The sequence below is a fragment of the Aurantimonas manganoxydans SI85-9A1 genome, from assembly GCF_000153465.1.
Classification (GTDB): domain Bacteria; phylum Pseudomonadota; class Alphaproteobacteria; order Rhizobiales; family Rhizobiaceae; genus Aurantimonas; species Aurantimonas manganoxydans.
Genome location: NZ_CH672387.1, coordinates 3,439,847 through 3,497,517 on the forward strand (window position 1 = coordinate 3,439,847; position 57,671 = coordinate 3,497,517).

The window sequence follows — 57,671 nt, forward strand, 5'->3', positions numbered from 1 at the left end:
CGAGAATTCGTCAGCAAGGCAGAAGGCGCTCCAACGCCCTGCGGAGAGGACTGCCCGGCGGCCGCACGATGTTGTGAGCGTCACCTTGGATTACGACTTCCTGAAAGGCTGCTTGCTCGCAACGACGCTGCTGGCACTCACGACCGGCGTTATCCTCTGGGCGGTCTGGAGCGTGTTATCGTCATTGATCGGTTTACTTTTCTAATCTCTTCAGAAGACCTCGGCGAGTTGGTGGCGGACCCGACCGGACGCCCTGGTCAAACCTGTGCCGCATCCTCATGCCACCCCCCGTCGCCGGTGTCGGAACTGGCACACTCCCTCTGCCCTCTGCCGGCTTTCCCTATATCGCGACTTCCACGCGGTTGCGGCCGCGGTCCTTGGCGAGGAAGAGCGCCTCGTCGGCAGCCTTGAAGAGGCGCTTGAAGGACAGGTCTTCCCCCTGCTGCGTGGCGACGCCGACACTGACGGTGACGTTGCCGCTCTCCTGCTCGCCGTGGAAGATCTTTTCGTCCACCGCAAGTCGGATCCGTTCGGCGGTCTGCAAGGCCGCTTCCGGGGTGGCATCCGCCATCGCCACGACGATCTCCTCGCCGCCGAAGCGGGCGATCGCATCGGATTTGCGGACGTTGTCCCGCACCACGTCCGCCACCTTCAAGAGGATCGTATCCCCGACATCATGACCGTATGTGTCGTTGACCTGTTTGAACCGGTCGATGTCGATGACGAGCACCGAGATGGGCTGGCCACTGCGCCGTGCCGTCTCGACCATCTCGCTGGTGCGTCGCTCCAGATGGCGGCGGTTGGGCAGAAGGGTCAGCGGATCGGTCGACGCTTCCGCCTCCAGCGCCCGGCCAAAGACGAAAGCCTTGCGCTCGCTGCAGAGGAAACGTCCGAGGACAAGGACACCGATCACGTCCGCAACCGTCATCGGGCCGATCGTCCGCAGGAAGATCTGCGACGCGTTGTCGACCGGCACCGTCAGGATGAAGAGAAACGGCACATTGCAAAGAAGGCCGAGCAGCAGGAGGTCGCGCGTACGGGCCGGCTGCATCTTCTCGAAGACGAAATGAGCGAAATAGGCACCGATGGCCGCGATGGTCACAATGTTCGCGATCCCGCCCATCGTGCCCGCACCGCCGAGATGCAGCCGGAAGAGGCTGGTGACCAGCGCGGCCACGGTCGCGGCTCCCGGTCCACCGAAGGGGGCCGCCAGAACCAGCATGACCGCCCGCGGGTCGATGCGCAGACCCGGCGCGAGTTCGACCGCATTGGCGATCGACAACGATGCCCCGACACCGAACAGCAGGCCCAGTGCAAGGCTTCGCCCAAGCCCCGGCTCGGCTTTGCGCAGCGCCAAGCCATACATCATCGTCACCAGCGCGAAGATGCCGAGGCCGTTCACGACGCCGAGAAAGAATCCCATATTTGGCAACGTTCTGGCTCCGATCCTGCCGCCTCTATCTGCAATAGCCGCAACGGGTTACGAAGCCACAAACACTGGGAACGACACGGCTATCGGTCACAGAAGAAAATTCGGGCCCGCGGCGACACCGGTTGGCCGGGCCTTTTTCGGTGCCGTGTGGCCGCCTCCCGTCACCGCACAATGCCGTCGATGCAGGATCGCGCCATGACCAGACAACGATCGTCCCTCGGCCTGTTCGGCGTCTTCGGGCGATCCGAGGATCTGAAACAGCTCGACAGCGCTCTGCGCTCCGTCGACCTGCACCCCAGGATGGTGCCGGAGGCGGTAAAGCTGACGGTGGTCAGACTGATGCAGGATCATGCGATCGGGGCGTTTTCCGCGCCGCAGGCTTACCGCGCCGCGGCCGAGATCCTCGGCTATTGCATGATCGGGGCGGAAGGTTTTGCCGGCGCCAACGACGTCGATCTGGCGCTGCGAGTCGGTGACCGGATCGAACGTGCCATGGAGGCCGGCGACAGCCTCGACGCGCAGATCGTGCTGGTCACGATGACCGCCCGGGTGATCCAGCCGAGCGTCGTCGAACGCTTCGAACTGACGCTCGATACGGAATAGCGTCGCCTCCCCGCGGAGGAGGCTGCAGGCTATTTCGCGATGCGCAGGCTCGAGACCTGTTCGGTGATGGAATCGAACGCCGCCATCAGGTCGCTCGAGCTCTTGGCGTCGTAATAGAGCTTCTTCGTCGGATCGGTGATGCCGTAGGACGCGCACTGCTCCATCAGCTTCTTCACCGAGGAGCCATCGTTGAGATCGAAGGCGATCGTGAAGATGACGATCCCGTCCTCTCCGGTGGCCTTGCGCCCATCATCCTTGATGTTCTGGCAGATCGCCGCGACCTTCTCGTTCATCGCGGAGACGAAGCTGGATCGGTTCGCTCGCTTGCTGGTCGTGCTCGTGTCGTCGAAGATGCGCCCCCAGCTGTGATTGCCATAGGCGTCGTAGGTACTGGCATAGCCGAAGGTGCCGTAGCCGGATTCGTTGTAGTCGTTCTCGTCGCTGCCGTAATTGTTGTCGCCGTCGGTCATCAGCACCAGGACCTTCAGATTGTCCTTGGCGTCGTTGGCTCGTCCCTGGGTGAAGGGTTCGCGGGCCGACAACAGCCGCCAGCCCCAAGCGATGCCTTCGGGGATGTTGGTCTCGCCATCCGCATCCATGGCGTTGATCGCCGCGTTGATCGTGGCCTGGTTGTCAGTCAGCGGGGTGACAGGTGTCGACAGGCAGCCACGGTTCGGGCCAGGGTGGTTGCCCCGCTGCAAGTCGCTGCCGTCGAAATATTTTGCGACCTTCGCCTGAACCGACATCGCCGTTTCGGCCGGCATCGACCGCCTGCCCTCGTCTTCGAGGTAGTCATTGTCGCCCTTGCTGCCATCGTATTCGTCCGGGCCAAAGCTCGGCACGAACAGCGTGTCGGGATTGGCGTAGTTGGGTTCCGCATCGGTGATCGCCAGCCCGTTCGGTCGCGATTCCACGCAGCCCAACCAGGGCCCCAATTCGTTCTTGTGGTGGGCGTTCTCATAGACGAAGAACCGCGTCAGCGGTGTCTTCGAGGAAATCTCCTGCCAGTAATCGCCTGTCGGGCTTCGCTCCGCCAGTTTGACGCCGCGGCTCGTCTTCCAGTTGGCCCAGTCGAGATATTCGTTGTGGATCGAGGACCGTCCCTTGGTGTCCATCCATTTCGCGTCGTGATTGTCCGGCCCGATATTGACCGCTGCGGCGAAGGGGACGACGCCGAACTGGACCGGCAGCTTCAGGGTCGAGGACGCGGCGCCCTTCAGGAACTGACCGGTCAGACCGATGGCGGCTTCCTTGATGGTGTCGATCTTGCGCTTGCCGCCACCGGATTTCGGCCGGCCGGTCATCGAGCCGGAATTGTCGAGCACCATGACCAGTTCGATGGACTGGTTCTGGACGACGATCTGGCTTCGGGCCGCCAGCGGAAACGCGCGCCAGTCGAGTTCGCCGGCGGTCACGAAGGAGAGGAGGTCGCCGAAGATGGTCGGATGCCGGCGGGCGGCCGACACCTGCAGAACCGTCGAGCCGTCCTCGTTGAAGATGCCGTCATAGCTGAAGTCGGTGTTCGCGCGCGCATCGGCTCCGGCGTTCTCGAAGAAATAGCCTTCGGCGACCTTTGACAGGTGGGAATCCTGCTGGTTGTTGGAATATTCCCGGCCCGCGGCCAGCGCTGCAATATCGACCGAATGCTGGAGATTGCGCTTCGAGGCGTAGATTCCGGAGATGTCGACCGCCGCGCCCATGCAGCAGGCGAGAATGGGCAGCGTCAGTCCGAAGACAACCGCTACATTCCCGGATTTCGCCGTCCAGAACCGCTTGCGAAATGCGCTTTTCACGAGATCGATCTCCCCCACGGTCCATTCGTGGTGCGCAAACCTTACCTATGGTCCGTTTCCATATGGTTTCGCGACAGCCGACAATCCGCCGGATGGTCCACGTCCAGGCCTCCCGCGTGCCGGACGCATTGACCGCCCCGGCCCAGGCTGCAAGAACACCCGCAATGACCCCGTCCGATGCCGTCTTCGACTGCCAGGCCTGCGGCGCCTGTTGCGCCTATTCGGCCGACTGGCCCCGCTTTTCCATCGAGAGCGACGCCGCGCTCGACCTGATTCCCGCCGCGCTGGTGGCGAGCGATCTCAGCGGCATGCGCTGCGAAAACGACCGCTGCGCCGCGCTTTCCGGGGTGGTGGGCACCGGCACGGTTTGCACGATTTACGCGCTGCGGCCGCAGGTCTGCCGCGAATGCGTTCCCGGGGGCGAGGATTGCCGGATGGCGCGGCAGCGTTTCGGGCTCGACTGTGATAGGCTGCCAGCAACGGGCGAGGCAGTCTAGGACGACAGCCCCCGCTTACCGGCGATCGTGCCGGCGTGAAATCTCGGCCGACTGGCACATATACTCCTGACAGGCAGGTTCGGGTTCTGACCCGACCCCGGGCCACGACCGCATTCAGGAGGCGCCCATGTCGACCCCGCCCGCCGCAAGACCCGGCGACGAAGGCAATGACAACGCGCCGCAGACGGCGGAAAATCTCTGCCGCAGATGTGGTGGATCGGGGACCGTCGATGGCGAGCCCTGCCCGGAATGCAAAGGCACCGGGCGTATCGCCGAAATCGTTGGCGACGCCTGACAACACGGCTCGGCATGCATTGCATCCCGACCATTCTTGAAGAAACGAGGACATAGATGGCAGCCAGGGCAGCCCACGAAGACCGGACCTACAAGGTGACCGAACCGGTCGATCTCGGCGACGGTCTGATCCTCCCGGTGGGGACCTATTCCGGACGCCTGCAATGGACGGAGTTCGCGCAGGTCAACGGACCGCCGCGGATCGTCAGCCAGCGCTTCGTTCTGCCGCTGTCGGCCGAGGAAGTGAAGGGTTTCGGCGGCAAGCTTGGCCGGACCCAGAAGCTGCGCGAGGTGGATATTTCCAAGCTCGTGGCGAACGGCCTCATCGTCGAGGTCTGATGCCGCCGGCATTCGATGCCGAGAGTTTGAAAAGGGGCGGCGGTCGGGTTCGACCGGCCGCCCCTTTTTCATGTCCGCCCGCCGGGCCGCCTCATCAGGCCGCAAGCGCTTCGTAGGCGTCGACCATCTCGCGGCCAAGCGACTGCGCGACGGCGCGGTTGGTGATCAGGCCGCGATGGACATTCAGCCCGTGCAGGAGATGCGGGTCGTCCGACAGCGCCTTCAGGCCGTTGTCCGCCAAGGCCAGCCCGAAGGGGAGCGTGGCGTTGTTGAGCGCGTGCGCGGAGGTGATCGGGACGGCGCCGGGCATGTTGGCGACGCAATAATGCACCACGCCGTCGATCTCGAAGGTCGGCTCGGCATGTGTGGTGGCGCGCGATGTCTCGAAGCAGCCGCCCTGATCGATGGCGACATCGACCAGCACCGCGCCCTTCTTCATGCTGGGCAGCATGGCCCGCGTCACCAACTTCGGCGCCGAGGCACCCGGGATCAGCACCGCGCCGATGACCGCGTCGGCGGCGAAGACCTCTTCCTCGATCGCCGTACTGGTGGAATAGCGCGTCTGCACCCGGCCGGCGAAGAGATCGTCGAGTTCGCGCAGACGGGCGATCGACCGGTCGAGAATGGTGACGTCCGCCCCGAGGCCGATCGCCATCTTAGCGGCTTCCTTGCCGACCACGCCGCCGCCGATGATGACGACCTTGCCGCAGGCCACGCCGGGAACGCCACCGAGCAGAACCCCGCGGCCGCCATGGGCCTTTTCCAGTGCGTGGGCCGCGGCCTGGATCGACAGACGGCCTGCGACCTCGGACATCGGCGCGAGCAGCGGCAGACCGCCACGTCCGTCGGTCACCGTCTCGTAGGCGACCGCGGTGACGCCGGAGGCGATCAGCCCCTCGGTCTGTTTGGGGTCGGGCGCGAGATGCAGATAGGTGTAGAGGATCTGCCCCTCGCGCAGCTGCGCCCATTCGGCGGGCTGCGGCTCCTTGACCTTCACCACCATGTCGACCGTCTTGAAGACCTGTGCGGCGTCCGCCGCGATGGTGGCGCCCGCCGCCTCGTAATCGGCGTCGCTGGCGTCGATGCCGGCACCGGCGCCGGTCTCGATGATCACCTGGTGGCCGTGACCGACATATTCGCGCGTCGCCGACGGCGTCAGGCCGACGCGGTATTCGTTGTTCTTGATCTCCTTCGGGCAGCCGACGCGCATCCGTTTCCTCCATCTGTGGGCACCTGGATTGAAACGCGGTTCCGACGCAATGTCCCCGCGTTTCCGTCTGCCGGAACCGCGAGGATCGATGTTTTCTTGCGCTTTGCTGCCATTTTGCGCAAACTTCTGCGGATGGAGACGATCGACCGCTTCGATCTGCAGATCATGCGCACCCTGCAAAGGGAGGGCCGGCTGTCGAACGCGGCGCTGGCCGAGCGGGTCGGTCTGTCGGCTTCGGCCTGCTCACGGCGGCTCGACCGGCTGGAGGCGAGCGGTGCGATCCGCGGCTACCATGCAAAACTGTCCAACCGGACGCTCGGCCACACCATCACGGTAATCGTCAATATCGGCCTGTCCGGTCAGACCGAGCGGCAACTCGCCGAGTTCGAGGCCGCGGCAAAGGGATGCCCGAACGTCCTGGTCTGCTTCCTGATGTCGGGGGAATACGACTATCTCCTGCGGGTCGCGGCCCGCGATCTCGAAGACTACGAGCGCATCCACAAGACCTATCTGTCGTCGTTTCCGCATGTGGTGCGGATCAATTCGTCCTTTGCCCTGCGCGAAGTGCTGGACCGAACCACGGTGGGCATCGATCCCAACCTGTGACAGCGCGCCGTGCCGGCCGAAGAGTCCGACGCCGGCTCAGCCGACTGCCGTCCGTCCGGCATCGACCATGAACGGATCGGCCGAGGCGGCACGGGCATGTTCGGTGAACACCCGGCCGACACCGATCAGGATCGGGCGGTCGACGCCGATCCTGGCGACGATGGCGCCGAGGTCGGCGAGCGTGCCGGCGGCGCGGGTTTCGTCGTCGCGCGACAGATTGGCGGCGACGGCGACCGGGGTCGTGGCCGGCAGGCCGTGATGGATCAGCCGCTCGGCGATCTTCGCCGCCATCCGGCCGCCCATGTAGAAGACGGTGGTGGCGTGATCGTCGGCCAGCGCATGCCAGTCGAGGTCCTCCGGCAGGCCGCCCTTCTTGGAATGGCCGGTGACGAAACGCAGCTGCTGGGCCCGGTCGCGATGGGTCAGCGACACGCCGAAGCTCGCCGCCAGCGCCGAAGCGGCGGTGATGCCCGGCACGATGGCGACCGGAATGTTCTCGCGCGCCAGCTCGTCCAGTTCCTCGCCGGCCCGGCCGAACACTGACACGTCGCCGGATTTCAGCCGCACCACGTGCTTGCCCGCCTTGGCGAAGCTGACCATCATGGCGTTGATGTCTTCCTGGCGGCAGCTGTCGCGGGCGGCGCGCTTGCCGACCAGCATGCGCCGTGCCTCGCGGCGGGCGAGCTCGAGGATCTCGTCGGAGACGAGGTCGTCGAACAGGATCACATCGGCCGCCTGCAGGGCGCGCACCGCCTTCAGGGTCAGCAGCTCGGCTTCGCCGGGGCCCGCCCCGACCAGGGTGACGCGGCCGCCGGCCTCGGGCGAGCGCGCCAGATCGTCGATGAAGCCGCCGGCCGCCGCCTCGGCCGCGGCGTCGGGCAGTTTGGTGGTGAAGGCGCTGTCGGTGAAGCGCTCCCAGAAGGCACGGCGCAACGGGCCCGGCGAGAGCCGCTCCATCACCGCGCCGCGGACCCTGGCGGCCAGGGCCGCCCACTGGCTGAGCGCCGGCGGCAGCAGGGTCTCGATGCGGCGGCGGATCGCCTGGCCGAGGATCGGTGCGGCGCCGTCGGTGGAAATACCGATGACCACCGGCGAGCGATTGACGATCGTGCCGAAGCGGAAGTCGCAATAGGACGGCTTGTCGACGACGTTGACCGGCACGCCGGCCGCCCGCGCGGCGCAGGCGAAGGCCTGGCCCTCGGCGAGGCTCTCGGTATCGCCGACGGCGATCGCCGCTCCGGCGAAGACATCGGTCGCCCAGGGCCGGTCGTGATGAACGATCACGCCGGATTCCGGCGGCACAGCGAGAAGCTCGGCCATCTCCCCGTCGATCCCGTCCGCCGGGACATAGAGATCGACATGGGCGCCCGCCGAGGCCAGAAGCTCGGCCTTCCATGCCGCACCCGGTCCGCCGCCGGCCATGACCACGCGCTTGCCCGCCAGGTCGAAGAACACCGGCAGGCTCGCCAGCGGACCCATGCGCTGCGAGCGCAGGCGCGCGCCATTGGCATCGGCCTCTTCGAGGCTGTCGTCGCTCACCAGAATCGGGCGCTCGGCCATGGATCCGTCCTCGGTCGTCCTACTCGTCACTCTCTTGTGACATAGCGTCCGGGGCGGTCACAGGGCGAGGCGTAATTTTGCGCGCCGATGCGCGCACCGGGATCGTCCTTCGCGCCGGGCCGGCTTGCGGAGCATGGTCGTTCCGGCACGCGAGGAATCCCACGAACAGTTGCTGCAGAGCCGCGCGTGCTCCCGCAACGTCGTTTGATCCCAGCTCACCGGCGACCCTGCCGCCTTGATGGAAAACCATTCCCGGATCGCCGCCGTGACACGACATGCTTTGCTCTTGTCTGTCTTCAAGAGAGGGGTTACGTCGCCACGATAGGCGAGACACGGCGGCAATCGCCGTTGCTGCTCGCGAGAATGACAGGGCCCTTCGTACGGGCCCGAACAGGCCAAGGATCAGACATGACCTATCTGGTGACCGACAATTGCATTCGCTGCAAGTACATGGATTGCGTCGAGGTCTGTCCGGTCGACTGCTTCTACGAAGGCGACAACATGCTCGTCATCCATCCGGATGAGTGCATCGATTGCGGCGTCTGCGAGCCGGAATGCCCCGCCGAGGCGATCAAGCCGGACACCGAGCCCAATCTCGACAAATGGCTGAAGATCAACACCGAATATGCCGAGAAATGGCCGAACATCACGATCAAGCGTGATGCGCCTGCGGATGCGGAAAAGTTCGACGGCGAAGACGGCAAGTTCGAGAAATACTTCTCGGCCGAGCCCGGCCAGGGCGACTGAGCTCTTTCAACTCTGTCAGGACGGACGTGGCCGGTCAGGCGCCGTCCCAGCGCAGACGCTCATGGGCGCGGCGCTCCTTCTTGGTCGGCGGCCGCGCCGAGGGTTGATAGCCCGGTGCGGCCTTGCCCTTGGCCGCTTCTTTCTGTTCCGCGATGGCTTCCCGCGTCGGTGACAGATCCTCGTAGAGGGTCGCCGCCTCGCTGGCCGGCCCGCGCCGTTCGCCCGGATCGACGATCTTCAGGACGAGGATCTCGTCGCGCCGGGCGATGGTCAGCGTGTCGCCCGGGCGCACGGCCCGCGCGGCGTTGTCGGTCTTGTCGCCGTTGATGCGAACGCCGCCGGCCTGGACCAGCTTCTGGGCAAGGCTTCGCGACTTCACGACCCGCGCGAAGAACAGCCATTTGTCGATGCGCTGCCCCGCGGGTGCTGCCGGAGCCATCGGCTCCGCATGGCGCTTACTTGCCAAGCTTGTCCTTCAGCGCAGCGAGTTTGGCGAAGGGCGAATCGGGATCGATGCGCTGCGGCCGGGCCGGCTGCACGGGCGGCTTGCCCCCCTGCGGCTTGTCGAAGCGACGGCCGCGCTCGGGGCGATCGCCCCGGCCCTTGCCGTCGCCCTTGTCGGCGCGGTCGCCACCATCGCGACCCTTGCCACGCGGGGCACCCTTGCCGAAGCGCGGCGCACGCTCGTCGCCATCGCCGGCACCCTGCGAGCCACGGCCGCGACCACGCTGGCCATGACGGGCGCCGCCACGGCCGGCGCCGCGCTGCGGACGCCAGAGCTGCACGAGCTTGGGTGCCTCGGGTTCGGCGGCCTCGCCGCCCTCGCCGGTGGCTGCATCGGCTGCCGCGGCTTCGGTCGTTTCCGCCGCCGGTGCATCGGCGCTGGACGTCTCGGCGGCTTCAGCCGGCGTTGCAGCGGCTTCGCCGTCGGTGGCTTCGCCAAGGGCGGCCGCAGCGGCCTTCCCGGCTTCGGCCAGACCACCGGTTTCGGTGGCTTCGACCGGTGCGATCGGCGTGTCGGATGCCTCGGCAGCCCCGCCAACGTCTGCGGTTTCGGTTACTGTCTCGCCAGCGGGCGTCTCCGCGGCAGCGGTATCGACGGCGTCCGTGCCGGTGCTGGCCTCGTCCGCGGTTTCCGCCGCGGGCTGTGGTGCATCCGAGGTCGCAGCCGCTTCCGCGGCCTTCCTGGCCGCTTCGGCACGCGATGCCTCTTCGGCCGCGCGGCTCGCTTCGTCCAACCGGGCGAGTTCAGCCTCGACCTTGGTCTGCTCGACCGGCTCGCCACGATAGCCGAGGCCCTTGAGAACCTCTTCCATGTCTTCCGAGGTCGCGCCGAGAATCGACATCATCCCGGGCGTGACGAGGAACTGCGAGCCGTCATAGGCGCCTTCCGGCCGCTTGCCGGTGCCCGGCTTCCAGCCGAGCGCGGGGCGGATCAGGTCGGCAAGGCGCTCGAGAATGTCGACGCGCACGGCCCGGCGACCGAGCAGCCGGTAGCCGGCCAGTCCCCAGAACACCGGATCGAAGGAAGCATCGGCCACTGCCGAGGTGCGGCCGGTCGCCAGAAGATGGGTGACCTCGCCATAGCCCGGCTTGTCGCGACCGTCATTGTGGATGGCCCAGAGCAGCGTCAAAAGGGCCGCCGGCGCGGGCTTGATCAGCGCCGGAACGAAGATGTGGTAGGCGCCGAAGCGCACACCGCAGCGACGCAGGGCCGCGCGCGATTCCTGGTCGAGCGACCGCACGTCCTCGGAAATCTCGCGACGCTGAATCAGGCCGTAATTCTCGTAGAGCCGGTAGGCGAGCCCCTTGGCGACGCCCTCCAGACCTTCGGAAGCCTGCAGATCGAGCAGCGGCTTGAGAACCGTGGTGATCTGGTAGGTGACCGAACGCTCGGCCCGCGCCGCGACCTTGTCGCGCGCCACGCCGGTCAGTTGCTCGTCGGCAAGCAGCACCGTCTTCGGCTTCAGCGGATCGTCGCCGGCCGACAGCACCGCCACCGGCGCACCGAGCCAGCGCACGAGCCCGTCCGAGCCCAGCGCGATATCGCCATTGGGTGAATTGGCGAAGCGTTCCGCCCGCTTCTCGAACTCGCCGGCCAACGCCTTCTGGGCGGCGGCACGCACCGCACGGCCATCCGGCCCTTCGGCCTTGCCGTCGGGCGTGAACCTGAACCCCTGCAGCTCGCCTACCGGGTGGCCCTCGACCACTACCGTGCCGTCGCCGCCGATCTCAGCTTCCATGAACGCGTTCTCTCTCAGCCGCCTCATCAAGACGCTTGTCCTGCGGTCTACGAAGCGTTTCGTCAACCTGTCGTGAAGAGCGTCGGAAAGACGGTCTTCGATCTCGCGAGTCTTTTCCTGCCAGTGTGTCGGATCGGCCAGCCAGTCCGGACGGTGTGAAATATAGGTCCAGGTGCGGATTTCCGCGATCCGCTGCGACAGCGTATCGATGTCGCCTTCGGTGCGATCGGCACGCCGGACCTGGCTGGCCATGTAGTCTTCGGCGACGTGGCCGTCCGACGCAAGGTCGGCATAGATGGTGGCGATGATCTCCGCGTGCTGGGCCGGCGCAATGCGCCGATAGTCCGGCAGCTTGCAGGCTTCCCACAGGAGTTCGACCGCTGCCGGGCTGGTGGCGCGATCCTTGACGGCCGGGTCGCGCGACAGGAATTCCAGCGCCCGCTGATCGACGGCCGGCAGCGCGCGGGCCAGTGCGTCGCTCGGCGGCGGCGCCTCAAGGCTCTCCTTCAGCGCGTCGATCGAGGCGAAGTCGAACGCGCGCGAGCGCCATTGCAGCACCTTCACCGGCGCGAAGGAGTGCGCTTCCAGCGCTTCGGCAAGCTCCGGGGCCAACGGATCGACCTTGCCGGTAACACCGAACGTGCCGTCGCGCAGATGCCGTCCGGCGCGGCCGGCGATCTGCCCGAATTCGGAAGGCGTCAGCTGGCGATACTGGAAACCATCGAATTTCCAGTCCTGGGCGAAGGCGACGTGATCGACATCGAGGTTGAGGCCCATGCCGATGGCATCGGTGGCGATCAGGAAGTCCACGTCGCCGGACTGGTAGAGTTCCACCTGGGCGTTGCGAGTGCGCGGTGACAGCGCGCCGAGAACCACGGCCGCCCCGCCCCGCTGGCGGCGGATCAGCTCGGCGATCGCATAGACCTCGTCGGCCGAGAAGGCGACGATGGCGGTGCGCCGCGGCAGGCGGGTGATCTTCCTGGAGCCGGCATAGACGAGGTTCGACAGACGCGGCCGCGTCGTCGCATGGGAGCCGCTCAGCAGCCGCTGCAGCACACCCTGCATGGTCGACGAGCCGAGCAGCAGCGTCTCCTCGCGGCCGCGGGCATGCAGGATGCGGTCGGTGAAGACGTGACCGCGCTCCAGATCGCTGGCGAGCTGAACCTCGTCGATGGCGACGAAGGCGGTGTTCGGGGTGCGCGGCATCGCCTCGACGGTGCAGACCGAATAGCGCGCATTGGGCGGCTTGATCTTTTCCTCGCCGGTGATCAGCGCGACGGCGCCCACCCCGACCCGGTCGCAGACCTTCTGGTAGACCTCCCGCGCCAAAAGGCGCAGCGGCAGGCCGATGGTCCCCGAAGAATGGGCGACCATGCGCTCAATGGCGAGATACGTCTTGCCGGTATTGGTCGGACCGAGAACAGCGGTGACATTGGATCCGTCGAAACGGATGCTTTCTCGGGCGGGGCGATGGTCGGTCATGCGTCCCGCTCATGTGGGAAGATATATCGGTTGGAAAAGGTTCTGGCCCGATTCGCAAAGTCTGAGCGTCACTTAGCGGACCGGTTCCGCCGGTCGGCAAAAAAATCGTACCGCCGCAAAGTTTTTTCGGAACCCTTTCCGTTGACCTGCATTCTTCAGGCACCCCCAAGCGATCATCCCCCTCGATCGCAAAGAAGCAGACGGAAAAAGGCAGCTCCCCCTCGCTGCCTTTTTTCGCGTCTGGGGTCCGCGTCTTCCCTGCCCTGCCGAACGCGCAGAGATCCGCGAGAATTCGTTTGCATTGCGCGCGTGCCTTGGCCTAGCGACAAGTTCCCGCACCCCAGACGAAGCGTGCTCCCATGCAGGCCGGCATTCTCCTCGCCTTCGCGTCCTATTTTGCCTTTGCCTGCGGCGATGCCTCGCTCAAGGCGATCGGCGACCGGCTGCCGATCTTCGAGATCGGCTTCTTCGTCTCGATCTTCGCTTTGCTTCCAGCGCTCTTCACCAAGCGCCCCGAGGACAATTGGGGCAATGTCTTCGTGCCCAATCGCCCCGGTCTCGTGGCCCTGCGCATGGCCAGCGGCACGCTCGGCGGCATTCTGGGCGTCATCGCCTTCACCAGCCTGCCGCTCGCCGAAGCCTATGCGCTGATCTTCCTCCTGCCGATCTTCGTCACGGTGTTCTCCTTCGTCGTCCTGAAGGAGCCGATCGGCTGGCGCCGCTGGCTGGCCGTCATCGGCGGCCTCATCGGCGTGCTCCTCGTGGTGCGCCCCGGCTTCCGCGAGATCCTGCCGGGTCATTTCGCGGCCATCGGCGTCGCCATATGCGGCGCGATTACCGTCATCGTCCTGCGCGTTCTCGGCCCTTCGGAGCGGCGGATCACGCTGATCGGCGCCGTGCTGGTGGCCGCCATCGTGGTCAACGGCGTCCTGATGGTCCCGGACTTCGAGATCCCGGCCAACGATCTGTGGCCGATCATGATCCTTGCCGGGCTCTGCGCCGGCATGGGCCATCTGCTGATCGTCTTCGCTACCCGGCTCGCCCCGGCGGCGCGGGTCGCGCCGACCCAATACAGCCAGATCGTCTGGGCGACGATCATCGGCGCCAGCTTCTTCTCCGAGTTCCCCGACCTGATCGCGATCATCGGCATGGTGCTGGTGGCGGCCTCAGGCCTCTTCACCTTCGTGCGCGAGACCGAGCGCACCCGGTGGCCGAGCCGCGTGCCGCTGATCCGCAACCGATAGAACTTGGCCATCAGTTCTTCAGGACGACGCAGGACCCGCCGGCCCCGCGCAACCGTCCACACAGCGCGTCGGCTTCGCTGCGGGTATCGGCGCCGATACGCACCGCGTAGATGCGCTGGCGGGCGCCATTGCGGCCCCGGATGACCAGCGGGTCCCGGCCCTTCAGGATGGCGCCGAAGCGCGACTGCACCCGCTGGAACATCTTCATGGCGACGGCCTGCCGGGCGTGGCCCGCGACCTGCACGCCCCAGGGCCGCATCGGCGCGCTCTCGACCCCGTCGAAGGCGGCAAAGACCGCGCGGGTCTTCATGATCGGCAGCCGGGCACAGCTCTCGTCGAAATCACGGTCCGCATCGAGCGGTCGCGGCTCGAGCTCGCGCCCGTCCTCGCGAAACCAGTCCGCCGGCCGGAAAGTGATGGCATTGACGTAGTCCTCGGTCTCGTAGGGCAGCGATCCGCCGCTGACGAGCCAGCGCTTCACCCGGTTGATGCCGCCATTGTAGGCGGCGGCCGCAAGGCCCCAATTGCCGAGCTCGGCGCGCAGATCGGCCAGATAGAGGGCCGAATGCCGCAGTGCCTGACGAGCATCATAGGGGTCGTCAAGGCCGCGCTCCTCCGCCGTATAGGGCATGAACTGGGCGATGCCGCGTGCCCCCACCGGCGAGACCGCGCCGGCGTCGAAGCGGCTTTCCTTCCAGATCAGCCGCGCGAAGAAGTCCGGCGACATGCCGACCGCGTCGGCGTTGCGGGCGATCATGCCGCAGATGGCCGTGGCGGACAGCGGCTGGTCCGCGCTGGCCTCCGCCTCGTCCGCGCGTTCGGAAAGACGGGGCGGGCTTGGGGGGAAGGCCAGTGCCGGCAGGACGATCGCGCCCTTGTCGGCGACCTGCGCGCCTGCCGCCGCCGGCGCGAAGACGGCAAGCGCCAACCCGCAGGCAGCGCCAACACCGAGGGCGCGCCGCAGAACCGGCTTGGAGGCTGTCATCGCGCATGTCGCCATGGTCGGCAGGAATGCACAGGAAAGCCGAAAAGGCTACTCGGACGCCTGACCCGAACCGAAGCGGCGCTCGATATAGTCGGCAACCATCACCTGGAAGTCGGCGGCGATGTCGGGGCCGCGCAGGGTCACGCTTTTCTTGCCGTCGACGAAGACCGGCGCGGCCGGCGTTTCGCCGGTCCCGGGCAGCGAGATGCCGATATCGGCATGCTTGGATTCGCCCGGTCCGTTGACGATACAGCCCATCACCGCGACGTTCAGCGCCTCGACGCCCGGATATTTCTCGCGCCAGATCGGCATGTTGATGCGGATGTCAGACTGGATCTTCTGGGCCAGTTCCTGGAACACCGTGGAGGTCGTGCGTCCGCAACCCGGACAGGCGGCGACGACCGGCAGGAACTGGCGAAAGCCCATGGTCTGCAGGAGTTCCTGCGCGACCTGCACCTCGCGGGTCCGATCGCCGTTCGGCTCCGGCGTCAGCGACACGCGGATCGTGTCACCGATGCCTTCCTGCAGGAGAATGCCCATCGCCGCCGAGGACGCGACGATTCCCTTCGAGCCCATGCCCGCCTCGGTCAGGCCAAGATGCAGCGCATGGTTGGTGCGCCGCGACAGGTCGCGATAGACGGCGATCAAATCCTGCACCTGGCTGACCTTGGCCGACAGGATGATGCGGTCGCGGCCAAGCCCGATCTCCTCAGCCAGCTCCGCCGACAGCAGCGCAGACTGCACGATCGCCTCGCGCGTCACGGCCCGTGCCGAGCGCGGCTGCGGCAGCTCGTTGTTGGCATCCATCAGTCGGGTCAGCAGCTCCTGGTCCAGCGAGCCCCAGTTGACGCCGATGCGCACCGGCTTGCCGTAGCGGATCGCGGTCTCGACGATGGCGCCGAACTGCCGGTCCTTCTTGTCCTTGAAGCCGACATTGCCGGGATTGATGCGATATTTCGCCAGGGCTTCGGCACAGGCCGGGTGATCGGCGAGCAGTTTGTGGCCGATATAGTGGAAGTCGCCGACCAGCGGCACGTCGACGCCCAGCCGGTCGAGGCGCTCACGGACCTTCGGCACGGCCGCGGCGGATTCGTCGCGGTCAACGGTGATGCGGACGATCTCCGAGCCGGCCTTGGCGAGCGCCGCCACCTGCGCGACCGTCGCGTCGATGTCGGCCGTATCGGTGTTGGTCATCGACTGGACGACGACCGGCGCGCCCCCGCCGACCATGATGTTGCCGACACCCACGCCGACGGTGGATCGGCGCGGCGCCGGATCAGCATCGATCGTGGCGGCCGGGTCGATCGGCGAATGAACGGTCATGGCAAGGCCTCGGATGGAAGTTCGCTGCCGTCGCAGGTGGCGCCTTCGCGCCGGCTTGTCAATTCAGAGCGGGTCGCATGCGGTACCGATCACGGGAACGGAACGCGCTTCCGGGCGTGCGACACGGCCCGTGCCACCCTTGAAGCCTGGCGGCCTGCTGTCCTATGGCGATGCCATCTACCGCGCGAAGGAGTTTCCCATGCCCGTCGGATATGGCCCGATCATCGTCGTCATCGCGTTCCTGCTTCTGATCGCGGCGATGCCGACATGGCCCTATTCCCGACAGTGGGGATACCGGCCGACCATTGCCCTGGCGATCATCTTCATGATGGTGGCGGTCTTCGTGGCCATTGGCGGGCTTGGCCCCACCTGAGGCCGGATTCCTTCGACATCGACGCTGGGAACCGAAACCCGGTTCAAAGGTTTGTGATGGCAAGTTTCACGAACAATCAGGAACCAGTCCCATGAGTGTCGGCACGATCCTTCTCATCATCCTCATCCTGATCCTGGTCGGAGCGCTTCCGACCTGGGGCTATTCCGGCGGCTGGGGCTATGGCCCGTCGGGTATCGTCGGCGTGCTTCTGGTCATCCTGATCATCTTGCTGCTGCTCGGGAAGATCTAACCCACCGCCCCCGAAGCTGTCCGGCTTCGGGGACCTTTTCAGGACGGCGCCGGATCGGAGACAGCGACGGGCGCATCCACCGAGCGATCATCGGCGCCTGCCAACAGCGCCGACATCGCCAGAATCACGACCAGCAGCCCCGACATCCCGAAGAAGACCACCGGAAAGCCGAGATGCTCGGCGATGAACCCGATGATCGACGGCGCGATCAGAATGCCCGAATAGCCGAGCGTCGTTGCGATCGCGAGACCGACCCCCGGCCGCAGCCCGGCAATATTGCCCGCCGCCGAGAAGGTGACCGGCACGATGTTAGACAGGCCAACACCGAGCAGTGCGAAGCCGGCAATCGCCCAGCCGAGGCTCGGCGCCAGCCCGACGGCGCAAAGGCCCCCGATCCCCGCCACGAGTGACAGCCGCACGGTGCGCACCGCGCCCAGCCGGTCACGGATACTGTCGCCGGCAAAGCGGAACACCGCCATCGCCGCAGAGAACGCCGCGAAGGCAAAGCCCGAACTGGAAATCGTGGCGCCCAGATCCTGGCGCAGATAGATCGCGCTCCAGTCGATCGCCGCGCCTTCGGGCACCATGGCGAACAGCGCCAGAATGCCGATGGCCAGCCCCTTGAGCAGCGCCGGCCGGTTGCGCCTCGCCGCGGCCCGGATGGCGCCGAGGCCGCCGGTGCCCTCGCTCGTCCCCGTCATGATCTGCCCATCGTCAAAGATGCTGCGGCGAACCGGCAGGATCAGGACAAGCGTGATCGCCCCGATCGCCAGCGCATGGGCCGGCGCGCCGATCGCTTCGATCAGCGGCCCGCCCGATGCGGCACCGACGAAGCCGCCGACCGACCAGAAGCCGTGACAGGACGACATGATCGCCCGGCCGAGGCGGCGCTCGACGGCGACGGCATTGGCGTTGATCGCGACATCCATGCCGCCCATCATCGCCCCGAAGGCGAAGATGGCGACGGCGGCAAAGACCGGCGTCGGCGCCAGCACCAGAAGCGGCAGTGCCAGCGCGAGCAGTGCCTGGGTCACCAGAACCGGCCGCCGCGAACCGCGCGTCGCCAGAACGCCGCCGATGAGCGGCATGGCCGTGATCGCACCAAGGCCCAGCACCAGAATGAACAGGCCGAGGGTGGATTCGCCGATCCCGAGGCGCGCCGCGAGCACCGGCACCTGCGGCGTCCACGAGCCGAGAACCAGCCCGTTGACGAAGAAGGCCAGCGCCACGGCGATCCGCGTCGGCGGAAAGACGCCCGTCTGCGGCGCGGGCGACCGGGTCTGCACTACGGACATGGATGGCTCCAGCAACAGCGCCGCGGGCGGCGCAACGAACGGGATCTTCGGCTAGCGGACGGGCACACGGACGACATCGGTGCCCCCATCGGCAAAGGCGGCGAGGATGGCGGGCCCGGCATCAGCTTCGGTCACCATCCGGGTCATTTTCGACGCGGCAATGACCCGGAACGGCGCCACCGTGCCCAGCTTGTCCGCCGTCGCGATCACCATGACGCTGCGCCCGGACAGGGCCATGCGCCGCTTGAACTCCGCCTCTTCCTGGCTGAAGGCGGTGACGCCCTCGACGGGGTCGACGCCGCAGGCGCCCAGCACCACCAGATCCGGACACAGGCGCTCAGCGTCGCTGACCGCCTTGGCGCCGAGGCAGGCGCCGGTGTGGGGATCGAACTGCCCGCCGACGAGGACCACCCGCAATCCGGGCGCCTCCGGCACGGCCAAGGCGACGGATGGAGAATTGGTGACGATGGTGGCGCGCAAGTCCGGTGCGATCTGCCGCGCAAGCGCAATGTTGGTCGAGCCGGCATCGATGAAGATCGTGCCGTCACGTGGCAGGATGCCCGCCGCGACTCTGGCAAGCTCCGCTTTTGCCGGACCGGCCTTCTCCTGCCGGCTGGCCAGTGGCGCGCCGCTGGGGGCGAGCGGCAAGGCACCGCCATAGACGCGCTCGCAGAGCCCGGCCGCCGCCATTTCGCGCAGGTCGCGGCGGATCGTATCCTCCGAGACTGAGAATTCCCGCGCCATGGTGGCCGCGATCACCCGGCCGTCCCTGGCCAGCCGTTCGCGAATGGCGGCCTGGCGCTGTCCAGTCAGAAGGGACGTCATTCGCTGCGCCTTCCGCTCCGCTCATGTTGATGCATGTTTCTGCACGATTATGCCGAGATCGTCAAGCAGCCCGACACCAGGGCCCGAACAGCAAAATGCCGCCGGGGTCGCCGACGGCATTTTGCTGTTCCGCTTCAGGGGGAAGCCCTACCCTACCCCGCGGCGTACACCACCAGCAGGTCCTTGGCGTCGATCTGCGCCCCCGCCGTGACATGCACTGCCTCGATGGTGCCGTCGCGCTCGGCGTGGATGGCGGTCTCCATCTTCATCGCCTCGATGGACAGGAGCACGTCGCCGCTGCGCACCGTCTGGCCTGCGGCCACGGCAAGGGTCGAGACGACACCCGGCATCGGCGCGCCGACATGGTTGGCATTGCCCGCTTCCGCCTTCGGCCGCACGGCGGCGCCGGCCGCGCCATGGGCCCGGTCCGGCACCTTGATGCGCCGCGGCTGGCCGTTCAGCTCGAAGAACACCGTCCGCATGCCCTTCTCGTCGGTCTCGCCGAAGCCGAGGCAGCGGACCACCAGCGTCTTGCCGCGCTCCAGATCGATCAGCACTTCCTCGTCCTGGGCGATGCCGTAGAAATAGGATGGCGTCGGCAGCATCGAGACCGGGCCGTAGAGCTCCTGGGCCGCGGCGAAGTCGGTGAAGACCTTCGGATACATCAAATAGGAGGCGAACTCCTGCGCGCTGGCGTCGCGCTCCAGCTTCTCCTCCAGCTTCGCCTGCTCGGCAGCCAGATCGGCGTCGGCAAGCAGCGAGCCCGGCCGCACGGTGATCGGCGTCTCGCCCTTCAGCACCTTCTTCTGGATGTCGGCGGGCCAGCCCTGCGGCGGCTGGCCGAGGTCGCCATGCATCATCGAGACGACGGAATCGGGGAAGGCCAGATCCTTCTTCGGGTCCATGACGTCGGCGACGGTCAGATCCTGGCTGACCATCATCAGCGCCATGTCGCCGACCACCTTGGAGGACGGCGTCACCTTGACGATGTCGCCGAACATCCGGTTCACGTCGGAATAGGTCTGGGCCACCTGGTGCCAGCGCGTCTCCAGCCCCAGCGAACGAGCCTGTTCCTTCAGATTGGTGAACTGGCCGCCGGGCATCTCGTGCAGATAGACTTCGGACGCCGGCCCCTTCAGGTCGCTCTCGAAAGCCGCATACTGGTTGCGCACGGCCTCCCAGTAGAAGGAGATCCGTCGGATCGCCTCGGCGGACAGGCCGGAATCGCGCTCGCTGCCCTTCAGCGCCTCGACGATGGAGCCGAGGCAGGGCTGCGCCGTGTTGCCGGAGAAGGCATCCATGGCCGCATCGACCGCGTCGACGCCGAAATCGATCGCGGCCAGCACGGTCGCTGCCGAGATGCCCGACGTGTCGTGGGTGTGGAAGTGGATCGGCAGCCCGACCTCTTCCTTCAGCGCCTTGAACAGCACGCGCGCCGCCGCAGGCTTCAGCAGGCCCGCCATGTCCTTGACGCCGAGAATGTGGGCGCCGGCGGCCTCCATCTCCTTGGCGAGGGAGACGTAGTATTTCAGATCGTATTTGGCGCGGTCCGGGTCGAACAGGTCGCCCGTGTAGCAGATCGCGCCCTCGCACAGCTTGTCGGCCTCGCATACCGCGTCCATGGAGACGCGCATGTTCTCGACCCAGTTCAGGCAGTCGAAGACGCGGAACAGGTCGACGCCGCCACGGGCCGCCTCGGCGACGAAGCGCTTGACGACATTGTCGGGATAATTGGTGTAGCCGACGCCGTTGGAGCCGCGCAGCAGCATCTGCAACAGGATGTTGGGCGCGCGCTCGCGGACCAGCGCCAGGCGCTCCCACGGATCTTCGGTCAGGAAACGCATGGCGACGTCGAAGGTCGCCCCGCCCCAGCATTCGAGGCTGAGGAGCTGCGGCAGGCCGCGGGCATAGGCGTCGGCCACCGCAGCGATGTCGTGGGTGCGCACGCGGGTCGCCAGCAGCGACTGGTGGCCGTCGCGCATGGTCGTGTCGGTGACCAGCACCTGCGGCTGGGCCAGCATCCAGTCGGCAAAGCCGCGGGGGCCGAGTTCGTCGAGCTTCTGGCGCGTGCCGTCGACGATCGGCGCCTTGAACAGCGGCGGGATCGGCAAAGCGTGCTCGGCCGAGGGGCGCGGGCGGTTCTTGGTCTCCGGATGACCGTTGACGGTGACGTCGGCGAGATAGGTCAAGAGCTTGGTCGCGCGGTCGCGGCGCTTCACCTGGTCGAACAGGGCCGGCGTCTCGTCGATGAACTTGGTCGTGTAGGAATTGTCGCGGAATTTCGGGTGCGAGATGATCGCTTCGAGGAAGGTCAGGTTCGTGGCGACACCCCGGATACGGAATTCGCGCAGCGCCCGGTCCATGCGAGCGATGACTTCCTCCGGGCTCGGCGCCCAGGCGGTGACCTTTTCCAGCAGCGGATCGTAGAAGCGGGTGATGACCGCGCCGGAATAGGCGGTGCCGCCGTCGAGCCGGATGCCGAAGCCCGTTGCGCCGCGATAGGCGGTGATGCGACCGTAATCGGGAATGAAGTTCTGCTCGGGGTCTTCCGTCGTGATCCGGCACTGCATGGCATGGCCGTTGAGACGGATCTCGCTCTGGGGCGGTACGCCCGATTCCGGCGTGCCGATGGCATGGCCGTCGAGGATGTGGATCTGCGCCTTGACGATGTCGATGCCGGTGACTTCCTCGGTCACCGTATGCTCGACCTGGATGCGCGGATTGACCTCGATGAAGTAGAACTTGCCGCTGTCGGCATCCATCAGGAACTCGACGGTGCCGGCGCCGACATAGGCGGTGGCGTCGGCGAGCTTGCGCGCATAGCCGGCGATCTCCGCACGCTGGGCGTCGTCGAGATAGGGCGCCGGGGCGCGCTCAACGACCTTCTGGTTGCGGCGCTGGATCGAGCAGTCGCGCTCGAACAGGTCGACGACGTTGCCATGGGTGTCGCCGAGGATCTGCACCTCGACATGGCGGGCGCGCTCGATCAGCTTCTCGAGATAGACCTCGTCCTTGCCGAAGGCGGCGCGGGCCTCGCGCTTGCCCTCGACAACCTCGCGTTCGAGGTCCTTTTCGTCGCGGATGGCGCGCATGCCGCGGCCGCCGCCGCCCCAAGACGCCTTCAGCATCACCGGATAGCCGACCTCGGCCGCCATGCGGCGCACCTCGTCCATGTCGTCGGGCAGCGGCACGGTGGCCGGCACCACCGGCACTCCGACTTCGAGCGCGAGATTGCGCGCCGCCACCTTGTTGCCGAGCCGGCGCATGGTGTCGGCGGAGGGGCCGATGAAGGTGATCCCCGCCTCGACGCAGGCATCGACGAATTCGGGGCTTTCCGACAGGAGGCCGTAGCCCGGATGAATGGCGTCGGCGCCCGAGAGCTTCGCGACCCGGATCACTTCCTCGATCGCCAGATAGCTCTCGATCGGCCCCATGTCCTTGGACAGATGTGGACCACGGCCGACCTGGTAGCTCTCGTCGGCCTTGAAGCGGTGCAGGGCCAGCTTGTCTTCCTCGGCCCAGATCGCCACGGTCCGGATATCGAGCTCGTTCGCGGCGCGGAACACGCGAATGGCGATTTCGGATCGGTTGGCGACGAGAATCTTGCGAATGGCCAAGGAACGCTCCTCCTGTACAGGATGCCGGACTTATCCCGCTTGCGGCCGGCACTCAAGATTGCGGCGGCGCGGGACGTTTCGCAAGCGCGAAGAGAAGGCGGTCGATGCGGCAGTGGCAGAACCGGCCGGCTCGCTGCGCGATCGGGCATCGACCCTATGGCGGACAAGACTCAAGCTCCTTCGCTCTGACCTCAGCTCGTCCGGTTCGCCACGAACCGCGCCGCCTCGATCAGCACGCCCCCCTTGTCGCCGAAGGGCGCAAGTTCCGCCTCCGCCTCGGCCACCAGCCGGTCGAGACGCGCACGGGTCCAGTCGATCCCGTGGAGGGCAGGCAGCGTCTTCTTGCCCCGCTCGCGGTCCTTGCCGGCAGCCTTCCCCAGCACCGCGGCATCCGCCGTCTCGTCGAGAAGGTCGTCGGCGAGTTGGAAGGCGAGGCCGACGATCTCGCCGAAGCGGCGCAGGCGGGCGCGTTCGGCCGCACCGGCATCGGCGACGATGGCGCCGGCCTCGCAGGCGAAGGCGATCAGCGCGCCGGTCTTCATCGCCTGCATCCGGGCGATCTCGTCCTCGGACAGGACGGCGTTCTCGGCGGCGAGATCCAGCACCTGCCCGCCGACCATGCCCGCTGCGCCGGCATCGCGGGCCAGCAGCGCGACGAGCGCGACGCGGGCCTTCGGCGATAGCCCTTCCTCGCCTGCCACGAGACCGAAGGCGAGGGTCAGGAGGCCGTCGCCCGCCAGGATCGCCGTCGCCTCGTCATAGGCCCGGTGGACGGTGGGCTTGCCGCGCCTCAGATCGTCGTCGTCCATCGACGGCAGATCGTCATGGACCAGCGAATAGCAGTGGATGCACTCCAGCGCCGTCGCCGCACCGATCGCAGCCTGCAGGTCGGCGCCGAACAGGCGCGCGCTCTCGATCACCAGGAAGGGCCGCAGCCGCTTGCCCCCGCCGAGCGCGCCATGGCGCATGGCCGCCAGAAGCCGCGCCGGAGCGCCCGCCACCGAACCGTGCGCGCCGGCAAGGCAGTCCGCGAGCCGGGCTTCGGTCAGGTCGGCGGCTTCCGACAACCGGGCTTGAAACGGGGTCTGGCTCATGGCTGCGTCGCTCTCCTGTCAGTGCGCTCGGCTTTGCCGAAGCCGCGGCCCGGGTCAAGGCGGCTGTGCGGCAGGTTCCCCATCGCGGCCCCACGGCGATCGACACGGCGCGGCGTTGCGGCCATGCGGCGTCACCGGTAAGACCGGCGGATGACCGCGCGTTCCCGCCCCTGCCCTTCGAACAGTAACCAGCCGGCCTCCGCCGGCCGTGCAGGCGTCGCACGATGATCCGGCGCATTGCGGCGATCGCCGCTCTCGTGATTCTCGTACTGGTGGCGATTCCCCTCATCCTGACGCCACTCTATGCCCTGCGCGCCGTGCATCCGGTCTCGACGCTGATGCTGGCCGATCATTTCGGCTTCCGTTCGATGCAGCGTGAATGGGTCGACATCGACGCCATCGCCCCGGTGATGGTCTATTCGGTGATGATGTCGGAGGACGGCCAGTTCTGCCGGCATGACGGCATCGACTGGGGCGAGATGCGCGCCGTGGTGGAGGAAGCGCTGGCCGGCGAGGAAACCCGCGGCGCCTCGACGATTCCCATGCAGACGGTAAAGAATCTCTTCCTGTGGGGCGGCCGCTCCTATGTGCGCAAGGCGATCGAGGCGCCGCTCGCCCTCTACCTCGACCTTGTCCTGTCGAAGCGGCGGATCATGGAGATCTATCTCAACGTCGTGGAGTGGGATCGCGGCATCTATGGCATCGAGGCGGCTGCGCAGCATTACTTCGGCCGGTCCGCCGCCAGACTCACCGCCCGCCAGGCCGCGCTTCTGGCGGTCACGCTGCCCAATCCGATCCAGCGCAATCCGGCCAATCCCGGGCGCGGGCTCAACCGCCTCGCCGACCGGGTGCAGCGCATGGCGAAAAGCTCGGGCGACTATGTCGGCTGCGTGAAGCCGGCATAAGGACGGCGATGGAATCGTCGCCTGCCCCTTCCCAACCGACCGGGTCTTTGCTATGGGCAGCCTCGAATTCCCGTCATGGCGAAGTCCTGCGGCGATCTGCATGGGATCGCGGGCGACGCCGACGTGAATGCGCGGAGCTCCGAGAGCCGGCGCAGAACCAGATCAGACAGACGTCGATGATGCCGCGTTGCGGCATCCCCCGACAGCCCGAACGGAGCAAGACATGGCCGTACCCAAACGCAAAACGTCCCCGTCGAAGCGCGGCATGCGCCGTTCGGCGGACGCCCTCAAGGCGCCGACCTACATCGAAGACAAGGATTCGGGCGAGCTGCGCCGTCCGCATCACGTCGACCTGAAGACCGGCATGTATCGCGGTCGCCAGATCCTGTCGGTCAAGGAAAAGGCGTAAGCCCTTTCCCGGCTGCCTCGGCGGCCGGATCGATCAGCATGAAAAAGGGCCGGTCCGGCAGGACTGGCCCTTTTCGCGTTGCCTGCACTGCTGTCGCCACGCTGTAGCGCCCGCGGCCCGGTCCTCCCCCGGGCGGCGGACGGCACCGATCGTGATCAGTCGGCCTTCTTGGTGTCGGTCTTGCGGGCGTCCAGCGCCTCGATGCGCTTCTGCATCTCCACCAGCTGCTCGCGCATCGCCTTCAGATCGTCGTCGGCCGGCCGCTCGCTGCGGCGCGGCGCGCCCGCCTCGCTGTCACGCGACGCCGGATCGGCCGCATTTCCCATGGCCCCGGCGGCAAACGGATTGAACACGGTCATGGCCTGCCGGAACATCTCGGTGTTGCGACGAACCTGCTCTTCCATCAGCTTGATCGGCGTCTGCGCCATCGCGCTTGGCAGCTTGTCGCGGAAGCCTTCCTGTTCGCGCGAAAACGCGCTCATCGACTGTTCCAGATAGGCCGGAATGACCATCTGCATCTGGTCGCCATAAAACCGGATGAGCTGGCGCAGGAAGGCGATCGGCATCAGGTTCTGGCCGCCCTTGTTCTCCTGCTCGAAGATGATCTGGGTCAGCACCGAATGGGTGATGTCCTCGCCGGTCTTGGCGTCCTGAACCTCGAATTCCTCGTTCTTTTTGACCATCGCCGCCAGGTTTTCCAGCGTCACATACGTGCTGGTACCGGTATTGTAGAGCCGGCGATTGGCGTATTTCTTGATGACCGTCACGTCCGAATTCTTGGCCATTCCTCACCCCCTAGCCCGCTGTTCCGGCGTCAACGTCGTCGGTTTGTGCGACTGCTTCGTTGCGCCGCATAAATGATAGGCACAAAACCCGGCGGTACTCAAACCATTCCCGGCGGCCCGGCCGGGGCGCCTACCGCATCGCAGCGTCCGCCGGCGCGGGGCGCAGCGCCGGGGATCGCGTTGACAGTCGCAAAGCGGCTCTGCGACAACCGATGGGAACCCGGTCGCGGCACCCTATCTGCCGCGGCACGGAATTCCTCGGATCGCGGGCAGCCCGCAGGGAGACACAGGTCATGAGCAACGGACAATCGGTCGTCATCGTCGGCGCGGCGCGCACCCCGGTCGGCTCCTTCAACGGCGCGTTCGCCAATGTGCCTGCCCATGAGCTGGGCGCTGCGGCCATTCGCGAGGCGCTGGCCCGCGCCAAGGTCGACGCCAACGACGTGGACGAGGTCATCATGGGCCAGATCCTGACCGCCGCCGAGGGCCAGAACCCGGCCCGTCAGGCGGCCATGGCGGCCGGCTGCCCGAAGGAGACCACCGCCTGGGCGCTGAACCAGCTCTGCGGCTCGGGTCTGCGCACCGTCGCCATCGGCATGCAGCAGATCGCCCTCGGCGACGCCAGCATCATCGTGGCCGGTGGGCAGGAATCCATGTCCATGGCGCCGCATGCCGCGCATCTGCGCCAGGGCCAGAAGATGGGCGACCTGAAGATGGTCGACACCATGCTGAAGGACGGCCTGATCGACGCCTTCAACGGCTACCACATGGGCAATACGGCCGAGAACGTCTCGCGCCAGTGGCAGATCACCCGCGAGATGCAGGACGAGTTCGCCGTGGCCTCGCAGAACAAGGCCGAGGCCGCCCAGAAGGCCGGTCGCTTCAAGGACGAGATCGTCCCCTTCACCGTCAAAGGCCGCAAGGGCGACACGGTGGTGGAGGATGACGAGTACATCAAGCACGGCACGACGCTGGAGAAGGTGCAGAAGCTGCGCCCGGCCTTTGACAAGGAAGGCTCGGTTACGGCGGCCAACGCCTCGGGCATCAATGACGGCGCTGGCGCCACGGTGCTGATGAGCGAGGCCGAGGCCGAGCGGCGCGGGCTGACCCCGCTGGTGCGCATCGCCTCCTGGGCGACCGCCGGCGTCGATCCGTCGATCATGGGCACCGGACCGATTCCGGCCTCGCGCAAGGCGCTCGAAAAGGCCGGCTGGAGTGTCGAGGATCTCGACCTCGTCGAGGCCAACGAGGCCTTCGCCGCTCAGGCCTGCGCGGTGAACAAGGACCTCGGCTGGAACCCGGACATCGTCAACGTCAATGGCGGCGCCATTGCCATCGGCCATCCAATCGGCGCGTCCGGCACGCGCGTCCTCAACACGCTGATCCATGAGATGATCCGGCGCGACGCCAAGAAGGGTCTCGCCACCCTGTGCATCGGCGGCGGCATGGGCGTCGCCATGTGCTTCGAGCGCCCGTAACGGCGCCGTCGTAAACGGCGCGGCGGCATGACGGACCTGAACTTCGAACAGCTCGTGTTCTCGGGCGGCGGAACGCGCTGCTTCTGGCACGGCGGTTTCCTCGAGACGGTCCGCCGGCCGCTGGCCCTGACGCCGGCGCGCATCGCCGGCGTCTCCGGCGGCGCGCTGTCGGCGAGCTGCTTCATCGCCGGTCGCGACGAAACCCTGCTGGAGGTGATGGGCACGACCTTCGACCGCCGATCGCAGAACATCGCCACCAGCTGGAACGAGGTGCAGGCCGACGGGCTGACGCCGCACCAGCGCATGTACCGGGAAATCGTCAGCGAGACGCTCGACCGGCAGGCCATCGCGGCCATCGCCGACGGCCCGTCCTTTCAGGTGTTGCTGGCCCATCCGCCGACCCGGCGCCTGCCGAAATGGTCGACCTTCCCGCTGATGGCGGCCTATCTCGTCGATCTCGCCGTCCGCTCGACGCCGAAGGTCATGTTGCCGACGGTGCTGGGCGCCGACCAGATTCTCGTGGACGCCAGGCAGGCGGCCCGCGACGGCTGCCTGATCGATCTCATCTGCAGTGCGGCCGTGATCCCGCCGGTGTTCAACATCGAGGGCTGGAACGGCCGCCCGGTCATCGACGGCGGCATGACGTCGAAGGCGCCGATGCCCGATCCGAACGAGGGCCGGACGCTTATCCTGCTCACCCGCCGGTTCCGTCACCTGCCGAAGTCGGACAGCTGCCTCTATGTCGAGCCGTCCGAAGCGGTGCCGGCCGACAAGATCGATTTCACCAACCGCGAAAAGATCGAGGACACCTGGCGACAGGGCGCCAGCGACGGCAGGGCTTTCCTGCTCCGGCACGGGCTGGGAACGGACGCGCCGGCCTACGCACATGACAAAACGCAAGGAACGCGCGACGCTCGCGGATCATAAGAAGTCAAATGGGAGGAAAGACATGGGAAGAGTTGCAATCGTCACCGGCGGCACGCGCGGTATCGGCGCGGCCATCGCCAAGGCGCTGAAGGCGGCCGGCTACACGGTCGCGGCGACCTATGCCGGCAATGACGAGAAGGCCAACGCCTTCAAGGACGCCACCGGCATCGCCGTCTACAAATGGGATGTCTCTTCCTACGAGGCCTGCGCGGAGGGCATCGCCAAGGTCGAGGCCGAGCACGGCCCCGTCGAGATCCTAGTCAACAATGCCGGCATCACGCGGGACGCCATGTTCCACAAGATGACACCCGAGCAATGGCAGGAGGTCATCGGCACCAATCTCAACGGCCTGTTCAACATGACCCGGCCGGTCTGGGAGGGCATGCGGTCGCGCAGTTTCGGCCGGATCATCAACATTTCGTCGATCAACGGCCAGAAGGGTCAGGCAGGCCAGGCGAACTATTCCGCCGCCAAGGCCGGCGACATCGGCTTCTCCAAGGCGCTGGCCCAGGAAGGCGCCAAGAAGGGCATCACCGTCAACACGATCTGCCCCGGCTACATCAACACCGAGATGATGGCGACGATCTCCGACGACGTGATGCAGAAGCACATCCTGCCGCAGATCCCGGTCGGCCGTCTCGGCGAAGCCGAAGAGATTGCCCGCTGCGTGGTGTTCCTTGCTTCGGACGACGCCGGCTTCATCACCGGCTCGACGCTCTCGGCGAATGGCGGCCAGTACCTGCACTGACGGACCGCGAAATTCGCGATCGCACGGGGACGGCGTCCACGCAGCGTCGTCCCCGACCGTCGCGAGCCGATGTCACGTTCCCCTGCCTGATAGTCACGGAACCAAAGGACCACAATCTCGGTTTGGGCTCCGCACACGCGCTGGAGTTGTTTCCGGCCGCGCGATTTTGGGTGAGGAGTCGAGCCGTGATCAGCAGGAAAAGCCTTTACGCAGTGGTGGCCGTAGCGGCAATGACCGCGGCCACGCCGGTGCTGTCCCAGAGCGTCCAGATCGGTCGCGACGGGATCCGCATCGTCCCCCAGGAACAGATGCGCGATCACGACCGGCGCGACCACGATCGCCGGGATCGGCGCGAGGAAGCCCGCCGCGACGTCTCCGAGCGCGATGCGGTGCGCATCGCCAAGCGTCAGGGCATGCGCCAGGTCCACGTCGTCACGAGCAGCCGCGGCGCCTACCGCGTCGAGGGCTCCGACCGGCGCAAGCGCCAGATGCGTGTCGAGATCGACCGCCGCAGCGGCGAGGTCCTGTCGGTCCGCTGACCTGACGGGAACACGCGCGTCGCGCAGCAATCGACCGATGGCGCGGCCTGCGCCCATCGGTGATGGCCCCAAACGAAGAAGGCCCTGGTGGAGCGTATCCGCCGGGGCCTTCGTCGTTTCACATGTCGCAGATAGTTACAGGATGCCGCCGGAACTGCCGAGGATCGCCAGGGCCGGCGACGTCGCCGTGCTCGTCGACTGGGCTTCCTGCAGGGCGAGATAGCGGCTGATGAACCGCTCCAGTCCCTTCGGGTCCTTCAGCGTTTCCAGGTCCAGCTTCTTCTCGATCGTCCGCTTCTGCAGATCGAGATTGCTCTGGCTCGATTCGGCCGGCAGTCCCACCGCGGTCTGCACCACGGTCAGGAGCGCCGGATCGGCGAGGATCTCGTAGATCGACGTCAGTTCGGGCGCCAGCCGACGGAAATAGAGGGCCAGGCGCACCGACTCATTGTCGGCGCCGGCCTCTTCTTCCATGGTCTGGCGCAGGTAGAAATCCTGCGTCGAAAGGAAGTCGCTGGCGCTCTGGATCTCGTGCACGCCGCGCTCGATGCCGCCATCCGGCGTGAAGGCGTAGGCGGCCGCGAATTCGATCAGACGGCGATCGCCCGACTTGTTGACGAAGCTCTCGGGATCGGACGGATCGCTGGTCAGGATCGAGACGAGATCCTTCTGCGACAGGCGATCGGCCTCCAGCCCATAGGCCTTCAGCGCGAAGTTCACGACGGTCTTGTTGCTGACGAAGTCGTTGACGGAGACGATCGACAGGAGCGCCTTCTTGTAGGCGGTGGTGGCCTCGGTGATCGCCTTGCTTTCGGCCGTCGTCGGCGTGTCGCCGAAGGATCCAGCGTAGCGCGTGGCGGTGTCGATCTGGTTGGCTTCGGTCTGGGCAATGCGCTGGGCCGCGATCTTGCCGCTGTCGTCGAAGTTGAACGCCGCCGCCAGCTTCACGTAGCGATCGTTATTCAATGAATTGGCATAGGACGACGGGTCGGAGGGGTCGCTGCGCAGCACCCGCATGATGCTGCTGCGGCTCTCGGTCGCCGGGTCCAGGCCGAAGGCCTTCAGGGCGTAGTCGTAGACCGCCGAACTCGAGACGAACTGGCGGACGGTCGACATGCCACTCACCGCCACGCGGAACAGGCTGGTGGCGATCTTGTCGTTGCCGGCCGTGGCGGTACGGTAATTGGCGAAATAGCCGTCGACCGTCGCCTCGCGCGCCGCATCGCTCTGGGCAGGTTCGCCGACCGGCAGATTGCCCTGCGTGTCGAAATTGAACCGCTCGTTGAGAAGCTTGTACTTCTCCTTTCGGGCGAGCGAGGCCGGCGTGTCCTCCGGCATCTGGTTCAGGTCGCTGTTCGGGTCGTCCGGGTCGCTGGTGATCAGCGTCCAGGCATAGGAGGGCATCTCCGAATCGCTGAGGCCGACCGAACTCAACGCTATGCCGAACAGGCGGGGATCGTTGACCAGTTCGTCCGCGGTGCGGATCTTGGCGATCTCGGATTCATAGTAGCTGACCTGGTAGGCCGCCGCCTGCTCGCTGGTGGCGAGGCCCTTCTTGGCGAAATATTCGAAGACCGTGTTGTTGGCCTCCTTCTCGCTCTGCAGGCCACCGGCGGGGATCGAGCCGTCCGGCTCGAAGGCCAGCATGGCGGCGAGATCGGCATAGCGGTTGTCGCCATTGGCGGCTGGACCGTCGGCAGCGTTGCCGGTCAGGACATCACGGATGAAGGAACGCGACGCAATCGACGGGTCGATGCCGACCGAGGCCAGCGAGACGTTGAAGAGATGCGTGCTGTTCAGGAACTCATCGACATTGGAGATGGCGCCGATGCCGTCCATGTAGGCCTTGGCGGCCGTCGCATGCACCTGGCCGGCGCGGGTGCGATAGTCCGAATAGGCCTCGACGACGAGATCGGTCTGCCCGACCGTCTGGGCCACCAGAACCGGCGGCTCGGCGGTATTGATGAAGCTGAAAGCCTTGGCGAAAGTCCGGTAGCGCTCGTCCGACAGCTTGTTGGCAAGGCTCTTGGAATCGCTGAGATCGCTCTCGAGCACCTTCTTGATCAGCGCCTTCGAACCGATCTGTTCTTCCAGCCCATGCGCCTTCATGGCGTAGGAATAGAGCCGGTAATCCGCCATGAACTCGTCGATCGTCGAGACCGAATGAATGTTCGTCCGGTAGTATTCCGCCTCGCGCTTGACCACGGGATCGGCCGCGATGCGGTCGAGCGTGCGGGTCATGTCGCGGGTGTAGAGCTGGTACGAGAGCGTATTGGAGAGCATGCCGGCGTTTCCTGGCCGTGCGGACCGCACGTGACACTACGGCCGCGGAAGGCGGCACATGGGCGGCAGCTTACCGGGCAAATCCTTAACCGGGACTGGATACGCCCCCGAAAAAGCGATTCGCCGCCGCCTTTTGCTCAATCGACGGTCAGCATCCGCCCCTGCGCGTCAGACCGGATGGCAAGGTCGAGCAGCGTCTGCACCTGCGCCGCGTGGCGGAAATCCGGCTGGCCGTTCACCCCCGACAGGAGCGCCAGCACGAAGCGGTCGGCGTTACGCGGTGTCGGCGGGCAGTCGAGCACCTTCCAGGTCTGCGTCTCGATATCAGGTCCGAGACAGGCCGAAAGCGTCGAGTCCGTCGTGTTGGACCAGATCTTCAGGGCGCCCTTCTCGCCGTGAATGGTCAGGTCGAGATCGTTCTCCCTGCCGGTCGCCGACCGGCTCATATGGACGACACCCAGCGCCCCGTTGCCTAATTCCACGGTCATCGCGCAGGAATCGTTGGCGTCGAGCCCGTAGTCGCCGATCGCGCCGCCCTCGGCCTTGTCGAAGGTCTTGAGCCGCGCCCCCAGCGCGGCGATGTCGAGACCGGTGCCGAAGGTGACGAAGTCGAGGATGTGGATGCCGATATCGCCGAGGACGCCGCCCGAGCCATGGGCCGTCGACAGCCGCCACAGCCATCGCTCGTCGGTCCGCCAGTCGCCCCAGTGGCGCGCCGTCAGCCAGCTCTGCAGATAGCTCGCGGCGACGTGCCGGATGGCGCCGATCTCGCCCGACTCGATCATCCGGCGCGCCATCTGGATCGCATGGGCATTGCGGTAGGTCAGGTTGACCATGTTGATCGCGCCGGCCGCCTCCGCCGCCGCAACCATCTCGAAGGCGTCGGCCGCATGGACCGCCAGCGGCTTCTCGCAGAACACCGCCTTGCCGTGTTCGAGGATCTCCAGCGTCGTCGGCTTGTGAACCTGGTCCGGGGTCGCGTTGACCACCGCCTCGAAACCGCCCCAGGCCAGCGCGGCATCGAGATTGTCGAAAGCCTGCGGAATGTCATGCAGGGCGGCGAAGGCCCGGGCCCGTTCGGCATTGGTGTCGCAGGCCGCAACGACCGTGCAGCCGGGGATCGAGCCGAAATGCTCGGCGTGGCGATGGGCGATGCTGCCGGTTCCGAGGATCAGGATGCGCTTCGCACCCGCCGCGGCCCCGGACGGCGAGGTCGCCCCGCCGGTCATCGAAAGCCCGCCTCGCCGTCCTTGTGGAGCGAGGCGCCGCGTTGCTCGATCGGCTCGGGTGCCTTGTCGACCGGCACGTTCGGCGCATTCGACACGTCGGACCACGCGGGAACCGGGTTGTACGCCCAGTGCACCGCATTGCGCAGCACGGTCTGCACGGCCGGCTCGTGATAGATCGGATAGGTCTCGTGACCGGGGCTGAAATAGAAGATGTTGCCCGCCCCGCGCCGGTAGGTCAGGCCGGAGCGGAACACCTCGCCGCCCTCGAACCAGGAGATGAACACCGTCTCCAGCGGATCGGGCACCAGGAACGGTTCGCCATACATCTCCGCCTGGGGCAGCTCGATCGACGGCCCGAGCCCCTGCGCGATCGGATGCGAGCGGTTGATCGTCCACAGCCGTTCGCGCTCGCCCGCCTCGCGCCACCGCAGCGAGCAGGGCGTGCCCATCAGCCGCTTGAATATCTTCGAGAAGTGCCCCGAATGCAGGACGAGCAGGCCCATGCCCTGATGCACCCGCTCGGCGACGCGATTGACCGTCTCGTCGCTGACCTGGCCATGGGCCTTGTGCCCCCACCACAGAAGCACGTCCGTCGCGTCGAGCCGTTCCTGCGGAAGGCCGTGCTCGGGCGCGTCCAACGTCGCAGTGGCGACGTCTATCTCCGGATCCTGCCGCAAGGCGGCGGCGATCGTCTCGTGGATGCCGTCCGGATAGATCGCGCGGACCTCGGCTTCCTCGCGCTCGTGGACGAACTCGTTCCAGACGACGGTGCGGATTGCCATGACGGTCTCCGATAAGCCGAACTGCGGGGCGCCTTGCCTGCCTCCGGGGCGAAGGTCCCCTCGCCCCGGACTCAACTCGATCAGATGGCCTCGAGCAACGCGAAGGGAAGCTGCGCCAGCACCGTCGCCAGGGACAGCTCGGTGGGCAGTTCATGCTCCTGCCCGGTGACCACGTCGCGGTAGGTGCGGCCGGCGAGCCCCTCCGGCAGGCGGATCGACGTCTCCTGCCAACGCTCGGCCGGCACGTCGATCGCCTCGCGCCCGTCCAGCAGGGTCAGGCACAGCCGCGGCGCGATGGTGATCGCGGCGTGTCCGGCCTCGTCGGTGCGGGCAAAGGCGACGACATGCGCCGCCATCGCGCCCTCGACGGCCAGCGGCACATAGGCCCCCGTGGTGAACAGCGCCGGCGCACGCTGGCGCATCGCCAGTCCGCGCGCGACGATCATCGCCTTCAGATGGCCGCTGCGCCAGTCGGCCAGCGCGTCCGCCGGATTGCCCGCTTCCAAAAGGGCGGCTGAGATCGACGCGAAGTCGACGGTCCGCCGGTTGTCCGGATCGACCAGGGAGAAATCGTAGAACTCGGTGCCCTGGTAGATGTCGGGTACGCCCGGCGCCGCCATCTTGATCGCTGTCTGGGACAGCGAATTCAGCACGCCGGCGGCCACGAAGGGCTGCGCCGCCGCCCAGAAGCTGGAGAGGAAATCGCCGGTCTTCTTCGGGTCGAGCAGCGCATGGACGAAGTCCTGCACGCCGGCTTCATAGGCTTCGGCCGGCGAGGTCCAGCTGGTCCAGCGCTTGGCCTCGCGCACCGCCTTCTCGGCATAGGCGGCCAGGCGTTCTGCGATCGCGGCACAGGCGTCGGTGTCGGCCGGGTCGAAATCCGTCGGCAGGACGCCGAGCAGCGACTGGTAGAGGCCCCATTCCGTCGCCGGCTCGGGCGCTTCCATCTGGCCGCCTTCGATGGAATGCCGGTACGGCGCGAGCTGCTCGGCGTATCCGCGCACGAGCGACTGCCAGTGCTCCGGCGCCTCCGACAGCGTGTAAAGCCGCGCCCGGGCGTCCTCACCGCGCTTGGTGTCGTGGGTCGAGGTGGCCAGCATGCCTTCCGGCTGATCCTCGACCCGGATCTGCATCGCCTCGTGGAAGAGATCGACATCGGCGCCGTAATGATCCGGCTCGCCGCCCACCTCGTTCAGCGCGATCAGGCGGTTGTAGCGGTAGAACACCGTGTCCTCGACGGCCTTGGCCATCACCGCGCCGGTAGTCTGCTGCAGGCGGCGGGTGAAATCGAGGGCGCCGGCGACATCGGCGCCGTCCTCGAAATCGAGCTTCAAGAGCCGGCCGATGAACTGGATCGGCTCATCCGCCTCGACCTCGCGGCCGGTCATGGCCAGATCGACCGCGTCGTCGATGATCGCGATATCGCGGCGCGGCACGCCGTCGACCGAGACATAGGTGCGGTAGACCGGCAGCGCCGTCGCCACCTCGACGATGGCGCGGGCCATGGTGTCGGCGCCCAGATCGCGGGTCGCAAGGCCGCGCCCGGCCACCGACAGGGCGAGGCCCGTCAGATAGGACAGTTCACCGGCGAGGTTGCGCTGGAAGATCGCCCGCTTCTGCCGGGTGATCATGGCCCGCAGGTCTTCCTCCTCGCCGAGGAAGTCGTGATAGGCGTCGGTCATCGGCGCCTCGCGAGCGGCGTCGACGTAAAGCCCCGACAGGGCAGTGATGAATTCGTAGCCGGTCGTGCCGGCGATCTCCCAGGACGTGCGCAGGCGCTCGTCGCCGGTCAGGATCTTCTCGACATGGATCGAGGGCGAGCGGCGAACCGAATGAAACGCCTGGCGCAGATCCTCCAGATAGCCCTTCGGATCGGCGAGGCCGTCGACATGGTCGATGCGGATGCCGTCGAGCCGGCGCTCGCGGGCCAGCCGCATTACCATCTGGTGGGATTCGCGGAACACCCGGCGCGATTCCTGGCGCACGCCGATCAGGTCGGCGATCTCGAAGAACCGGCGATAGGTCAGCTTCTCGCGGGCCGTGCGCCACCAGGCCAGCCGCCAGGCCTGCGCTTCGTGCAGATCGTGCAGCGCGGCCTGATCGCCCCGGATCGTCGCCAGCGCCTTGTCCAGCGCGGAGCGGAAGGCCGGATCGGCGAGATGCTCGTGGAACCGCTCGGTCATCTCGTCGGCCTCGGTCGGCGTCGAGACGGCGAAGCGGCGGATCAGCCGGTCCTTGTCCGGATGATCCATCAGGCCGAAGATCTGGCCATAGGTGCGCGGATCGATCGGCAGGCCGTAGCCGGAGGCGTCGAAGCGCAGGCTGGAGGTCGGCTCGTCGAAGACGACGGAGAGGTCACCGTCGGCGAGCGCTTCGCCATAAGGCTTGGCCAGTACCGGCACGAGGATCTTCTCGGCCTCCCAGGAGATGTCGAAGGTGCCGGCATAGCGGCTTTCGCGGCCCCAGCGCAGCACGTCCTCCCACCAGTGGTTGGTCGGCGAGACGCCCATGTGGTTCGGCACGAAGTCGAGGATCAGGCCGAGATCGGCCTTCACCAGCGCGTCGCTCATCCTGGTGAAGCCGGCGACCCCGCCCAGATCCTCCTCGAAGGAATTGTAGTCGGTGACGTCGTAGCCGTGGGTGGAGCCCGGCGAGGCGGCGAAGATCGGCGAGGCGTAGAGATGGCTGGCGCCCAGCTTGCCGACATAGGCGGCGAGATCCGCGGCAACCGCGAAATCGGTGCCCTCGCGAAACTGCAGGCGATAGGTGGCGACGAGTTGGCGGCTCATTATGTGTTCGGCCTTTCTTCGCGCATGGCCCTGGCCATGGCCCGGAAGCGCTCGTGGTCGATCAGCCCCTCGAGGGGCACGTCGGATCGGATGCGCCAATTGGGATACTGGTCGGTGGTGCCGGGCAGGTTCGGCTGGCGCTCCTGTCCCACCATGTCCTCGAGCTGCACGGTCAGGAGGAGCGACGGCGTGCGCGCGACATAGCGATGGACGGCGACGGCAATCTCCGCCGGCAGCGCCTCGGGCAGATCGGCACCGCCCGCAAGGGTCAGCGCCTCCATGTCCTTCGGCAGCAGCTTCGCCTTGGCGAGCGCTGCCAGCAATGCCACGCGGTCGTGGCGGCGCGCAGCGAGATCGCGCTCGGTCGCGGCCTCGTCCTGGGTGCCGGCCTCGGCGCGCAGCTGGACGTCGGCGCCCGTCCACCAACCGGCGAGCGTCGCCAGATCGTGGGTGGAGACGCAGGCCAGCGCCAGTTCGGGATAGTCCTGCGGCTCGACGAAACGGTCGTCCTGCCGCTCGAAGTAGAGAACGCGGTAGGACAGAATGTTGGCGTCCTCCATCGTGCCGCGAAAACCTTCCGGGACCGTACCGAGATCCTCGCCGATGACCAGGCATTCATTGGCTTCGGAGGCTTCGGCCACGGCGTCGACCATCGCCCCGAGCGGATAGCGGACATAGCCGCCGCCCGAGGAGCCGGCATCCTGCGGGATCCACCAAAGCCGTGCCAGACCCATGGCATGATCGATGCGGACGGCGCCGGCATGGCGGGTCAGCGCCTCGAAGGAGGCGCGCAACGGCCGGTAGTCGCGCTCGGCCAGCACCTTGGGCGACAGCGGCGCGAGGCCCCAGTCCTGGCCCTGGCTGTTGAACATGTCCGGGGGCGAGCCGACCCGGGCCGCATTGACCGTCAGCGACGGATCGCTCCAGGTCTCGGCGCCGTCCGGCGCAACGCCGACGGCCAGATCGAGATAGAGACCGATCGTCATGCCGGCGGACCGGGCGGTGGCCTGTGCCGCCGCCAGCTGCGTTTCGGCGGTGAACTGCAGCCACGCATGGAAGGTCAGCCTGTCGGCATGGGCGGCTGCGAATTCCGCGACCGCCGGGCTCGTGCGGTCCTGCAGTTCCTGCGGCCAGTTGTGCCAGCCGGCATGGCCGCCATCGGCCACCTGCGCTTCGGAGATCGCCTCGAACAGGGCGAAACCCGCCAGCGCCTCGCCGCCGGCTGCCCGGAATTGGGCAAAGGCCTCGGAGGCCTCGATCTCGGCGCGCCTCGCTGCGAAGACCCGCTCCAGCGCCAGCCGCTTCACCTGGCCGACGGCCGGATAATCGACGAGGTCGCCGTCGAGCGCATCGAACAGCTCCGGGCTTTCACGGCGCAACGCGGCCAGCACCCCGTCGCCGCCGTTGAGGCGGTCGATGGCGATGTAGAGCGGATTGAGGAAACTGCGGGTCGAGGGCGAATAGGGGCTGAAGCGGCCGGCATCGGCCATGAACAGGGCATGCAGCGGATTGACCCCGACGAAGGAGGCGCCCTCGCGTGCCGCGGTCACCGCCAGATCGGCGAGATCGGTGAAATCGCCGAGGCCGAGATTGCGCGCCGAGCGCAGACCGTAGAGCTGGCAGGCAACGCCCCAGCGACGCTGCCCCTTCACCGCTGCCGGCAGCGCGCAGGTGCGTTCAGGCTTGTGATGGGCTTCGGCAAAGCTGCCTTTCGCGCCAGCGTCCGGATCGATGCCGAGCGCCGCCAGCAGGCTGTGCACCGCCGCATCGGAAATGCGGACCGGCTCGCCCATCTCGGACGTGTATTCGACCTGGATGCCGTGGCTTTCCGCGAGGTCCTGCAGGGCCCGGCTCAAGAGACTGGCCCCGCGATCAGGTTCTGGCTTTCGAGGCGGAACACCACAGAGGTGCCCGGCAGAATGCCGCTCGTCAGATGCTCGTCGGCGCCCTTGGGATAGGCGTGCACCAGCGTGCCGCAGGTCAGATCGCTCTTGGCAACCGTGTCGGGGATCGGCCACGGCTCGTCGTCGAGATTGGCGAAGAGGTGCAGCACCGTTCCCCCGGCCAGTTCCCAGGCCACGACGAAGGCCTTGGACGCGTCCGACGCGAACCACGTGCCGCCATTGCCGCCAATGCCCTTCAGAAGCGGGACGATCGCGGACTGGCGCTTGGCCAGCAATTGCCGCGTCAGTTCCAGTCGGCGCCGATAGGTCGGCCGCTCGGGCATGGTCCAGTCGACGCGCGAATTGTGGAAGGTGCTTTCCTCGTTCGGGTCGGGAATCAGCTGTCGCGCTTCCTCGTCCTGGAACGCTCCGAACTTGGCGAATTCGTTGCGCCGGCCCTCGCGCACAGCGGTGCCGAGCTCGCCGTCGAAATCGGTGAAGAAGCTGAAGGGATGGGTGTCGCCGAACTCCTCGCCCATGAACATCAGCGGGATCTGCGGCGACAGGAGCAGGATGGCCTGCAGGCATTCGACCGCGCGGCGCGAGCCGAGATCCGTCAGCCGGTCGCCAAAGGCGCGATTACCGATCTGGTCGTGGTTCTGGACGAAATTGACGAAGGCGGTCGGCGGCAGATGGGCCGAATTCTCGCCCACCTCGCGGCCGCGATGCTCGGAATACTCGCCCTGGAAGACGAAACCGGTGGCCAGGCACTTGGCCATCTGCTCGACGCTGTGGCCGACATAGTCGGCATAGTAATTGTCGTATTCATGGGTCGCGATGACATGGGCGCAGTGGTGGAAATCGTCGTTCCATTCGCCCGAGACCAGCGTCGGCTGCCCGGCCTCGTCGCGGGCGACATGCCAGGTGATGTTGCGGTCGTCCTCGGTGGTCAGATGCACGTGGCGATCGGGAAAGGCCGCCCGGACCCGCGTGGCCAGTTCCTTCACCAGCGGGGTGTCGGTCGTGTCCTTGATGGAGTCGATGGCGTCGAGGCGCAGGCCGTCGATCCGGTATTCCTCGAGCCAGTAGAGCGCATTGTCGATCATGAACTCGCGCACCGGCGCTTCGTCATAGGCGATCGCCGCACCCCAGGGGGTATGGATCTCTTCGTGGAAGAACTCCGGCGCATAGGAGCCGATGTAGTTCCCATCCGGTCCGAAATGGTTGTAGACGACGTCAAGGAAGACCATCAGGCCGCGCTCATGCGCCGCGTCGACCAGCCGCTTGAGACCGTCGACGCCGCCATAGACCTCGTGCGGGCAGTACAGCAGCACGCCGTCATAGCCCCAGCCGCGACGGCCACCGAACTGGGCGACGGGCATCAGTTCGACCGCGGTGATCCCGAGATCCCGCAGATAGTCGAGCCGCTCGATCATCGCCTCGAAAGTGCCGGCCTCGGTGAAGGTGCCGGTGTGGAGCTCGTAGAACACCACCTCTTCCCAGGGCCGGCCGGCCCAGTCGGCTGTCTTCCAGGCATAGGATCGCGGATCGACCAGTTTCGACAGGCCGTGCACGTCGCCCATCTGCGCACGCGCCGCGGGGTCCGGAACGACCATCCCGCCATCGACGCGGAAACCGTAGCCCCTGCCGACGGCGACCTGATCGGTCGTGATCCGCCACCAGCCGGCGGCGTCCTTCTCCATCGCAAGGAAGTCGTTCTCACCGCCTTGGCGTCCAACGACGAGATCGACATGTCCGGCGCCGGGCGCCCAGAGCCGGAAGACGGTCCCGTCATCCCCATGCTGTGTGCCCCAGGACGTGTCGAAGGAGAAACGATTGCCGCTTGTCATATGCCTGTCCCGTCAGTTCCATGGACCGATGCGGTCCGGCCGCGCTGCACGCGATGGCTGGTCGTGTCGCTGCGACCGCCTTGCCGACCGACGCGGCTTCCGTCCCCGGCTCGCATCAGCCTAACTCACGCGAATGGCATTTGTGCCACCGCCGGCCCGGTCCGCGCCGGGTAATTTCGATGGCCGCGACCTGCTCGTCAGCCGCGGTGCGCGCCGGCCTTGCCCGTCGCGTTGCCGATCCGGCCATGGACCAGATCGTGGATGAAGCCGAGCTTGCCGATCACCGTTTCGGACAGGACGAAGGGATAGAGATCCTGGTGCCCCATCGAACGGTTAAACGAGTTCAGCGCCGCCGAGAGCGGCAGCCACGCCCCGGCGATCTCCTGCGTCGTGACACCTTCCGAGAAGACGTCGAAATCGATCCGCGTGCTGAGCAGTCCCGCCTCGTCAACCCGCGGATTGACGATGACGCCCCAGCTGCGGCCGGTCTCCAGCGTATCGACGATGTGGAAGTAATGCGCCCAGGTCTCGGCGAAATCCTCCCAGGCATGGGCACCGGCATAGGACGAGACGTATTCGTCCTGCCAGTTCGGCTTCGGCCCGTTGGCGTAGTGGGTCTGCAGCGCGTCGCCGTAATCGACGGTATCGTCGCCGAAGATCGCCCGGCAGGCGTCCAGCGCACCGCCGTCGCGGACCAGCCGGTCCCAGTACCAGTGGCCGACCTCGTGGCGGAAATGGCCAAGCAGCGTGCGATAGGGCTCGCCCATCGATGTCCGGCGCTTCTCGCGCTCGGCGTCGTTCGCCTCGACCAGCGCGATGGTGATCAGCCCGTCGTCATGGCCGGTCATGACCGATTCATTCGTGCCCGGATCGTTCGACAGGAAGTCGAAGCCCAGGCCCTCATCGTCCTCCTCGCGGGTCACCAGCGGCAGGCCGAGCCGCATCGCCGTGTAGATCATCCGGTGCTTGGCGATCTCCATGCTGCGCCACAGATCGACCTTCTCGGTGTCGCCGAGGTCGGGCACCGTGACATTGTGCCGGCAGGCCGCGCACAGGCTGTCGGCGCTGTCGCCCGGGATCAGCCAGTTGCAGACGCCATATTCGCTGTTCTGGCAGTATTTCCAGCGGCCGGCATCGCTGTAGGCGCCGACCGACTTCCAGATCCCCTCGTCGGCCTCCAGCGCCAGGATACGATTGGCCTGCGGCTCATAGCCGAGCGCGTGATTGCACCGCTCGCAGACAGTGTTTTCGAAGAACACGGTGTGCGAGCAGGACGGACAGGAAAACAGCTTCATCTTCAATACCTTTGCGGCGCCTGACGTGGCGTTAGCAGCCAGCGCGCATCAATGCGCCGATGGGCGGCAGGTTCCGGCTTTCCGGCACCGGAGGCAAATAAATCGGTCCGCATCCCCTGCAGGGGGATGGGAGAGCTTGCCGGGGACCGTCCCGGCCTTATGGTCAAGGAACGTCTGCAGCATCCGCCCCGCCGCGTTCCGAGTGACCTGCACGAAAGTTCCGATGTCGATCCTAGCAGCCCTGCACCATGTCACCCATTACCGCTACGACCGTCCGGTCAGGCTCGGCCCGCAGGTCATCCGGCTGCGGCCGGCGCCGCATTCGCGCACAAGGGTGCCGTCCTACGCGCTGAAGATCCTGCCGGAGAACCACTTCATCAACTGGCAACAGGATCCTTTCGGCAACTACCTCGCGCGGCTGGTGTTCCCGGAGGAAGCCACCGAATTCCGCATCGAGGTCGATCTCCTGGCCGACATGACGGTCTACAATCCGTTCGACTTCTTCGTCGAGGAAGCGGCCGAGGCATGGCCGTTCCAGTACGAGGAGCCGCTGAAGACAGACCTCTCCGCCTATCTCGGTGCAGAGCCCGCCGGTCCGCTGCTGACCCGCTATCTGGAAGACCTCGACCGCAGCGAGACCCATACGGTGGATTTCCTCGTCGGCCTCAACCGGACGCTGCAGCAGGAGATCACCTATCTGGTGCGCATGGAGCCGGGCGTTCAGACGCCGGACGAAACGCTGCAGAACCGCTCGGGCTCGTGCCGCGACACGTCCTGGCTGCTGGTCCAGATCCTGCGCCATCTCGGCTTCGCCGCCCGCTTCGTCTCCGGCTATCTGATCCAATTGAAGCCCGATCAGGTCGCCCTCGACGGCCCCACGGGCACCGATGTCGATTTCACCGACCTGCACGCCTGGGCCGAGGTCTATCTGCCCGGCGCTGGCTGGATCGGCCTCGATCCCACCTCCGGCCTGATGACCGGCGAGAGCCACGTGCCGCTGGCCGCCACGCCGCATTACCGTTCGGCTGCGCCGATCTCGGGCGCCGTCAGCTTCGCCGAGGTCGAATTCGACTTCGAGATGACCGTCGATCGCATCTCCGAACGGCCGCGCGTGTCCTACCCCTTCTCCGAGGAAAGCTGGCAGGCGCTGGACGAACTCGGCGAGACCGTGGACCGCGAACTGGTGGAGAACGACGTCCGCCTGACCATGGGCGGTGAGCCGACCTTCGTCTCGATCGACGAGTTCGAGTCGCCGGAATGGAACGCCGACGCGACCGGCCCGATGAAGCGTGGCCTCGCCGACGACCTGATCCGGCGCCTGCGCGACCGTTTCGCGCCCGACGGTTTCCTGCATTATGGCCAGGGCAAATGGTATCCGGGCGAGACCCTGCCGCGCTGGACCTTCTCGCTTTACTGGCGCAAGGATGGCGTGCCGGTCTGGAAGAACGCCGAACTGGTGGCGCGCGAGACCGAGGCGCGCCCGGTCGGGCCCGAAGAGGCCGAGCGCCTGTCGCGCAAGGTCGCCGAGGCGATCGGCGTGTCGCCCGACTACGCCGCCCCGGCCTATGAGGACTCCGCCTACTGGCTCGCCCGCGAGGCGCAGCTTCCCGAAAATGTCGAGCCGACCGATTCCAAGCTGGAGGACCCGGAGGAACGCGCCCGTCTGGCGACGGTGTTCTCGCGCGGCCTGTCCAAGCCGACCGGCTATGTCCTGCCGGTGCAGGCGTGGCAGGGACGCGGCGAGCGCGCCCTGCGCTGGCAGTCGGAGCGCTGGACGACACGGCGCGGACATCTGTTCCTCGCCCCCGGCGACAGTGCGCTGGGCTACCGCCTGCCGCTCGGCGCGATCCCGCATCTGGAGTCGAAAGACTATCCCTACATCCACCCGGCCGATCCGATGCAGCCCTTCCCGCCGCTGCCGCCGCAGAACCGCACCCAGTACGGCCGCGTCGAAATGCAGAGCCAGCGGGACGACACGGCCGAGCAGACAATGGAGGGCCCCGCCGGAACGATGCGCCAGTCGATCGGCAGCGCCGGCATGACGTCGAGTGCCGGCACCGCGGCGCCGACGCCTCCGGCCGAGCCGAGCCCCAATGCCATCCTCGGCGCGGTGCGCACGGCCATCGCCATCGAGCCGCGCGACGGCAAATTGTGCGTGTTCATGCCGCCGCTGGAGACGGCCGAGGCCTATCTCGACCTCCTCGGCGCGGTCGAGGAGGTGGCGGAAGCCGAAAACCTGCCGATCCAGATCGAGGGCTACGCCCCGCCGGCCGATCCGCGCCTCAACGTCATCCGCGTCGCGCCCGACCCGGGCGTCATCGAGGTCAATGTCCATCCCGCCGCGTCATGGCGCGAGAGCGTCGACATCACGACGGCCGTCTACGAGGAGGCGCGGCAGTCGCGGCTGGGCACCGACAAGTTCATGATCGATGGCAAGCATGCCGGCACCGGCGGCGGTAACCATGTGGTGGTCGGCGGCGCGACGCCGCTGGACTCGCCCTTCCTGCGGCGGCCGGACCTTTTGAAGTCGCTGGTCCTCTACTGGCAGCGCCATCCGTCGCTGTCCTATCTGTTCTCCGGCCTGTTCATCGGACCGACGAGCCAGGCGCCACGCATCGACGAGGCGCGCCACGACCAGCTCTACGAGCTCGAGATCGCCATGGCGCAGATCCCGGAGGATTCCACCTCCGTCGCGCCGTGGATGACTGATCGGCTGTTCCGCAATCTCCTGATTGACGTGACCGGCAACACCCATCGGGCCGAGATCTGCATCGACAAGCTGTTCTCCCCCGACGGTCCGACGGGCCGCCTCGGCCTCGTCGAGTTCCGCGGCTTCGAGATGCCGCCGGACGCGCGGATGAGCCTTGCCCAGCAGCTCCTGATCCGGGCGCTGATCGCCAAGTTCTGGAAGACGCCGGAGACCGGCCGCTTCGTGCGCTGGGGCACCACCCTGCACGACCGCTTCATGCTGCCCGAGTTCGTCTGGCAGGACTTCACCGACGTGCTCGCCGACCTCGGTGCGGCCGGCTATCCGATGCGGGCCGAATGGTTCGAGGCGCAGGCCGAGTTCCGCTTCCCCTTCTGCGGACGGATCGAGCGCAGTGGTGTTTCACTGGAGCTGCGTCAGGCGCTGGAGCCCTGGCACGTGATGGGCGAGACGGGCGCCATCGGCGGCACGGTGCGCTTCGTCGATTCCTCGGTCGAGCGGCTGCAGGCGAAGATGAGCGGCTTCGATCCGGCGCGCCACATGCTCACCTGCAACGGCCGCGAGGTGCCGATGACGCCGACCGGCAGCGGCAAGGACGCGGTGGCGGGCGTGCGCTTCAAGGCGTGGCAGCCGGCCTCGGGCCTGCACCCCACCCTGCCCGTCGACGCGCCGCTGACCTTCGACATCTACGATCGCTGGTCGAAGCGCTCGCTGGGCGGCTGCGTCTATCACGTCGCCCATCCGGGCGGTCGCAACTACGATACGTTCCCGGTCAATTCCTACGAGGCCGAGGCGCGGCGTCTCGCCCGCTTCGAGGAAATCGGCCACACGCCCGGCACCTACGAGCCGATCGGCGAGCGGCCCAACGCGACCTTCCCAACGACCCTCGACCTGCGGCGTCCCGCCGGCCTCGCCTAGGTCGCGATCACAAGGACACCGGCAGGCCCGCACACCACGGGCGGGCCTGCCGGATCGGCCCGCCGCCTCAGGCGAGCCGCGTCTTGATCTCCGCGAGCTCGCTGCGCAGGGCCCGCAACTCGGCGAGCACCTGCATGTTCTCGTCGTGCACCTGCTCCTGCTCGGCCTCGACGACGGCCTGATGCTCCTCCTGCATGGCCGAGACGATGACACCGATGAACAGGTTCAGGACGGCGTAGGTCGTCGACAGGATGAACGGCACGAAGAACAGCCAGGCATGGGGGTGCGCTTCCATCACCGGCCGCACGATGCCCATCGACCAGCTTTCCAGCGTCATCACCTGGAACAGCGTGTAGATCGACGCGCCGATGCTGCCGAACCATTCGGGGAAGGTCGCGCCGTAGAGCTTGGTCGCCATCACCGAGAAGACGTAGAAGACCAGAAGCAGGAGGACGACGATCGAGCCCATGCCGGGCAGCGCCGCAATCAGCCCGCCGATGACCCGGCGCAGCGAGGGCACCACCGAGATCAGCCGCATCACCCGCAGGATGCGCAGGGCGCGCAGCACCGTCAGCGGCCCGGTCGCCGGCATCAGCGCGATCGCCACGATGGCGAAGTCGAACAGGCTCCAGGGATCACGGAAGAACCGCCACCCGAAGGCGTAGATGCGCAGGCAGATCTCGATCACGAAGACGACGACGATCGTCTGGTCGAGCGCCACCAAGAGCGAGCCGAAGGTCGCCATCATCCAGGGATCGGTCTCGAGGCCGAGCGTGATCGCGTTGATCACGATGACGGTGATGATGAAGTATTCCCAGCGGCGCGAGCGCAGCAGGCTGGCAAGGTGTGCGCGCATGGTGTCCAATCTCTTGCTAGGTCCAGAGAGCGAATGCGGCTATAGCCCATCTGGTCAGGAGTTTTACGAAAAAGCATGCAGTTCCGTGATCCCGCGTCCGCTCTCGCCCGCTACGCCGCCCTTGTCGGCACCGGCCATGACGAGATGCTGGCGCGGGACGGCTCGGTGCGTCCGCATTACCGGCCGCTGATCGATGCCTTGGGGACCATGGCGGAGGGCGAGCGCGACGCGCGGTTCCGCAGCGCCCGGCAATATCTCAGCGAAGCCGGCGTCTTCCACCGGGTCTATGGCGACGCGAGCGAGGTCGAGCGCGACTGGCCGCTGTCGCAGCCGCCGCTGGTGCTCGATCCGGCGGCGTGGCAGTCCCTGTCGGATGGGCTGGTCGAACGCGCCGACTTCCTGGAACGGCTGCTGGCCGACCTCTACGGCCAGCGCCGGCTGATCACCGAGGGCACCCTGCCCGGCCCGATCCTCGGCCAGAATCCGGAATTCCTGCGCCCCGTCGCCGACCAGGGACTGTCCGGCGAACCGCTGATCCGCTTCATCGCCATGGATCTCGGCCGCGGTCCCGACGGGCGCTGGTGGGTCCTGGGCGACCGCACACAGGCGCCGTCCGGCGCCGGCTTCGCGCTGGAAAACCGGGTCGCCACCGCCAAGGCCTTCCCCGAACTCACCCGCGACATGAATGTCGAGCGGCTGGCCGGCTTCTTCCAGCGTTTCCGCGACAGCCTCTACAGGCTGGCCGGGCCCGACGCCTCGCGCATCGGCCTTCTGACGCCGGGGCCCCACAACGACACCTATTACGAACAGGCCTATCTCGCCCGCTATCTCGGCCTCCTGCTGCTGGAGGGCGGCGACCTCGTCGTGCATGGCGACCGCGTCGATGTGCGCACCGTCGACGGCACCCGCGCCATCAACGTCCTGTGGCGCCGGCTCGACGCCGATTTCTGCGACCCGCTGGAGCTGTTCTCCGGCTCGCGGATCGGCACGCCCGGCCTGCTGCGCGCCGTCCGCGCCGGGACGCTGGCGATGGTCAACGCGCCGGGCTCGGGCATTCTGGAAAGCCGCGCCCTGATGGCGTTCCAGGAACCGCTGGCCGAGGCGCTGATCGGTCGCCGGCTGGCGCTGCCGACGGTGGCGACATGGTGGTGCGGCCAGGAGGCGGAGCGGGCCCATGTCGCGGCCCATCGCGACCGGCTGCAACTGGCCGACGCGTTCCCGCCATCGGCCACGACCGGCGATGCCGGGCCGGCCTTCGATACCGGCGACAGCGGATCGCGGCTCGTTGCGGAGGGGTTCCGGCTGGTCGGCCAGGAGATCGCTCGCCTGTCCACCGCGCCGGCCTTCGTCGACGGCGTGCTGGAACCGCGACCGGTGACCCTGCGGGTCTTTCTCGCGCGCGACGAGGATGGCTGGCATGTGATGCCGGGCGGCTTTGCCCGCATTGCCGATTCCCGCGACGCCCGTGTCGTCTCCATGCAGAAGGGTGGCCGTTCCACCGACGTCTGGATCCCCTCCGAGACGCCGGCGAGCCCGGTCACGCTGCTCGGCTCGGGCGACCGTTTCCTGCGGCGGCTGCCGGGGGCGCTGCCAGCAAGGGCCGCCGACAATCTCTACTGGCTCGGCCGCTATGCCGAACGCTGCGAGGTCGCCACCCGGCTTCTGCGACTCTACGCGGCACGGGCCGGCGAAGGCCAGCGGCTGGCCGAGGTGGAGGCCAGCGTCGCGACGCTTCTGTCAGGGCTCGGCGTCTCGATCCCGCCGGCGGACCCCGCAACGGGTCTCCTGATGCTGGCCCGCCAGGCCGCCAGCACCGCCTCGCGCATCCGCGACCGGTTTTCGCCCGATGGCTGGCGCAGCCTGAACGAGATCGTCGAGCTGATCGAACAGGCCATCGCCGACGATGACCGGGATATCGTGGCGCTGACCAGCCAGATCCTGACACGGCTGTCGGGCTTCACGGGCCTGGTGCGCGAGAACATGTACCAGTTCACCGGCTGGCGCTTCATGCAATGCGGCCGGCGGATCGAGCGCGGCCAGATGTCGGCGCTGATCGCGGCGACGCTGATGCGCGACGCGCCGCCGGAGGGTGCACTGGAAGCCCTCCTCGAATTCACCGACAGCCGCGTCACCTATCGCCGCCGCTATTCGGTGGATCTGTCGCAGGAGACGGTCGTCGACCTTACCCTTCTCGATCCGCTCAATCCGCGGTCGCTCGCCTTCCAGGTCAATGATCTGGAGGCGCGGCTGGTGGAACTGCCCGGCGTGAAGTCCGGCGAGACGCCGGACATGCTGTTCCGCCGTGTGGCACGCCTCAAGGTCCGGCTGGAAACCGCCGTAGCGGCGGAAGTCGACACCCCCTTCCTCGAACGTGTCGCCGGCGATCTCGGGCTTTTGTCGGATCTGATCGGGCGGCGCTATCTGATGGCCGGGCCGGCGACCCCGACGGACGGGGGCGGCCCGGAATGATCTACGACATTCGCCTGCAGATCGGCTGCGCCTATCCCTCCGCCGTCGCCGATGCCCGCCATCTCCTCTATGCGCGGCCCCGCAACGACAGCGGCCAGCGCGTCCTCGCCTCGACCGTCGTCGTCTCGCCCGATCCCGACGAGCATCATCACGAGCATGATTTCTTCGGCAATCCGGTCGAGGACGTGGCGTTCCGCCGACCGCATGGCGAACTGGCCGTCGAGATGCGCGCCCGCGTGCGGGTCGACCGCGCACCGGTCGACCTGGCGGCAACGCCGACGGCCGATGCCGTCGCCGACGCCGTGATCACCTGGCGCGGCAGCGACGCGCTGTCGCCGATCCATTTCCTCGGCCGCAGTCGCCGCATCGTGCCGGCCAGCGACATCACTGCCTATGCCGCTTCGAGCCTCGACGAGGCGCCGCAGGCGGGCTCGGGAGTGCTGGCGCTGGCCAGGCGCATCCAGGACGAATTCGCCTACGAGCCCGGCGCGACCGACGTGCGCACCGGCGTCGCCGAAGCCTTTGCGCGCCGCCGCGGGGTCTGCCAGGACTTCGCGCATGTGATGGTGGCGGGCCTGCGCGGCGCCGGCATTCCCGCGGCCTATGTCAGCGGCTTCCTGCGCACCGAGCCGCCGCCCGGACAGCCGCGCCTCGAAGGCGCCGATTCCATGCATGCCTGGGCCGCCGCGTGGCTCGGCCCGGATGCCGGCTGGGTCGGGTTCGACCCGACCAACGGCGTCGCGGTGGAACAGGGCCACATCATCGTGGCGATGGGCCGTGACTATGACGACGTCGCCCCGGTCGCGGGTGTCGTCGTAACCGCCGGCCACCAGCAGACCTCGCATGCCGTCGACGTGGTCCCGCTGGACGACGCCAATGCCGCGAGCGACTGAGGCTTCTTGCGGACTCATCGTTGCAAGTCGTAACGAAGCGTCGACATCTTTCGCGCTAGTATCCCTACGTCATCTTCGTTTTTCGCGGGCACATGCAGATCCATACCCCCACGATGCTCCTTGTCTTGAGCGCGCTCTGTTTCAGCGCCAGCCTCTGCCATCTGGTCGAGTGGCGGAATCTGCGCGAGAGGGCGCTGCTGTACTGGAGTGCCGGCATGGGTCTGATCGCGCTGGCTGCGGCCACGGCGCCGCTGCGGGTGTTCGAATTCTATGCGGTGGCCATCGGCGGGGCCAATGCGCTGCTGCTCTCAGGCTACGCGCTGCTCTATGTCGGCTTCGCCCGGTTCTGCGATGTGAAAACGAGCCTCTGGTGGTATGCCGGGCCGGTCGTCTGGCTGCTGTTCTACGGGCTGTCCCCGGCGGCAGGGAGCGTCGAGGCCCGGGTCGCCGTGATCTCGACCATTTCCGCCTTCTATTCGCTGGCCATCGCGCTGACCCTGCTCAACCCGACAGCCCGCAGCGGACCGGCCCTGATCCTCAGCGCGGCCTTCGGTGCGCATGGTCTGTTCTGCGCCCTGCGCGTGATGCTGGTCGGCCTGCCGGCCGCCGTCTCCGACCAGCAATTGATGACCGGCTTCCTGTTCACGCTGGTGATGACCCAGGCGATCCTGATGATCGGTGTGAGTACCTATCTCGTCATCGCCATGGTGCGCGGGCGGCATGAGCAGTCCCTGCGCCGCCTGTCGGAAACCGACTTCCTCACTGGCATCGACAACCGCCGGGCCTTCACGACCAAGGCGACCGCGCTTCTCAACGACGCCGATGCCGGCGACGTGGCCCTGCTCCTGTTCGATCTCGATCGCTTCAAGAAGATCAACGACGATCACGGGCATGGCTGCGGCGACGAGGTCATCAAGCTGTTCGTCGACAGCACCGCCGACCATCTGCGTCCGACCGACGTCTTCGCCCGGCTCGGGGGTGAGGAGTTCGCCGCCCTCGTCCGGCGCCGCGACAAGCACGAGCCGGCGGTCATCGCAAAGGCGATCGTGCGCGGATTTGCCAACCAGGCCCGCACGGTCGGCGGCCGGTCGATCGCGGCCACCGTCAGTGCCGGCGTGGCGACCAACGAGGCGAACCGCGACCTGAACGGCCTGCTGACGGCCGCCGACCAGGCGCTCTACCGCGCAAAATCCATGGGCCGCGACCGCGTCGAGGCTGTCGCGGTGGACGTCCAGGAGGCTGGACCGCCTGCGGACGACGCCCTGCTGCAGGCTTCCTGAGCCGAGCGCCGAGCTACCAGTAACGGTGGAAATGGTGCGTCGGACCGTGCCCCGATCCGACGTCGAGCCGATCCGCCGCACCGATGGCGCCCGCAACAAACGCCTTGGCGATCCTCACCGCGGCGAACGCGTCGCCGGTCAGCGCCAACTGCGCCGCCAGCGCCGAGGACAGGGTGCAGCCAGTGCCATGGGTGTTGCGGGTTTGAAGTCGCGCGCCCTCGAACCATTGACCCTGCGTGGTCGTGACCAGCAGGTCCGGGCTATCGTCGCCGCCCAGATGACCGCCCTTCAACAGCGCCGAGCCGCAGCCCAGCGCCTGCAGACGGGTCGCCGTGGCCTCCATCTCGGTGCGGTCGGTGGCTTCCGCCGCATCGAGCAGCACCGCCGCTTCCGGCAGGTTCGGCGTGATCATGTCGGCAAGGGGTACGAGTTCGCTGCGTAACGCCGCCACGGCCTCCTCGGCCAACAGCCGGTCGCCGCCCTTGGCGACCATGACCGGGTCGAGAACGACGTTTCGCGCCTTGTGCCGTTTCAGCGCATCGGCGACGGCACGGGCGATCCCGGCGGTGGCGATCATGCCGATCTTCACCGCATCGACGCGGATATCGGCAAAGACCGCGTCGATCTGGCGGGTGACGAAGTCGGGCGAGACCAGTTCGACGCCGCTGACGCCTCGCGTGTTCTGGGCGGTCAGCGCGGTGATGACCGCCATGCCATAGACGCCGTTCGCCGCGAAAGTTTTGAGATCGGCCTGGATGCCGGCCCCGCCGGACGGGTCCGAGCCGGCGATCGAGAGAACGTTGCGGATGGTGGACTGGCTTGGCATCAAGGTCGGCTCCTGGCCGACGACGAGCCCGACGGAGCATGTGAGAGACCCCGCCGCGACTCCCTCCGCCGGCATTATCCGGGTCAGGTTCGAAGGGTGCTTCTCAGCCTGCCGTTTCCGGCAGGCGCCCCCGTCACGCATTCGGTTCTACGCGGTCAACGCCCTCATGTCAGCAGCGCCCGCGACGGAACGGCGGCGATGAGGCCGCCTCCCCGATTTGCAGTGGCTCAGTCTTGCTGCACAAGCACGACGGTGCCGAGCGGCGGCAGCGACAGCGGGATCGAGTAGGGCCGGCCGTGCACCGACACCTCTTCGGCGTCCTTGCCGCCCATGTTGCCGACATTGGAGCCGCCGTAGATCTCCGAATCGGTGTTCAGGCGTTCGACCCATTTGCCGGGCAGCGGCACGCCGATGCGGTAGTCGTGGCGTGGCACCGGCGTGAAGTTCGACACGATCAGCACCGGATTACCGGCGCGGTCCTTGCGCATGAAGGCGATGACGCTCTGCTCGACATTCGACGTGTCGACCCATTCGAAGCCGGCCGGATCGCAGTCGAGTTCGTAGAGCGCCGGGATCTCGCGATACATGGTGTTGAGATCGCGGACGAGGCGGCGCATGCCCTCATGACCGGGCTGATCGAGGAGGTGCCAGTCGAGGGAGCGGTCGTGGTTCCACTCGCCGACCTGCCCGAACTCGCCGCCCATGAAGATCAGCTTCTTGCCGGGATGGGTCCACATGAAGCCGAAATAGGCCCGCAGATTGGCGAATTTCTGCCACTCGTCGCCCGGCATCTTGCCGAGCAGCGAGCCCTTTCCGTAGACCACCTCGTCATGGCTTAGCGGCAGGACGAAGTTCTCCGAATAGGCGTAGACCATGCCGAAGGTCATGTGGTGGTGGTGGTAGCGCCGGTTGATCGGGTCTTCCTGCATGTAATGCAGGGTGTCGTGCATCCAGCCCATGTTCCACTTGAAGTGGAAGCCGAGGCCGCCGGCGAAGGTCGGGCGTGACACGTCCGGGAAGGCCGTCGATTCCTCGGCGTGGGTCGTCGCCTTGGGATAGTACTCGCCGACCCGCTCGTTGGTGTCCTTCAGGAACGCCATGGCCTCGAGGTTCTCGCGCCCGCCATGGATGTTGGGCTCCCATTCGCCGTGCTCGCGCGAATAGTCGAGATACAGCATCGAGGCAACCGCATCGACGCGCAGGCCGTCGATGTGGAAGCGGTCGAGCCAGTAGAGGCCGTTGGCGACCAGGAAGTTCTCCACTTCCGGCCGGCCGTAATCGTAAATCAGCGTGTTCCAGTCCTTGTGGAAGCCGCGACGCGGATCGGGATGCTCGTAGAGCGCGGTGCCGTCGAACTGGCCGAGACCGTGGGTGTCGGTCGGGAAATGACCCGGAACCCAGTCGAGGAGCACCCCGATGCCGGCCTGATGCAGCGCATCGACGAGGCGTGCGAAGCCTGCGGGCGACCCGAAGCGCGAGGTCGGCGCGTAGAGGCCGATCGGCTGGTAGCCCCAGGATCCGTAGAAGGGATGCTCGGAGACCGGCAGCAATTCCACATGGGTGAAGCCCATGTCGCGGACATAGGGCACCAGTTCGGCGGCCAGTTCGTCATAGTCGAGATAGGCATTGTCCGGACCGCGCCGCCAGGAGCCCAGATGCACCTCGTAGATCGAGATCGGCTTCTCGCGATCCTGCCAGTCGGCTGCATGGGCCTGAAACTCGTCGTCCTTCCATTCGTGCTCGACGAGGCCGTCGACGATGGAGCCGGTCGACGGTGCCATCTCCTGCAGGAAGCCGACGGGATCGGTCTTCAGCGGCAGCAGGTTTCCGTCCGCGCCGATGATCTCGTATTTGTAGACCTCGCCGCGCCCGACGGCGGGGATGAACAATTCCCACACGCCGCACTCATGGCGCTTGCGCATGACATGGCGGCGGCCATCCCAGGAATTGAAATTGCCGACCACGGACACCCGCCGGGCGGCCGGCGCCAGCACCGCGAAGGCCGTGCCCTCGACGCCATCCATGACGGTCGGATGGGCGCCGAGCTTCTCATAGAGGCGGTAGTGATTGCCTTCCGCCAGAAGATAGACGTCCTGCTCGCCCAGCACCGTGCCGAAGCGATAGGTGTCCTCTTCCTGCCAGCGTTCGCCGCCATGGCTGAACTGCAGGCGATAGGCGTCGTCCGGTTTCAGGCCGGACACGTAGCCCGAATGGAAGCCGTCGGCACCGCCCGCTTCCAGCTCGCCCAGGAGCTTGCCCGTCCTGTCCACGACCGCGGCCGTCTCGGCACCGGGCCGGAAGACGCGCACGATGGTGCCGCCGTCGGCCTTGCGCGGTCCGAGCACGCCGAAGGGATCGCCGTGAATGCCGCGGCCGATGGCATCGATCTGATGCGCGTCGGCGCGATGGTCGGTGGAAGCGGCCGCTCCGCGCGAAGAGGAACTCGTCAGCGTCATTTCAAAACCTGTCGTTTCTCGAGGAGCGCCACGATTCCCCGCAGCGGGATCGACAGCCATGCGGGGCGCATCGTCGCTTCGTAGCGCAGTTCATAGAAAGCCTTCTGGAGCACGAAGAGATCCAGCAACTGCCCGGTCGCCGGGTCGGCAAGCGACATGCCGGAGGCCTCGCTCCAGCGCGCAAGGAAGGTCTCGGTGACCTCGTCGCGCCAGCTCTCGGCCATTTCGCGCAGCCGCTCGACGGTGCCCTCGTCGGCGGGGCCCGCCTTGTCGCGAGCCGAGAAGGCGGCGTAATCGAAGGAACGGATCATGCCGGCCACGTCCCGCAGCGGCGAGGATTTGCGCCGCCGCTCTTCGAGGTCGCGGCCCGGCTCGCCCTCGAAATCGAGGATCGCCACGTCGTTCTTGGCGACCAGAACCTGGCCCAGATGGTAGTCGCCGTGGATCCGGGTCCGGTGCGAATTGACCGTCAGCTCCATGAAGCCGTCGAACCAGGTCAGGATGTCCTTTTCGGCCCCAAGCAGGCGATCGACGTCCAGACCGATGCCGTCGCCGGCATTGTCGCGCATGCGACGCAGCACGGTCAGCGCATCCGTCGCCTCGCGCTTGGCCTCGGCCAGCATCTCCGCCAGCGAGGCGGTGTCGATCGGCTCCGGATCGAAGGCCGGATCGCCGGTGACCGTCGCCAGCGCCGCGTGCATCTCGCCGGTCCGTGTTCCGAGCACGTCGCCGACATCAATCTGGATGGCGAGCTTCAGATCGCTCATCGGCGCTATCTCGGCACCGTCTTCCGTGGCCGGCTCGTTGGAATAGGCGTGGTCGCGCAGGTAGCGCGCCAACGCATCGGTGACGACGGTCCAGGCGTCGCCCTGGTTGCGGACCTGCTCGAACAGGGCCGCGATCGCCGTGCGGCTGCCGTCCTCGCGCACCAGTTCGATCGAGCCAAGCAGCGCGGGCGCAGCCTCGAAATCGGTCTTCTCGGTAAGGAAGCGGGTGATCTCGAGTTCCGGCTGAATGCCGTCACGCAAGCGGCGGTAGAACTTCAGGATCGCCTCGTCCCCGACAAGGACGGAGGTGTTCGACTGCTCGCCGGCGATCGCATGGATTTGTTCCGGCTCGACGAGCAACGCTCTGGCCAGCGTGTCGCGTTCGGTCTCCGACGCGGCGACGTGCAGGGACGCACCGCCGAGGTCGATATCGACGCCTGCCGCGATCAGTGAGACGACGAGCTTGGCGAGATCCGGGTCGCGCGTGCCGTCGACCACCGCGCCGATGCGCGGCCCCTGCCGGATCTTGGTCAGGGTGTAGGGCAGCAACGGCGCTTGCGAGTTCAGGTTCTCTTCGCCCCATTTGGCGCTGAGCGGCATGAAGTAGCGGTGCTGGCCGTCCTCCGCCTCGACGACGATCTCGTTGAAGAGATGGCGGCGGGAATTCGGCGTCGGCGGTCCGAGCACTTCCAGCGAGACGCTGCGCTGCCCCTCCGCCTTGGCGGCGAACCAGCGCTGCCCGCGGACGAATTCCGGCAGCACCGATTCCAGTTCGTGCTGATTGCGCGCATTGATCGTACCCTTCAGATCGCCAGAGACGACCAGGGTCGAGAAGGCCGGCAGCGGCGTCGGCTCGGGCGCCCTCGTCGCGCTCGCGGCGAGGTCGAACCAGAAGAAGCCGAAGGCCGGCAGAGTGAGCATGTAGGTGCCCGTCCCGATCTGCGGGAAGGTCGACAGACCCAGCATCTCCACCGGCATAACGCCGGCGAAATCGGCGAGTTCGAGCTCAACCGCCTGCGCCGAGGACGACAGATTGGCCACGCACAGGATGCGCTCGTCGCCATATTCGCGCAGATAGGCAAGAATCTTGCGGTTCGACGGATAGAGGAACTTCACCGTGCCGCGGCCGAAGGCTTCCTTGGTACGCCGGACCTGGATCAGGCGCCGCATCCAGTTGAGCTGCGACGCCGGGTTGTTCGACTGCGCCTCGACGTTGACGGCCTGGTAGCCATAGACCGGGTCCTGGATCACCGGCAGGTAGAGCCGCTGCGGATCGGAGCGGGAGAACCCGCCATTGCGGTCGGCCGACCACTGCATCGGCGTGCGCACGCCGTCGCGATCGCCGAGATAGTAATTGTCGCCCATGCCGATCTCGTCGCCGTAATAGACGGTCGGCGTGCCGGGCATCGACATCAGCAGTGCGTTGAGAAGCTCGACCTTGCGGCGGTCGTTGCCCATCAGCGGGGCGAGCCGGCGGCGGATGCCGAGATTGATCCGGGCGCGGGTGTCGGCCGCATAGGTCGACCAGAGATAGTCGCGCTCCTCCTCGGTGACCATTTCCAGCGTCAGCTCGTCATGGTTGCGCAGGAAGATTGCCCACTGGCAGTTGGCCGGAATCTCCGGCGTCTGCCGCATGATATCGGTGATCGGGTGCCGGTCTTCCTGCGCCACCGCCATGTACATGCGCGGCATCAGCGGGAAGTGGAACGCCATGTGGCACTCGTCGCCGTCGCCGAAATAGGGACGGGTGTCCTCCGGCCACTGATTGGCCTCGGCCAGGAGCATGCGGTCGGGATAGTGCTTGTCCAGATTGGCGCGGATCGCCTTCAGGACATCGTGGGTCTCCGGCAGGTTCTCGTTGTTGGTCCCTTCCCGCTCGACCAGATAGGGGATCGCGTCGAGCCTCAGCCCGTCGACGCCCTTGTCCAGCCAGAAGTGCATGACTGACAGCACTTCCTCCAGAACCTTCGGATTGTCGAAGTTCAGGTCCGGCTGGTGGGAGAAGAAGCGGTGCCAGAAATACTGCTTGGCGACCGGGTCCCAGGTCCAGTTCGACGTCTCGGTGTCGGTGAAGATGATCCGGGTCAGATCGTAACCCTTGTCGTCGTCGGCCCAGACATAGAAGTCGCGCTCGGGCGAGCCCTTGGGCGCGTTGCGGGCGGCCTGGAACCAGGGATGCTGGTCGGAGGTGTGGTTGATGACCAGCTCGGTGATCACCCGCATACCGCGGTGATGCGCCTCGGCGATCAGCCGCTCCACGTCCTCGATATTGCCGTAGGACGGATTGACCGAGCGATAGTCGGAGATGTCGTAGCCGTCGTCGCGCAGCGGCGAGGGATAGAACGGCAGCAGCCAGATCGCCGTCACGCCCAGCGCTTGAATGTAGTCCAGCTTCTCCAGCAGTCCCGCAAAGTCGCCGATCCCGTCCCCGTTGGAATCGAGATAGGTCTTCACGTGGAGCTGGTAGATGATCGCGTCCTTGTACCAGTCCGCGGCATCCGGATCGGGTCCGGTGGCGTGATCGGTCGGCTGGACGGAGACTTGTTCGTTCATGGAGAGGCTGCTTCCCGAAAGATTGGTGTCAGCGTGAGATCTTGAAGACCGCGTAAGGCCGTTCCTGCGGATTCAGCCACCAGTGCTGAATCTTGCCGTGCCAGGCGAATTCGCGTCCGTCGAACATGTCGGTGACCCGGACCGTGCCGTCGTCGGGCAGGCCAAGCTCCCACATCGGCACCTCGAAGTGACCGCCCTGTGCCGAATGCGGATCGAGATTGACGAGGAACAG

Annotated in this window: 45 protein-coding genes and 1 riboswitch (2 of these 46 running past the window's edge); of the genes, 20 read left to right on the forward strand and 25 right to left on the reverse strand. The window is 66.9% G+C overall.

Features of this window, described 5'->3' with window-relative positions:
* A protein-coding gene (locus SI859A1_RS16220; protein ID WP_148233873.1) for a hypothetical protein crosses the window boundary here: on the forward strand, positions 1-205 show its 3' portion. Its footprint begins 125 nt before the window's first position; only the last 205 of its 330 coding nucleotides appear in the window; the start codon falls outside the window, past its left edge; its stop codon occupies positions 203-205.
* 135 nt (positions 206-340) lie between these two features.
* On the opposite strand, the gene SI859A1_RS16225 is transcribed toward SI859A1_RS16220, so the two are convergent.
* Positions 341-1,423 (reverse strand): GGDEF domain-containing protein, encoded by a 1,083-nt coding sequence (locus tag SI859A1_RS16225; RefSeq protein ID WP_244401044.1) that lies wholly within the window; start codon positions 1,421-1,423, stop codon positions 341-343.
* 204 nt (positions 1,424-1,627) lie between these two features.
* Here SI859A1_RS16225 and SI859A1_RS16230 point away from each other — a divergent pair, with 204 nt between their 5' ends.
* On the forward strand, positions 1,628-2,035 hold the full coding sequence (locus tag SI859A1_RS16230; RefSeq protein ID WP_009210787.1) for a hypothetical protein: 408 nt from the start codon (positions 1,628-1,630) through the stop codon (positions 2,033-2,035).
* A 29-nt stretch (positions 2,036-2,064) separates the two neighbouring features.
* Here SI859A1_RS16230 and SI859A1_RS16235 read toward each other — a convergent pair whose 3' ends face one another.
* Entirely contained in the window at positions 2,065-3,828 is a 1,764-nt protein-coding gene (locus tag SI859A1_RS16235) for a TadE/TadG family type IV pilus assembly protein (RefSeq protein WP_161600141.1), read from the reverse strand.
* A gap of 164 nt (positions 3,829-3,992) precedes the next feature.
* Here SI859A1_RS16235 and SI859A1_RS16240 point away from each other — a divergent pair, with 164 nt between their 5' ends.
* From SI859A1_RS16240 to SI859A1_RS16245, 3 genes are all read left to right on the forward strand, one after another.
* Positions 3,993-4,325 carry a YkgJ family cysteine cluster protein gene (locus tag SI859A1_RS16240; protein ID WP_040325924.1) on the forward strand — a complete coding sequence of 111 codons (333 nt, stop codon included), beginning with the start codon at positions 3,993-3,995 and terminating at the stop codon, positions 4,323-4,325.
* A gap of 127 nt (positions 4,326-4,452) precedes the next feature.
* Entirely contained in the window at positions 4,453-4,620 is a 168-nt protein-coding gene (locus SI859A1_RS21875) for a hypothetical protein (RefSeq protein WP_169513620.1), read from the forward strand.
* Between the two features lie 56 nt (positions 4,621-4,676).
* A complete protein-coding gene (locus SI859A1_RS16245; RefSeq protein ID WP_024349813.1) occupies positions 4,677-4,958 on the forward strand; it encodes a hypothetical protein in 282 nt (93 codons plus the stop codon).
* A gap of 94 nt (positions 4,959-5,052) precedes the next feature.
* Here SI859A1_RS16245 and ald read toward each other — a convergent pair whose 3' ends face one another.
* Positions 5,053-6,168 (reverse strand): alanine dehydrogenase, encoded by a 1,116-nt coding sequence (gene ald, locus SI859A1_RS16250; RefSeq protein WP_009210790.1) that lies wholly within the window; start codon positions 6,166-6,168, stop codon positions 5,053-5,055.
* Between the two features lie 132 nt (positions 6,169-6,300).
* On the opposite strand from ald, the gene SI859A1_RS16255 reads away from it, so the two are divergent.
* The gene (locus SI859A1_RS16255) at positions 6,301-6,774 is read left to right on the forward strand and encodes an Lrp/AsnC family transcriptional regulator (RefSeq protein WP_009210791.1); all 474 of its coding nucleotides are present in this window, start codon (positions 6,301-6,303) and stop codon (positions 6,772-6,774) included.
* 36 nt (positions 6,775-6,810) lie between these two features.
* On the opposite strand, the gene cysG is transcribed toward SI859A1_RS16255, so the two are convergent.
* Positions 6,811-8,253 carry a siroheme synthase CysG gene (gene cysG, locus SI859A1_RS16260; RefSeq protein WP_009210792.1) on the reverse strand — a complete coding sequence of 481 codons (1,443 nt, stop codon included), beginning with the start codon at positions 8,251-8,253 and terminating at the stop codon, positions 6,811-6,813.
* A 489-nt stretch (positions 8,254-8,742) separates the two neighbouring features.
* On the opposite strand from cysG, the gene fdxA reads away from it, so the two are divergent.
* Positions 8,743-9,081 carry a ferredoxin FdxA gene (gene fdxA / locus SI859A1_RS16265; protein WP_009210793.1) on the forward strand — a complete coding sequence of 113 codons (339 nt, stop codon included), beginning with the start codon at positions 8,743-8,745 and terminating at the stop codon, positions 9,079-9,081.
* Between the two features lie 34 nt (positions 9,082-9,115).
* Here the strand turns inward: fdxA and SI859A1_RS16270 are convergent, their stop codons facing one another.
* Together SI859A1_RS16270 and SI859A1_RS16275 are read right to left on the reverse strand one after the other, a co-directional pair.
* Positions 9,116-9,520, reverse strand: coding sequence for an Hsp15 family ribosome-associated heat shock protein (locus SI859A1_RS16270; RefSeq protein ID WP_040325925.1), 405 nt, complete (start codon positions 9,518-9,520; stop codon positions 9,116-9,118).
* 16 nt (positions 9,521-9,536) lie between these two features.
* Positions 9,537-12,806, reverse strand: a complete 3,270-nt coding sequence (locus SI859A1_RS16275; RefSeq protein ID WP_009210795.1) for a helicase-related protein — start codon at positions 12,804-12,806, stop codon at positions 9,537-9,539.
* Positions 12,807-13,165: 359 nt separating this feature from the next.
* Here SI859A1_RS16275 and SI859A1_RS16280 point away from each other — a divergent pair, with 359 nt between their 5' ends.
* Positions 13,166-14,050, forward strand: coding sequence for a DMT family transporter (locus SI859A1_RS16280; protein WP_009210796.1), 885 nt, complete (start codon positions 13,166-13,168; stop codon positions 14,048-14,050).
* Positions 14,051-14,060: 10 nt separating this feature from the next.
* On the opposite strand, the gene SI859A1_RS16285 is transcribed toward SI859A1_RS16280, so the two are convergent.
* Both SI859A1_RS16285 and ispG read right to left on the reverse strand, forming a co-directional pair.
* Positions 14,061-15,035 carry a lytic transglycosylase domain-containing protein gene (locus SI859A1_RS16285; RefSeq protein ID WP_148233875.1) on the reverse strand — a complete coding sequence of 325 codons (975 nt, stop codon included), beginning with the start codon at positions 15,033-15,035 and terminating at the stop codon, positions 14,061-14,063.
* A gap of 48 nt (positions 15,036-15,083) precedes the next feature.
* Complete coding sequence (gene ispG / locus SI859A1_RS16290; RefSeq protein WP_009210798.1) at positions 15,084-16,358, reverse strand: flavodoxin-dependent (E)-4-hydroxy-3-methylbut-2-enyl-diphosphate synthase; 1,275 nt, start codon at positions 16,356-16,358, stop codon at positions 15,084-15,086.
* A gap of 199 nt (positions 16,359-16,557) precedes the next feature.
* Here ispG and SI859A1_RS16295 point away from each other — a divergent pair, with 199 nt between their 5' ends.
* Both SI859A1_RS16295 and SI859A1_RS21070 read left to right on the forward strand, forming a co-directional pair.
* Complete coding sequence (locus SI859A1_RS16295) at positions 16,558-16,731, forward strand: DUF3309 family protein (RefSeq protein WP_081451486.1); 174 nt, start codon at positions 16,558-16,560, stop codon at positions 16,729-16,731.
* A 91-nt stretch (positions 16,732-16,822) separates the two neighbouring features.
* Entirely contained in the window at positions 16,823-16,981 is a 159-nt protein-coding gene (locus tag SI859A1_RS21070) for a DUF3309 family protein (protein ID WP_035694650.1), read from the forward strand.
* A 38-nt stretch (positions 16,982-17,019) separates the two neighbouring features.
* Here the strand turns inward: SI859A1_RS21070 and SI859A1_RS16305 are convergent, their stop codons facing one another.
* The 4 genes from SI859A1_RS16305 to SI859A1_RS16320 all read right to left on the reverse strand — a co-directional run bounded on the left by SI859A1_RS16305 (position 17,020) and on the right by SI859A1_RS16320 (position 23,812).
* Positions 17,020-18,276, reverse strand: coding sequence for an MFS transporter (locus SI859A1_RS16305; RefSeq protein ID WP_148233876.1), 1,257 nt, complete (start codon positions 18,274-18,276; stop codon positions 17,020-17,022).
* A gap of 51 nt (positions 18,277-18,327) precedes the next feature.
* Positions 18,328-19,101 (reverse strand): DeoR/GlpR family DNA-binding transcription regulator, encoded by a 774-nt coding sequence (locus SI859A1_RS16310; protein WP_009210800.1) that lies wholly within the window; start codon positions 19,099-19,101, stop codon positions 18,328-18,330.
* Between the two features lie 152 nt (positions 19,102-19,253).
* Positions 19,254-22,718 carry a pyruvate carboxylase gene (pyc, locus tag SI859A1_RS16315; protein WP_009210801.1) on the reverse strand — a complete coding sequence of 1,155 codons (3,465 nt, stop codon included), beginning with the start codon at positions 22,716-22,718 and terminating at the stop codon, positions 19,254-19,256.
* 191 nt (positions 22,719-22,909) lie between these two features.
* Entirely contained in the window at positions 22,910-23,812 is a 903-nt protein-coding gene (locus SI859A1_RS16320; RefSeq protein ID WP_009210802.1) for a polyprenyl synthetase family protein, read from the reverse strand.
* 224 nt (positions 23,813-24,036) lie between these two features.
* Here SI859A1_RS16320 and mtgA point away from each other — a divergent pair, with 224 nt between their 5' ends.
* Positions 24,037-24,717, forward strand: coding sequence for a monofunctional biosynthetic peptidoglycan transglycosylase (mtgA, locus tag SI859A1_RS16325; RefSeq protein ID WP_009210803.1), 681 nt, complete (start codon positions 24,037-24,039; stop codon positions 24,715-24,717).
* Between the two features lie 223 nt (positions 24,718-24,940).
* Entirely contained in the window at positions 24,941-25,126 is a 186-nt protein-coding gene (gene rpmF / locus SI859A1_RS16330; RefSeq protein ID WP_040325927.1) for a 50S ribosomal protein L32, read from the forward strand.
* 155 nt (positions 25,127-25,281) lie between these two features.
* Here rpmF and phaR read toward each other — a convergent pair whose 3' ends face one another.
* Positions 25,282-25,911 carry a polyhydroxyalkanoate synthesis repressor PhaR gene (phaR, locus tag SI859A1_RS16335; protein ID WP_009210804.1) on the reverse strand — a complete coding sequence of 210 codons (630 nt, stop codon included), beginning with the start codon at positions 25,909-25,911 and terminating at the stop codon, positions 25,282-25,284.
* 293 nt (positions 25,912-26,204) lie between these two features.
* On the opposite strand from phaR, the gene SI859A1_RS16340 reads away from it, so the two are divergent.
* From SI859A1_RS16340 to SI859A1_RS16355, 4 genes are all read left to right on the forward strand, one after another.
* Complete coding sequence (locus SI859A1_RS16340; RefSeq protein WP_009210805.1) at positions 26,205-27,389, forward strand: acetyl-CoA C-acetyltransferase; 1,185 nt, start codon at positions 26,205-26,207, stop codon at positions 27,387-27,389.
* Positions 27,390-27,416: 27 nt separating this feature from the next.
* Positions 27,417-28,316 carry a patatin-like phospholipase family protein gene (locus SI859A1_RS16345; protein WP_009210806.1) on the forward strand — a complete coding sequence of 300 codons (900 nt, stop codon included), beginning with the start codon at positions 27,417-27,419 and terminating at the stop codon, positions 28,314-28,316.
* Positions 28,317-28,338: 22 nt separating this feature from the next.
* A complete protein-coding gene (phbB, locus tag SI859A1_RS16350) occupies positions 28,339-29,064 on the forward strand; it encodes an acetoacetyl-CoA reductase (RefSeq protein WP_009210807.1) in 726 nt (241 codons plus the stop codon).
* A gap of 185 nt (positions 29,065-29,249) precedes the next feature.
* Positions 29,250-29,603 carry a PepSY domain-containing protein gene (locus SI859A1_RS16355; RefSeq protein WP_228239353.1) on the forward strand — a complete coding sequence of 118 codons (354 nt, stop codon included), beginning with the start codon at positions 29,250-29,252 and terminating at the stop codon, positions 29,601-29,603.
* Between the two features lie 135 nt (positions 29,604-29,738).
* Here SI859A1_RS16355 and SI859A1_RS16360 read toward each other — a convergent pair whose 3' ends face one another.
* The 7 genes from SI859A1_RS16360 to SI859A1_RS16390 form a co-directional block, all read right to left on the reverse strand.
* Positions 29,739-31,886, reverse strand: coding sequence for a DUF1217 domain-containing protein (locus tag SI859A1_RS16360; RefSeq protein ID WP_040325928.1), 2,148 nt, complete (start codon positions 31,884-31,886; stop codon positions 29,739-29,741).
* A gap of 137 nt (positions 31,887-32,023) precedes the next feature.
* Positions 32,024-33,115, reverse strand: coding sequence for a Gfo/Idh/MocA family protein (locus SI859A1_RS16365; RefSeq protein WP_009210809.1), 1,092 nt, complete (start codon positions 33,113-33,115; stop codon positions 32,024-32,026).
* Positions 33,112-33,897, reverse strand: coding sequence for a ThuA domain-containing protein (locus tag SI859A1_RS16370; RefSeq protein WP_009210810.1), 786 nt, complete (start codon positions 33,895-33,897; stop codon positions 33,112-33,114). The genes SI859A1_RS16365 and SI859A1_RS16370 overlap by 4 nt, the downstream gene beginning before the upstream one ends.
* A gap of 80 nt (positions 33,898-33,977) precedes the next feature.
* A complete protein-coding gene (treY, locus tag SI859A1_RS16375; protein ID WP_009210811.1) occupies positions 33,978-36,686 on the reverse strand; it encodes a malto-oligosyltrehalose synthase in 2,709 nt (902 codons plus the stop codon).
* Positions 36,686-38,542: a 4-alpha-glucanotransferase gene (malQ, locus tag SI859A1_RS16380; RefSeq protein WP_009210812.1), complete on the reverse strand. Its 1,857-nt coding sequence runs from the start codon at positions 38,540-38,542 to the stop codon at positions 36,686-36,688. The genes treY and malQ overlap by 1 nt, the downstream gene beginning before the upstream one ends.
* A complete protein-coding gene (gene treZ / locus SI859A1_RS16385) occupies positions 38,539-40,419 on the reverse strand; it encodes a malto-oligosyltrehalose trehalohydrolase (protein ID WP_009210813.1) in 1,881 nt (626 codons plus the stop codon). Before treZ ends, malQ begins: the two co-directional genes overlap by 4 nt.
* 197 nt (positions 40,420-40,616) lie before the next feature.
* Positions 40,617-41,714 (reverse strand): zinc-binding metallopeptidase family protein, encoded by a 1,098-nt coding sequence (locus SI859A1_RS16390; protein WP_040326668.1) that lies wholly within the window; start codon positions 41,712-41,714, stop codon positions 40,617-40,619.
* A gap of 223 nt (positions 41,715-41,937) precedes the next feature.
* Between SI859A1_RS16390 and SI859A1_RS16395 the strand changes: the two genes are divergently transcribed.
* Positions 41,938-45,339, forward strand: coding sequence for a transglutaminase family protein (locus SI859A1_RS16395; protein WP_009210815.1), 3,402 nt, complete (start codon positions 41,938-41,940; stop codon positions 45,337-45,339).
* A gap of 67 nt (positions 45,340-45,406) precedes the next feature.
* Here the strand turns inward: SI859A1_RS16395 and SI859A1_RS16400 are convergent, their stop codons facing one another.
* The gene (locus SI859A1_RS16400) at positions 45,407-46,195 is read right to left on the reverse strand and encodes an ion transporter (RefSeq protein ID WP_009210816.1); all 789 of its coding nucleotides are present in this window, start codon (positions 46,193-46,195) and stop codon (positions 45,407-45,409) included.
* 75 nt (positions 46,196-46,270) lie between these two features.
* Here SI859A1_RS16400 and SI859A1_RS16405 point away from each other — a divergent pair, with 75 nt between their 5' ends.
* The 3 genes from SI859A1_RS16405 to SI859A1_RS20470 all read left to right on the forward strand — a co-directional run bounded on the left by SI859A1_RS16405 (position 46,271) and on the right by SI859A1_RS20470 (position 50,837).
* Positions 46,271-48,664 carry a circularly permuted type 2 ATP-grasp protein gene (locus tag SI859A1_RS16405; protein WP_009210817.1) on the forward strand — a complete coding sequence of 798 codons (2,394 nt, stop codon included), beginning with the start codon at positions 46,271-46,273 and terminating at the stop codon, positions 48,662-48,664.
* Entirely contained in the window at positions 48,661-49,557 is an 897-nt protein-coding gene (locus SI859A1_RS16410) for a transglutaminase family protein (RefSeq protein ID WP_009210818.1), read from the forward strand. The genes SI859A1_RS16405 and SI859A1_RS16410 overlap by 4 nt, the downstream gene beginning before the upstream one ends.
* A gap of 125 nt (positions 49,558-49,682) precedes the next feature.
* Positions 49,683-50,837 (forward strand): GGDEF domain-containing protein, encoded by a 1,155-nt coding sequence (locus tag SI859A1_RS20470; RefSeq protein ID WP_050767565.1) that lies wholly within the window; start codon positions 49,683-49,685, stop codon positions 50,835-50,837.
* 13 nt (positions 50,838-50,850) lie between these two features.
* Here SI859A1_RS20470 and thiD read toward each other — a convergent pair whose 3' ends face one another.
* The 4 genes from thiD to SI859A1_RS16435 form a co-directional block, all read right to left on the reverse strand.
* A complete protein-coding gene (thiD, locus tag SI859A1_RS16420) occupies positions 50,851-51,663 on the reverse strand; it encodes a bifunctional hydroxymethylpyrimidine kinase/phosphomethylpyrimidine kinase (RefSeq protein WP_040325929.1) in 813 nt (270 codons plus the stop codon).
* 43 nt (positions 51,664-51,706) lie between these two features.
* Positions 51,707-51,805: riboswitch (TPP riboswitch) on the reverse strand.
* Positions 51,806-51,890: 85 nt separating this feature from the next.
* Positions 51,891-54,119 (reverse strand): 1,4-alpha-glucan branching protein GlgB, encoded by a 2,229-nt coding sequence (gene glgB / locus SI859A1_RS16425; RefSeq protein ID WP_009210821.1) that lies wholly within the window; start codon positions 54,117-54,119, stop codon positions 51,891-51,893.
* A complete protein-coding gene (gene treS / locus SI859A1_RS16430; protein WP_009210822.1) occupies positions 54,116-57,439 on the reverse strand; it encodes a maltose alpha-D-glucosyltransferase in 3,324 nt (1,107 codons plus the stop codon). Before treS ends, glgB begins: the two co-directional genes overlap by 4 nt.
* Positions 57,440-57,467: 28 nt before the next feature.
* Positions 57,468-57,671: the 3' end of an alpha-1,4-glucan--maltose-1-phosphate maltosyltransferase gene (locus SI859A1_RS16435; RefSeq protein ID WP_148233877.1), read on the reverse strand. 1,836 nt of this gene lie beyond the right edge of the window; 204 of the gene's 2,040 nt are visible here — the last part of the coding sequence; its start codon lies beyond the right edge, outside the window; its stop codon occupies positions 57,468-57,470.

Coding starts and splice junctions, on each gene's coding strand:
- SI859A1_RS16310 (WP_009210800.1), bottom strand. CDS start 19,101: ATGACGTCCCTTCTGACTGGACAGCGCCAGGCCGCCATTCGCGAACGG.
- SI859A1_RS16365 (WP_009210809.1), bottom strand. CDS start 33,115: ATGACCGGCGGGGCGACCTCGCCGTCCGGGGCCGCGGCGGGTGCGAAG.
- SI859A1_RS16360 (WP_040325928.1), bottom strand. CDS start 31,886: ATGCTCTCCAATACGCTCTCGTACCAGCTCTACACCCGCGACATGACC.
- SI859A1_RS16345 (WP_009210806.1), top strand. CDS start 27,417: ATGACGGACCTGAACTTCGAACAGCTCGTGTTCTCGGGCGGCGGAACG.
- SI859A1_RS16255 (WP_009210791.1), top strand. CDS start 6,301: ATGGAGACGATCGACCGCTTCGATCTGCAGATCATGCGCACCCTGCAA.
- SI859A1_RS16390 (WP_040326668.1), bottom strand. CDS start 41,714: ATGAAGCTGTTTTCCTGTCCGTCCTGCTCGCACACCGTGTTCTTCGAA.
- SI859A1_RS21070 (WP_035694650.1), top strand. CDS start 16,823: ATGAGTGTCGGCACGATCCTTCTCATCATCCTCATCCTGATCCTGGTC.
- phbB (WP_009210807.1), top strand. CDS start 28,339: ATGGGAAGAGTTGCAATCGTCACCGGCGGCACGCGCGGTATCGGCGCG.
- SI859A1_RS16395 (WP_009210815.1), top strand. CDS start 41,938: ATGTCGATCCTAGCAGCCCTGCACCATGTCACCCATTACCGCTACGAC.
- ispG (WP_009210798.1), bottom strand. CDS start 16,358: ATGACCGTTCATTCGCCGATCGACCCGGCCGCCACGATCGATGCTGAT.
- SI859A1_RS16230 (WP_009210787.1), top strand. CDS start 1,628: ATGACCAGACAACGATCGTCCCTCGGCCTGTTCGGCGTCTTCGGGCGA.
- fdxA (WP_009210793.1), top strand. CDS start 8,743: ATGACCTATCTGGTGACCGACAATTGCATTCGCTGCAAGTACATGGAT.
- glgB (WP_009210821.1), bottom strand. CDS start 54,119: ATGACGCTGACGAGTTCCTCTTCGCGCGGAGCGGCCGCTTCCACCGAC.
- SI859A1_RS16370 (WP_009210810.1), bottom strand. CDS start 33,897: ATGGCAATCCGCACCGTCGTCTGGAACGAGTTCGTCCACGAGCGCGAG.
- SI859A1_RS16295 (WP_081451486.1), top strand. CDS start 16,558: ATGCCCGTCGGATATGGCCCGATCATCGTCGTCATCGCGTTCCTGCTT.
- treY (WP_009210811.1), bottom strand. CDS start 36,686: ATGAGCCGCCAACTCGTCGCCACCTATCGCCTGCAGTTTCGCGAGGGC.
- SI859A1_RS16320 (WP_009210802.1), bottom strand. CDS start 23,812: ATGAGCCAGACCCCGTTTCAAGCCCGGTTGTCGGAAGCCGCCGACCTG.
- treS (WP_009210822.1), bottom strand. CDS start 57,439: ATGAACGAACAAGTCTCCGTCCAGCCGACCGATCACGCCACCGGACCC.
- cysG (WP_009210792.1), bottom strand. CDS start 8,253: ATGGGTCCGCTGGCGAGCCTGCCGGTGTTCTTCGACCTGGCGGGCAAG.
- SI859A1_RS16305 (WP_148233876.1), bottom strand. CDS start 18,276: ATGTCCGTAGTGCAGACCCGGTCGCCCGCGCCGCAGACGGGCGTCTTT.
- SI859A1_RS16240 (WP_040325924.1), top strand. CDS start 3,993: ATGACCCCGTCCGATGCCGTCTTCGACTGCCAGGCCTGCGGCGCCTGT.
- SI859A1_RS16400 (WP_009210816.1), bottom strand. CDS start 46,195: ATGCGCGCACACCTTGCCAGCCTGCTGCGCTCGCGCCGCTGGGAATAC.
- SI859A1_RS16275 (WP_009210795.1), bottom strand. CDS start 12,806: ATGACCGACCATCGCCCCGCCCGAGAAAGCATCCGTTTCGACGGATCC.
- rpmF (WP_040325927.1), top strand. CDS start 24,941: ATGGCCGTACCCAAACGCAAAACGTCCCCGTCGAAGCGCGGCATGCGC.
- thiD (WP_040325929.1), bottom strand. CDS start 51,663: ATGCCAAGCCAGTCCACCATCCGCAACGTTCTCTCGATCGCCGGCTCG.
- SI859A1_RS16410 (WP_009210818.1), top strand. CDS start 48,661: ATGATCTACGACATTCGCCTGCAGATCGGCTGCGCCTATCCCTCCGCC.
- SI859A1_RS16225 (WP_244401044.1), bottom strand. CDS start 1,423: ATGGGATTCTTTCTCGGCGTCGTGAACGGCCTCGGCATCTTCGCGCTG.
- SI859A1_RS16245 (WP_024349813.1), top strand. CDS start 4,677: ATGGCAGCCAGGGCAGCCCACGAAGACCGGACCTACAAGGTGACCGAA.
- SI859A1_RS16405 (WP_009210817.1), top strand. CDS start 46,271: ATGCAGTTCCGTGATCCCGCGTCCGCTCTCGCCCGCTACGCCGCCCTT.
- SI859A1_RS16340 (WP_009210805.1), top strand. CDS start 26,205: ATGAGCAACGGACAATCGGTCGTCATCGTCGGCGCGGCGCGCACCCCG.
- mtgA (WP_009210803.1), top strand. CDS start 24,037: ATGATCCGGCGCATTGCGGCGATCGCCGCTCTCGTGATTCTCGTACTG.
- treZ (WP_009210813.1), bottom strand. CDS start 40,419: ATGACAAGCGGCAATCGTTTCTCCTTCGACACGTCCTGGGGCACACAG.
- SI859A1_RS21875 (WP_169513620.1), top strand. CDS start 4,453: ATGTCGACCCCGCCCGCCGCAAGACCCGGCGACGAAGGCAATGACAAC.
- SI859A1_RS16270 (WP_040325925.1), bottom strand. CDS start 9,520: ATGGCTCCGGCAGCACCCGCGGGGCAGCGCATCGACAAATGGCTGTTC.
- SI859A1_RS16285 (WP_148233875.1), bottom strand. CDS start 15,035: ATGACAGCCTCCAAGCCGGTTCTGCGGCGCGCCCTCGGTGTTGGCGCT.
- phaR (WP_009210804.1), bottom strand. CDS start 25,911: ATGGCCAAGAATTCGGACGTGACGGTCATCAAGAAATACGCCAATCGC.
- SI859A1_RS16280 (WP_009210796.1), top strand. CDS start 13,166: ATGCAGGCCGGCATTCTCCTCGCCTTCGCGTCCTATTTTGCCTTTGCC.
- ald (WP_009210790.1), bottom strand. CDS start 6,168: ATGCGCGTCGGCTGCCCGAAGGAGATCAAGAACAACGAATACCGCGTC.